Source organism: Thioalkalivibrio sp. ALE30 (assembly GCF_000377465.1).
Taxonomy (GTDB): Bacteria; Pseudomonadota; Gammaproteobacteria; order Ectothiorhodospirales; family Ectothiorhodospiraceae; genus Thioalkalivibrio.
The window spans coordinates 1-57072 of sequence record NZ_KB898171.1 but is presented as its reverse complement, the minus strand read 5'-3'; the positions used below and the strand labels follow the sequence as shown (position 1 = coordinate 57072).

Genomic DNA, 57072 nt, shown 5'->3' with positions numbered 1-57072 from the left:
GTGATATCAAGTGTGGTTTCCATGACTTAGCTCCTTTCACCGCTGACCGCGGCGTCATCGATCCAGGTATCGGCGGCCGACAGCGGGCGCTTGGCGTGCGCCGGCGCATGCGTGGCATCGGCCTGTTCCGGGCCCTGGCGCACGATGCGCACCAGGTAGTAGACCCCCCCGGTGAACACCGCGGCGTAGACCGCGACGTAGCCGATCAGGGTGAACAGGGCCATGCCGCCGGTCAGGGCCGGGGTAATGCCCTCGGCGTGGTTCATCACGCCGTATACCAGCCAGGGCGCGCGGCCGGTCTCGGTCACGAACCAGCCCGCGACCACCGCGAGGAACGGCGCCGGGATCATCCAGGACAGTCCCCTGAGGAACATCGGGGAGGCGTACATCCGGCGGCGGAAGCGCAGCCAGGCACCGGCCAGCGCAAACAGGATCATCACCATGCCGATCGCGACCATGACGCGGAACGACCAGAAGGTGATGCCCACCGGCGGGCGTTCCTCCGCGGGGACCTCCAGCAGACCCGGCACCTCGCCATCCAGCTCGTGGGTCAGGATGAAGCTCGCCATCTTCGGGATACCGATCTCGAAGTGATTGGTCTCGTTGGCCGAGTCGGGGATGGCGAACAGCAGCAGCGGGGCACCGCGCTCGGTCTCCCACACGCCTTCCATCGCCGCCACCTTGGTCGGCTGATGCTCGAAGGTGTTAAGGCCATGAATATCGCCGACCACCAGCTGCGCGGGGGCCGCGAACAGCAGCACCCACATGGTGGTGCCCAGGGCCTTGCGATTCATCACCACGTCGCGCTGGCGCAGCAGGTACCAGGCCGAGACCCCGGCGACCACGAAGCCCGCCGTCAGCAGCGAGGCCAGGCCCATGTGGAAGAAGCGCGGCCAGAAGCTCGGGTTGAAGATCGCCGTGATCCAGGAGGTGACGTGGAACACACCGTCCTGCAGCTCGAAACCGACCGGTGTCTGCATCCAGCTGTTGGCCACCAGGATCCAGAACGACGAGATGAACGTGCCCAGCGCCACCATCAGCGCGGAGAACAGATGCACGCCCTGCGGGACCCGGTCACGCCCGAACAGCAGCACGCCGAGGAAGGCCGCCTCCAGGAAGAACGCGGTCAGCACCTCGTAGGACAACACGGGCCCGAGGAAATTGGCCGTGGCGTAGGAGAACGCGCTCCAGTTGGTGCCGAACTGGAACGACATGACCAGCCCGGAGACCACGCCCATGCCGAACACCACCGCGAAGATCTTGATCCAGAACTTCGAGATCTGGGTATAGAGCGTGTCGCCGGTCTTCCAGGCGCGAAATTCCAGAAACGCGATAAACGAAGCCAGCCCGATCGTGAACACCGGGAAGATCGCGTGAAACGAAACCACGAACGCGAACTGGATTCGCGAGAGTAGTATGGGGTCGAGCTCCATGGCCTTTCCTCCGTTATCAGGGGCACGCCGGGATGACGTATCGATGAACCCCTAACAAGTACCGTGCCAGACTTCCGGTCCGGACCCCGGCGGCGCGCTGCAGGCGACTGGCCCGTGCCTTGGCGCCTGGCCAACGCCCGCCAATGCCGCCCCGGGTCTGCCATTCTTGGCAGCCAGGCCACAGGTGACTGCCATTTATGGCAGGCCGTCACCGCCAGCACGGGCGCCCAGGCCCCGACGGGGCGGTCTGCCGGTGTTGGCATGCAACTTGTAAGCATTCCGTCACACGAAGCGCCCGGCAGACGGCGCGACCCTCAGAACTGGCCCGCCCGGTCCCCGGAGCGGCAGACGGATACGCGGAGAGAGCCATGCATCAGCCCGAAGACCCGAAGCACCCCGAGATTGACCAGGCCCTGGCCCGGCAGGCCCGGGAGACCTTGCGAGGACTGTCCCGGCGCGATTTCCTGAAGATCGCCGGTGCCGCCGGCCTGGTGTCGGCGACTGGCGTGCAGGCCGCCCCGGCCCGCGCGGCGGTCTCCAGCCAGGCGCGCATCGTGGTGCTCGGTGGCGGAGCCGCCGGCATGACCATGGCCGCCCGCCTGCGCGACCTGCTTGACGGCGCACGCATCACCATCGTCGAGCCCAGCGAGATCCATCATTACCAGCCCGGCTGGACCCTGGTGGCCGCGGGCGTTTATTCCGTGGGCGAGGTCCAGCGCCGCAATGAACGCTATATCCCGCGCGGCGTCGACTGGGTGCGCTCCGCGGTGGCGGCCATCGATCCCGAATCGCAGCGTGTCGAGACCACCGACGGCGACCGGCTCGACTACGACTTCCTGGTGGTCGCCACCGGGCTGCACCTGGACTTTGAAGCCATCGAAGGGTTGCGCCGCGAGGATATCGGGCGTCCCGGCCTGACCAGCCTGTACGCCAGCGCCGAGGCCGCACGCGATGCCTACGAACAGGTCCATGCGTTCGGCGAGAACGGCGGGGTGGCGCGGTTTACCATCCCCAATACGCCGATCAAGTGTGCCGGGGCGCCGATCAAGGCGACCTTCATCGCCGATGACCTGCTGCGCTCGGCCGGTCAGCGCGCCGGGGCCGATTTCCACTATCACACGGGGTCGGACACCCTGTTCAGCGTGCAGCGCTTTGACCGCATGGTGCGCGACCTGTATGCAGAACGCGGCGTGAGCGTGAACGACGGAGGTGCCCTGGTGGCGGTGGATGTCGACGCCCGCCAGGCCCAGTTCGAGACCCGCGACGGCGGGCGCGAGACGGTGGACTACGACTATCTCCACGTGACTCCGCCGATGCGCGCGCACGACTTTGTGCGTGACGCCGGGCTGGCGGTGGAGGACGGTCCTCTGGCGGCCGGAGGCTGGCTGGCGGTGGATGACCGCACGCTGCAGCATACGGATTACCCGAACATCTTCGGCGCCGGGGACGTCGTCGCGACCGCGATCGGCAAGACCGCCTCCACCGTGCGCTCGCATGGCGCGGTGATGCCGGACAACCTGGTGGACGTGATCCAGGATCGCGAACCGTCGCGGCAGTTCGACGGCTACACCTCCTGCCCGCTGATCACCGAAGTGGGCAAGGCCGCACTGGTGGAATTCGATTACACCCTGCAGGAGGTGCCGACCTTCAGCTTCCTCGACCAGGGGGAACCCAGCTGGATGTGGTGGCGCCTGAAGGTGCATATGATCAAGCCGTTGTACTTCAACATGCTGCGCGGGCGCTACCTGCGCTAGTCAATGCCGCAACCGGGCGAAACAGGCGCCCCGCCGCCGGACCACCGTGCCGCGCCGGGGCCATGGCTGCGCGCACGGCAACGGCCACACCGCCACTGGCTGGTGCTCAGTGCCGCCAGCACGCTGGTGGCCACGCTGGCGACCATTGCGCTGGCGGGGCTCGTGGCCTGGGCGGTGCACGGCACGCTGTTCGCCGCCGCCCCCCCGTACCTGCCGGGCATCCTGCTGGGCGGCCTCGCCTTGCTCGGTCTGCGCTATGCCGCCCAGGCCCTGCGCGACCTGGCGGGACACCGCCTCGCCTTTGCGGTCAAGCAGCAGCTGCGCACCGATCTCCTGCAACAGGTCCGGCATGCCGGGCCCGCGCGCCTGGCCGGACAGACGACCGCGGGCGCCTGGGCGGAGCAGTTCCAGACGCGGGTGGATGACCTGACCGGCTACTATGCGCGTTACCTGCCGGCCCGCCAGGCGGTCATCCTGACGCCACTGGCCATTCTGGCCGCGGCCTTCTGGCTGGACTGGCTCGCCGCCCTGCTGTTGCTGCTCGCCGCCCCGCTGATTCCGGCGTTCATGGCGATCGTCGGCATGGGTGCGGAACAGATCCACCGGCGTCAGCAAGAGGAGGCCAACCGTCTGGCGGGGCACTTCCTCGACCGCATCCGCAGCCTGGACTGGCTGCGCCGGGCCCGCGCCATCACGGCCACCGAGATCGAGGTCGTCGAGCGCAGCCACCAGCAACGCCGCCTGACCATGCGCACCCTCCGGGTCGCATTCCTGTCCTCGGCGATCATGGAGTTCTTCAGCGCGGTCGCGATCGGCATGGTCGCGATCTACATCGGCTTCGCCCTGTTCGGCGCCATCGACTATGGCCCGGCCGGGGACATCACCCTGTTCACCGGGTTGTTCATCCTGCTGCTGGCGCCGGAGTATTTCCTGCCCCTGCGCCAGTTCGCCCAGAGCTACCATGACCGCGCCGGTGCGCTGGCCGCCGCCGAGAGCCTCGCTCCCGCGCTTGCTTCGCCCAACGGGGCCGAGGCTTCAGCCGCGGTCACCGAGGTCACCGGCGGGGACGAGACCGACCCCTTGCTGAAACTCGAGGATGTGATGGTGCACTACCCGGGTCAGCGCACACCGGTCCTCAAGCATCTCGACCTCGAGATTCAAGCGGGGGCGCATCTCGCACTGACCGGCCCCAGTGGCAGCGGAAAATCCACCCTTCTGGCGGTATGTGCCGGCTTTCTGCCCCCCACCGAGGGCCGCATTCAACGCCATGCCCGGGCCCGCCATTTCGCCTGGATCGACCAGGATGCCCATCTGTTCCACGGCAGCCTGCGCGAAAACCTGCAGCTGGCCCGCCACGCAATGATCCCCGATGCAGAGATGGCCACGGCACTGGAACAGGCCGGGTTACCCCTCGACGCGCCCGAGCTCCCCGACGGCCTGGACACCGCCATCGGCGAGGCCCGGCACGGCCTCTCCGGCGGCCAGGCCCAGCGGGTCGCCGTCGCGCGCGCACTGCTCTCCGGGCACCGCCTCTGGCTGCTCGACGAACCGACCAGCGCGCTCGACGTGAAGACCGAAGAGGCACTCCTGGACACGCTGTTCCGGCTGGCCGACACCCGTGGCCTGACGCTGGTGATCGCGAGCCATCATGCCGCCATCCACCGGCGCTGCCCGCAACAGCTGGAGCTGGCGCCGGTCACGCCGGAGACACCCCATGCGTGACGAAACCCGCGCCAACCTCGCCTTTCTGCACCGCGTCTTCCGCCGGCGCCGCGTCTGGTACTGGGGCGCCTGGGGCCTGCTGGCATTGACCTGGATCGCCGGGATCGCCCTGCTGGCGCTGTCCGGCTGGTTTATCACCGCGACCGCGCTGGCCGGCGCCGGACTTCTGGCCACCCTGGACCTCTACGTACCGTCCGGTGGCATCCGTACCGCCGCGATCAGCCGCACCCTGGCACGCTATTTCGAGCGTCTGGTCAGTCACGAGGCGGTGCTGCGCAGCCTGGCCGATCTGCGCGGCCACAGCTTCCGCGGGCTCGCCGCACTGCCCATGGCACGCGTTCGCGCCTACCGCAGTGGCGACCTGCAGACCCGCCTGACCAGCGACATCGACACCCTCGATGGGATGCCCCTGCGGGTGGTCGGACCGATGGTCGCCGCGGCCATCACCCTCGTGGTCACGCTGGTCATCGCCATCTGGCTGGCGCCCTGGCCCGCCGCGGCCGTGCTCGCCGTCTCCGGTCTTGCAACACTTGCCGTCTCCGCGCTGCTTGCACTGGCCGGGCAGCGCCGCAGCCAGGCGCTGGTGCAGGCCCGGGCGCGCGAACGCATCGGGCTGTTCGACTACATTGGCGGCCTGGCCGAGCTTCTGGCCTACGACCGGGCCCGCGAACACGAGGCCTCGCTGCGCCGCGAGAACGCGACCTACGCGCGCCAGCAACGCGCCCAGGAGACATTTGGCGTCGGGTCCGAACAGGCCGTGCAGGCCGTGGTCGGCGCATCCGCGCTGCTGATGCTGGTCCTCGCCCTGGGCTGGTACCGCGACGGGACCCTGAGCGCGCCTGTGGCGGTACTGCTGCCGCTGATGACCCTGGGATTGGGCGAGGTCCTCGGCAGCCTGCCCGGGGCGTGGTGGCGTGCCGGCGAGAGCCTGAAGGCCGCCGGGCGCGTGCAGCATCTCGAAGCAGCCGGGCAGGCCCCGGCAGGAGCCGCACGCCCGGCCCCTGCCGACCACGCCCCCGTGCTGCAGGCCCACGGCCTGACCATCGGCTTTCACCGCGAACGCCCGCTGCTCGGCCCCCTGGACCTCGCCCCCGCGCGCGGCCGTCCGCTGGTGATCAGCGGGGCCAGCGGGCGCGGCAAGAGCACGCTGCTGGACACCCTCGCCGGCGAACTGCCGCCCCTGACCGGGCGCATCGCGCTTGGCGGCGACGATCTCGATCGAATCTCGGCCGACACCCGGTACCGCCATCTCAGCTACCTGCCTCAGGGGCTGCAACTGCCGGACACCTCCCTCCGCGACATCCTGGAGCCGCGTCACACGCCTCTCAGCGATGCGGCCCTGTGGGAGGCTCTGGAGCAGGTGGATCTGGCGAACGCCGTGCGTGGCACGGAAGAAGGTCTGGACTACCGCATCGGCGAAGCTGGCTCGTACCTCTCCGGCGGCCAGCGGCGCCGGCTCGCCCTGGCGGCGATCCTCCTTCAGGACCGTCCCGTCGTCCTGCTCGATGAACCCTTCGCCGGACTCGACCCGAGGACTCTCGAGCGCGTGCTGCCCCGCATCGGCCCGTGGCTGAACCAGCGCCAGTGCCTGCTCGTGACCCACGCCCCGGAATCCCTGCCGCGCGACTGGCCCCGCCTCGATCTCGGCCGCCCCGCCCCCTCCTGAACCCGGACCGAAGGGATACCCCGGCCGCCGAAATGCGAACAGAACCGCGCGGGCTTCTTCGCTGGAGAATATGGAGCGTGAGGGGTGACGGGCGGCTGCGCTCCGCCATGCTGGCGCCGTGAGGCGGCGCCGCTCGAACCACCGGTCTTCCATCTCGGGGCCGAATCCCGGAAATCTCGGGGGCCAGACGTGCGAAAGGGGCCACTTGGGCCCCTTCACAGGATTTGGCGGAGAGTGAGGATTACGCCCGGCTGCGCCGGTCGCCCTTCGGGCCGCCTTCGCTGCGCTGCGGCGTTCCGGTGTCGCTACGCGCCACCGGTCGAACCATCGTTCTCATATCTCGGGTTCGAATCCCGGAAATGCTGGGGCCAGACGTGCGAAAGGAGCCAGTTGGGCCCCTTCACAGGATTTGGCGGAGAGTGAGGGATTCGAACCCTCGATGGGCTTTTGACCCATACTCCCTTAGCAGGGGAGCGCCTTCGACCGCTCGGCCAACTCTCCGGAAACGCGGCACAGGATACGTTCTTGGGCGGCCAAATGAAAGGCCCGCAGGCGGTGATCCGCCTCCGGGCCCTGACATTGCCTGCCGAGGGTTCAGTCGTCGCGTGCGCCTGCGGCCACACCCCCGGCCCCGGTACTACCACCGCCACCGGAGTTCTCCCCGCCGCCGTCACCGCCGGCGACGTTCGATTCGCGCTGGATGCGCTGAAAGATCTCCTCGCGATGAACCGCGACGTCCTGAGGTGCGTTGATGCCGATGCGGACCTGATTGCCCTTGACCCCCAGGACGGTGACGGACACATCCTCGCCGATCATGAGGGTCTCGCCCACACGTCGAGTCAAAATGAGCATGCTCTTCTCCGCAGTGCCTGTGTCGGACGGAGTCGGTCGTCCGGTAACCGTTTTACGGTCTGTCATCCTTAACCGTCCTCCTGTTGACCGGCAGGGTCGTGTTCGAGTTCAAATGCATCGTGCAATGCACGTACCGCAAGTTCGAGGTACTTCTCATCCACCACCACGGAGATCTTGATTTCCGAGGTGGAGATCATCCGGATGTTGATGGTTTCGCGCGACAGGGCCTCGAACATCTTGCTGGCGATGCCGGCGTGCGAGCGCATGCCGACGCCCACCACGGAGATCTTGACGATGTGGGTGTCGCCGGCGACCTCGCGGGCGTTGAGGTCCCTGGCCGCCGCCTGCAGGATCTCGAGGGCCTTGTCGTAGTCGTTGCGATGAACCGTAAAGGTGAAGTCGGTGGTCTGATCCGCGCCCACGTTCTGCACGATCATGTCCACCTCGATATTGGCCTCCGCGATCGGGCCGAGGATGCGATGCGCGACCCCCGGCTGATCGGGGACGCCCTGAATCGTCAGCTGGGCCTCGTTCTGATTGAACGCGATACCCGCAACCAGCGCCTGTTCCACCTGCGCATCCTCCTCCGTGGTAATCAGGGTCCCCGGTCCTTCCTCGAACGAGGACAGCACTCGTAACGGGACGTTGTACTTGCCGGCGAATTCCACCGCCCGGATCTGCAGCACCTTGGAACCGAGGCTTGCCATCTCCAGCATCTCCTCGAAGGTGATGCTGTGCAACCGGCGGGCATTCGGGACCAGGCGCGGATCGGTGGTGTAGACGCCGTCGACATCCGTGTAGATGCGGCACTCGTCGGCCTTGAGCGCCGCGGCCAGCGCGACTGCGGTGGTATCCGAGCCCCCCCGGCCCAGGGTGGTGATCGCACCGTGTTCGTCCACGCCCTGGAAACCGGCCACGACCACCACGCGCCCGGCGTCCAAGTCGCCCCGCACGCGGGCATCGTCGATGCTGCGGATGCGCGCCTTGTTATGCGCGCTGTCGGTGCGGATGGTCACCTGCGCGCCGGTGTAGGAGCGCGCGTCGCAGCCGCGCGCCTCCAGCGCCATCGCCAGCAGCGCGATGGTGACCTGCTCGCCGGTGGACAGCAGCACGTCCAGCTCGCGGCCATCCGCCCGCGGGTTCAGCGCGTGGGCGAGCCCCAGCAGACGATCGGTCTCGCCGCTCATCGCGGAGACCACGATCACCAGCTGGTGCCCTTCCTCGCGCAGTTTCAGGGCGCGTTCCGCGACCGCCTGGATGCGTTCGGGCGAGCCCACCGAGGTGCCGCCAAATTTGAGTACCAGCAACGCCATTTGAAGATTCCGTTCCGTGCCCGGCCCTTGCGGCCGTCCGGACAGGGCGCACCCCATCCATTAGCGTTTACTTAAAAGGCCACCATTAGACAACAAAATATCCGTCGTTGCGAGGCCCGTCAGCGGCGGCGCTATCCCAAGGAGATCGCCGCGGCGCTGCGCGCCTCGCGATGACAAGACCACCGTCGTTGCGAGGCCCCGTCAGGGGCCGCGGCAACCGCCGTCCGAAGCCACCGGAACCACCCGCCTTCCAGCGCCGGGGCCACCGCCTGGAGATCGCCACCGCGCTGCGCACCTCGCGATGACGGGCGTGCTAGTGACGGAAACCGTCAGGCCCGTTCGCGTACCCAGTCGGCGACCGAGGCCAGCGCGGCATCCAGCTTGTCCGGGCTCTGACCGCCAGCCATCGCCATGTCCGGGCGGCCGCCGCCCTTGCCGTCCACCTGCGCGGCGACATGACCGACCAGGTCGCCGGCCTTGAACTGGCCGGTCTCGGCCTTGGTGACGCCGGCCACCAGGCTGACCTTGCCCTCGCCGGTGGCGGTACCCAGGACCACGACCGCCTTGCCGAGTTTCTGCTTGAGCTGGTCGACCATGTCGCGCAGGGCCTTGGGCTCCACGCCTTCGACCTTCGCGGCCAGCACCTGCACGCCGCCGACCTCCTGCGCCTGCGAGGCCAGATCGCTGCCGGCCTGGCTGGCCAACTTGCCCTTGAGCTGTTCGATCTGCTTTTCCAGTTCGCGCGAGCGCTCCTGCAACTGGGCGACCTTGTCGGCCGCCTCGCCACGCCCGGCGCGCAGGCGATCGGCGATCGCATCCAGGTACCCGAGCTGCTGGTCGACCCAGCGCAGCGCCACCTCGCCGGCCACCGCCTCGATACGGCGAATACTGGCCGCCACCCCGCCCTCGGAGGTGATGCGGAACAGGCCGATGTCGCCGGTACGATCCACATGCGTGCCGCCGCACAGCTCCACGGAGGTGCCAATCTTCAGCACCCGGACCTGATCGCCGTACTTCTCGCCGAACAGCGCGACCGCGCCGGACTCCATCGCCGACTCGATGTCCATCACGCGGGTATCGGTGGCCTCGTTGGCCAGGATCTCGGCGTTCACCTGGGCCTCGATGGCACGCAGCTGCTCGTCGGTCAGCGGCTCCATGTGGGTGAAGTCGAAGCGCAGGCGCTCCGGGTCCACCAGCGAACCTTTCTGCTGGACGTGGTCGCCCAACTGGTCGCGCAGGGCCTTGTGCAGCAGGTGGGTCGCCGAGTGATGTCGACGGATGTTCTCGCGGCGCGGGCCTTCCACCGCGGCCTGCAGCGTCTGGCCGACCTCCAGCGTGCCGGCGCGGACCTGGCCGACATGGATGTGCGCCGCGCCCTGCTTGCGGGTATCAGCGACCTGGAAGCGCACGCCGGAGCCACTGAGCGTGCCGACATCGCCCACCTGGCCGCCGGACTCGCCGTAGAACGGCGTGCGGTCCAGTACCACCAGGCCTTCGGCGCCGACCTCGAGTCGTTCGACCGGCTCGCCGTTCTGGTACAGCGCGACCACGCGACCCTCGTCGTCGACGGTCTCGTAGCCGGAGAATGTGGTCTCGAGATCGACCTGCGGCAGGCCGCCGTCGTCCATGGAGAAGTGGCTGGCGGCGCGGGCCCGGGCGCGCTGGTCGGCCATCGCGGACTCGAAGCCCGCCATGTCCAGCTCCAGGCCGCGCTCGCGGGCGATATCGCCGGTCAGGTCCACCGGGAAGCCATAGGTGTCATACAGCAGGAAGATGGTCTCGCCCGGGATCACCTGGCCCTCGAGATCGCGCAGGTCGTCCTCGAGGATCTTCATGCCCTTGTCGAGCGTCTCCAGGAACTTGCGTTCCTCCTTCTCCAGCACCTTCTCGACCTGCGCCTGCGCCTCGGCCAGCTCCGGGAAGGCCTCGCCCATCGCGCGCACCAGGTCGCCGACCATCTGGTAGAGGAAGGCGTCCTGCGCGCCCACCTTGAAGCCATGGCGCGCGGCGCGGCGGATGATGCGGCGCAACACGTAGCCGCGGCCCTCGTTCGACGGCAGCACGCCGTCGGTAATCAGGAAGGCAATGGAACGGATGTGGTCGGCGATCACGCGCAGCGAGGCGGAATCCTTTTCCCTCGCCCCGGTCACGCGCGCGGCGGCCGCGATCAGGTCCTGGAACAGGTCGATCTCGTAGTTGGAGTGCACGCCCTGCAGCACGGCGGCCAGGCGCTCCAGTCCCATACCGGTATCGACGGACGGGCGTGGCAGCGGGTTCAGCGTGCCGTCCGCGTCGCGGTCGTACTGCATGAACACCAGATTCCAGATCTCGATGTAGCGATCGCCGTCCTCGTCCGGGGAGCCGGGCGGGCCGCCCTCGACCTCCGGACCGTGGTCGTAGAACACCTCGGTGCAGGGGCCGCAGGGGCCGGTATCGCCCATCTGCCAGAAGTTGTCGGAACCGCCATCGGGGTCGTCGCCTATGCGGATGATGCGCTCGGCCGGCACCTGGATCTCGTTCGCCCAGACGCTGTAGGCGTCGTCGTCGGTCTCGTAGACCGTGACCCACAGCTTCTCCGGCGGCAGGCCAATGGACTCGGTCAGGAACTGCCAGGCGTAGTGGATCGCGTCGCGCTTGAAGTAGTCGCCGAAGCTGAAGTTGCCCAGCATCTCGAAGAACGTGTGGTGGCGCGCGGTATAGCCGACGTTCTCGAGGTCGTTGTGCTTGCCGCCCGCGCGCACGCAGCGCTGCGTGGACACCGCCCGGGTATACGGACGCTTCTCGCGCCCGAGGAACACATCCTTGAACTGCACCATGCCCGCGTTGGTAAACAGCAACGTGGGATCATTGCCCGGTACCAGCGGGCTGGACGGCACGATCGTATGGCCATGCCCTTCAAAGAATTCGAGGAAACTCCGGCGAATGTCGGCGCTTTTCATGCGGTTCCGGTGAGCGTTGGGGTCAAACCCGGAATGCTATCACGCAAGCGCCCCAGCCGCGTATTGCCGGGCCCGCCTTCGGGCCATGTTGCCCCTCATTGCGAGGCCCCGAAGGGACCGTGGCAATCGTCGGTGGGTCACTCGACGCCTGGATCAGGTGGCCGTGGATGCAGATTGCTTCGTCGCGTTGCGCCTCGCAATGACGTCGTCTTTGTCCCGTCATTGCGAGCGTAGCGAAGCAATCGCTTTACGGAACCCCCCGATCCCGATTCTGGCCTGGCCTGGTCGAGTGCCACGCCCTCTTCGCAGCCTCGCAATGACGCACCATGATCGCCGTCATTGCGAGGAGCGCGGCCACGAAGCGATCGGCAAGGACCTCCCCAGTCGGGTTCAACCCACGATGTCGTCGAACAGATCCCGCCACCCGGGGTTCACCTGCTCGATCAGCGCAACCTTCCTGCGCCGCGGGCCCGCCTTCAGCTGCTTTTCGCGCTCAATCGCGGATTCCATCTCCACGCATTGCTCGAACCAGACGAGCCGATGCAGACCGTAGCGGCTGGTGAACCCGGATACCTCTCCCGAGCGATGCTGCCAGACCCGCTGCACCAGGTTGCTGGTCACACCCACGTAGAGGGTCCCGTCACGACGGTTGCTCATGATGTAGACACAGGGTTGTTTCATCGCTCCCTCCCTGGGCGACTGCACATTGGTACTCAGCGGCCGAGAATCCTTTCGGCCATTCACCACCGAGACACTAGCGTGCCCCCAACACAAGGACGTCATTGCGAGGCCCCGAAGGGGCCGTGGCAATCGCTGGTGGATCACTCGGCGTCTGGGTCGGGTGGCTCTGGACACAGATTGCTTCGTCGCGGGGCTCCTCGCAATGACGGGGTCAGAAATACGTCATTGCGAGGCCCCCAAAGGGTCCGTGGCAATCGGCTGGGTCCGGCCAGACCCCGGATCTGGTGGTTCTCTCGGGGATTGCTTCGTCGCTTCGCTCCTCGCAATGACGTTCCTCCAAACCCGTCATTGCGAGGAGCGAAGCGACGAAGCAATCGGTCAGGAGATACCAGCGTCGTCTTTCCAGGCGGCGAGGGCCTGGTGGGCGACGCCGCCGGGGAAGCCGCGGCCGGCCAGGTGGCGGAGCATGCGGGCCTCGTCCTCGCGGGTCTCGGGGGGGTGGCGGAAGTGGCGTTCGAGCTGGCCGCGGGCCTGATCGGTCCAGTCGACCTCCAGGGCATCGAGGGCGGCATTGACGGTATCGCTGCCGATACCGTTGTGGGCGAGTTCGGCGCGGATGCGCTGTTCGCCGTAGCCCTGCTCCGTGCGGTGGCGGGCGATGAAATCCGCGTAGCGGGTGTCGCTCAGGTAGTCGAGCTCGCGCGCGCGCTCGAGCGCGGTATCAACCGCATCCCGCTCGAACCCACGCTCGGCCAGCTTGCGGCTCAGCTCCAGCGCGGAGTGTTCGCGCCGGACCAGCAACCGCAGGCCCGCCTCCAGCGCGGCCTCCGGGTCGGCCGGGTCAGCCTTGCTCCTCGACCGGGGCATCGACCGGCTCGTCCTCCGCCGCGGCCTTGTTACGCTTCGGCAGCAGGCGGTCGCGCAGGGTCTTCTCGACTTCCTCGGCGATGTGCGGGTTGTCCTTCAGGTACTGGCGGGCGTTCTCCTTGCCCTGGCCGATACGCTCGCCGTTGTAGCTGTACCAGGCACCCGCCTTGTCGATCAGGCCTTCCTTCACGCCCATCTCGATGATCTCGCCGACCCGCGAGATACCCTCGCCATAGAGGATCTCGAAGTAGGCCTCCTTGAACGGGGGTGCCATCTTGTTCTTCACGACCTTCACGCGGGTCTCGTTGCCGATCACCTCGTCGCCCTTCTTGATCGCGCCGATACGGCGGATATCCATGCGCACGGAGGAGTAGAACTTGAGCGCGTTGCCGCCGGTGGTGGTCTCGGGGCTGCCGAACATCACGCCGATCTTCATGCGGATCTGGTTGATGAAGATGACCAGCGTGTTGGAGCGCTTGATGTTGGCGGTCAGCTTGCGCAGCGCCTGCGACATCAGGCGCGCCTGCAGGCCGACGTGGGAGTCGCCCATCTCGCCCTCGATCTCGGCCTTGGGCGTCAGCGCGGCCACCGAGTCGACGATCACCACGTCCACCGCGCCGGAGCGCACCAGCATGTCGGCGATCTCCAGCGCCTGCTCACCGGTATCCGGCTGCGAGACCAGCAGGTCATCGACGTTCACGCCCAGCTTCTCGGCGTAGGTCGGGTCCAGCGCATGCTCGGCATCCACGAACGCGGCGGTACCGCCCACCTTCTGCGCCTCGGCCACCACCTGCAGGGTCAGGGTCGTCTTGCCCGAGGACTCCGGCCCGTAGATCTCGACCACGCGCCCGCGCGGCACGCCGCCGATGCCCAGCGCGATGTCCAGCGCCAGGGAGCCCGTGGAGATCGCGGGGACGTCGACCGCCTGCTGATCGCCCATGCGCATCACCGCGCCCTTGCCGAATTGGCGTTCGATCTGCCCCAGTGCGGCGGTCAGGGCCTTCTTGCGATTCTCGTCCACGGTTTGCCTCCCGATACTTGCAGCGATGATTTCCGATCCGTTGCGGGGCGGATACGGGGCCGCAGTATCCCACAGGGCGGGGAACGACCCAACCCGGGATCCTGCGCGGATCAATGCCGGGCACGAAACCCGCCCCGAGCGGCGTCAGGCCGCCTCGTGGGCGAGCAGTTCGCTCAGGGCGTGGAGCATTGACTGCAGACGAACGGCGTGGCGTTCGCCGGGGAAATGGCGGGTCGCGACGCGCACCTCCTGGCCGCGCGTCTGCCAGCCGAAGCAGACCGTACCGACCGGCTTGTCCGCGGTCCCGCCACCGGGCCCGGCGATCCCGGTGACCGAGAGCGCATGATCCGCATCGCAGCGGGCCAGTGCGCCCTCGACCATCGCGCGGGCCACGGCCTCGCTGACCGCGCCGTGTTCCGCGATCAGTTCGGCCGGAACCCCGACCATCGCCGTCTTGGCCGCGTTGGAGTACGCGACCCAGCCGCATTCGAACCATTGCGAGCTGCCCGGGATATCGGTCATCGCCTGGGCGATGCCGCCACCGGTGCAGGATTCCACGGTGCACAGACGCTCGCCCCGTGCCATCAGGCGCTCGCCCAGGTCGTACACCAGCGCGGAGAGGCCGGGGGCGTCGGCTTCCCCCGAAGTCGGGATCGTGCTGCTGGATGCGGCGGTCATGGCGCGATCATCCCTCCGTATCGAAGGCGACCGCAACCCGCCAGCCGCCGCCATCGGCCGGATCGACGGCGTCGCAGCGCACCACGCGACCGTGGCGTTCCAGCCCCGCTAGTCGGCCGTCGGGACTCGGTACCACCACGCTGACATCAACCCCCGGGTCGGTCTCGCGCTGGACCACGAACGCACAGCCCGTCGCCGACAGGTCCTCCAGCTGCACGGCGACCGACTCGCCACTGGACCGCCAGGTCATGCGCGCCTCGCCCTGCACCTGCATCCGCCGATGATTGCGCCGATCCTCTTCCCCGATCATGTTCGCCCCTCCCTGACGTGGCGTCCGCCGCACGGCCTCGAGTGTGGCACAACTACCAGGCCAGACCCACCTGCCATGTGGCGCGCTGCATCCGTATACTGCGCGTTTGCCCGGATCGAGCGCCGCCGAACCGATGAGCACCGCCGAACCCCTTTCTGCCCATACGCCGATGATGCAGCAGTACCTCGGCATCAAGGCCGAGTACCCGGACACGCTGCTGCTCTATCGCATGGGCGATTTCTACGAGCTGTTCTACGACGACGCCGAACGCGCCGCGTCGCTGCTCGACATCACCCTGACCCGGCGCGGCGAGTCCGCCGGGCAGCCGATCCCCATGGCCGGCATCCCGGTGCACACCCTGGAGAGCTATCTCTCGCGCCTGCTGAAGCTGGGTGAGAGCGTGGCCATCTGCGAGCAGACCGGCGCGGTAGGCGCGCAGAAGGGCCCGGTCAAACGCGAGGTGGTGCGCATCGTCACCCCCGGCACGGTTACCGAAGAGGCCCTGCTGGAGGCCCGCAGCATCAACCGGCTGGTTGCCGTCTGTCCCGCCGGCTCGGCCGCGATCAAGGGCCGCAAGGAGGGCTACGGGATCGCCAGCCTGGAGTTCGCCAGCGGCCAGTTCCGCCTGCTGGAGGTGCGCGATGCGACCGAGCTCGCCGCCGAGCTGGCGCGCCTGGACCCGGTGGAATGCCTGATCCCCGATCAGGCAGCGCCGATCCCCGGGATCGACGGATTCGCGCCGCAACGCCACGCGGACTGGCACTTCGACGGCGTCTCCGCGCGCCGCGTGCTCACCACACACTTCGGCACCCGCGACCTCTCCGGCTTCGGCTGCGATGGCCTCGACCTCGGCATCGCCGCCGCTGGCGCCCTGCTCGCCTACGTGCAGAACCGCTATCGCGGCGATCTCGCCCACATCACCGGCCTGGCGCACGAACTGCGCAGCCAGATGCTGGTGCTGGACCCGGCGACCCGCCGCAACCTGGAACTGACCCGGACGCTCGGCGGCGAACGCCAGGGATCGCTGCTGGCCCTGCTGGACACCACCCGCTCGGCGATGGGTTCGCGCCGGCTGCTGCAGTGGCTGCACCAGCCGCTGCGTGACCGCGCCGTCATCCGCGAGCGCCAGACCGCGATCACCGCGCTGCTGGAGGCCGGAGCCACCACGCCCCTGCGCGAGGCCCTGGCCGGCAGTGCGGATGTCGAACGCATCCTGTCGCGCATCGTCCTCGGCAGCGCGCGCCCACGTGACCTGACCGCCCTGCTCGCGAGCCTCGAACGCCTGCCGCCGCTGCACCAGGCCCTGACGCCCGTGGCCGGGAACAGCGACGCCCTGCAGGCCCTGCATCAGGCCCTGGCCCCGGAGGCCGACCTGAGCGCCACTCTGGCCGCCGCGCTGGTCGAGGAGCCCCCGCTGCGCGTCACCGACGGGGGCATGATCCGGCCGGGCTTCGATGCCGAGCTGGACCGCCTGCGCGCACTGGAGCACGACGCCGACTCGTTCCTGCGCGAGATCGAGGCACGCGAGCGCGAGGCCACCGGCATCCCCACCCTGAAGGTCGCGTACAACCGCGTGCACGGCTACTACATCGAGGTCTCGCGCACGCGCTCGGCGGAGCTGCCCGGACGCTTCATGCGCCGCCAGACCCTGAAGAACGCCGAGCGCTACACCACCGAGGAACTCAAGCGCTTCGAGGACGAGATCCTCTCCGCCCGCGAGCAGGCGATGGCCCGCGAGCGCGCCCTGTTCGAGGGCCTGATCACCGAGCTTCAGGGCCGCGCCCCGCGCCTGCGCGCCATCGCCGACGCGCTCGCCGAACTGGACGCCCTCGCCTGCCTGGCCGAGCGCGCCCAGCGCCTGGACTGGCACTGCCCGGAACTGGTGGAGAACCCCGGCATCCGCATCGAGCAGGGCCGCCACCCCGTCGTGGAGGCCGGTCTGGACGCGCCGTTTGTCGCCAACGACACCGAACTGGACCCCGAAGAGCGCCGCCTGCTGGTGATCACCGGGCCCAACATGGGCGGCAAGTCCACCTACATGCGCCAGACGGCCCTGATCGTGCTGCTGGCCTGCATGGGCAGCTTCGTGCCGGCCGCGCGGGCGCAGATCGGGCCGGTGGACCGCATCTTCACCCGCATCGGGGCCTCCGACGACCTGACCTCCGGGCGCTCCACCTTCATGGTGGAGATGACCGAAGCCGCGAATATCCTGCACAACGCCGGTCCCGAAAGCCTGGTGCTGATGGACGAGATCGGGCGCGGCACCAGCACCTTCGACGGCCTCGCCCTGGCGCTGGCCTGCGCCGAGCGCCTGACGCGCCACAATCGCGCCCTGACCCTGTTCGCCACGCACTACTTCGAGCTGACGGCGCTGGCCGAACGCGAGTCGGCCGTCGCCAACGTACATACGGATGCCATGGAACACGAGCACAGCATCGTGTTCCTGCACCAGGTCCGCGAGGGGCCCGCCAACCAGAGCTACGGCCTGCAGGTCGCCCAGCTCGCCGGTGTTCCAGCCGACGTGCTGAAGCTTGCGCGCACCCACCTGCGCGAGCTGGAGGATCGTGCGGCCGCCGCCGACTCGCCCCAGCTCGGCCTGTTCACCCCCGCGCCACCCGAGGTGACGAGCGACCCGGAACCGCAAACGGCTCCGGAAGAACGCGCCCTGAAGGCGCTGTTCGACACCCTGGACCCCGACGATATGTCCCCGCGCGAAGCGCTGGACGCGCTGTACCGGATGAAGGAGGCCCTGCGCAACCCGGATTGACGCGCTCGTTGCGCGGTCCCGAAGGGGCCGTGGCCATCACGTTCGGAACCATCGGGATTCACCGGAGTGACTCAGCGCCGGGGGTGCCCCGGGAGATCGCCACGTCGCTTCGCTCCTCGCGATGACGGGTCAAGGGGATGGTTGCGCCTTGCGATGAGGCGTTGAGGGGTGGCCATGCCTCGCGGTGTCGAGATGGTTCCCCTGTCATTGCGAGGCCCCGCAGGGGCCGTGGTAATCGGCCCGCCGCTGGCGCGAGCCCCCCGAATGTGGCCAGGGTTCGCCCGGGATTCCCGACAGCCGCAGGGGAGGCGTTACAATGCGGCGAAATCCTGCCGGCTGGCGGTGCCACAGCCCGACCGGTCAGCGGAAACGACCGGTCACAAGACTGAATGAAAAGGGAGAAACACCATGACGTTCGTCGTTATCGATAACTGCATCAAGTGCAAGTACACCGACTGCGTCGAGGTCTGCCCCGTCGACTGCTTCCATGAAGGCCCGAACTTCCTAGCCATCGATCCGGACGAGTGCATCGACTGCACCCTGTGCGAACCGGAATGCCCGGCCGAAGCCATACTGCCAGAGGACGACGTGCCAGAGGATCAGATGCACTTCATAGAGCTGAACGCCGAGCTGGCCCGCACCTGGCCGGTGATCACCGCGCGCAAGGACCCTCCGGAAGATGCCGAAGAATGGGACGGCGTCGAGAACAAGCTGCAGTACCTGGAACGCTGAGACTCCACCCCAACATACCCTGCGGATCCCGAACCCCGGGCCGTCCGCGTAACCGCAGTACACCGGGCCGGCCCGCAGGGCCGCCCGGCGGCTGTGGTGCGATCCTCCGCCTCCACCAACCGCCACACCTGCCGCCGGGGTAATCGTCTCATCGGCCAGCCCGGGCGCCATGAACGAGCACGTAGCCATACGCCGATCTGCGATACCGCACGTCCTGGGCACTCGAAGCCTTGCGGCCCCAATACGCCTCTGCCCAGAACCAGTTGGACCCCGTTTGCCCATCTCGCGTGGATGCTGGGCGATGGTTGTCTCCCGGGAAGACAGCTTGCGTCCCGCGTGATTCTTTTCGGATTTCCGCCACTTACAGGCGGATCCGCAGGAGACCGATCATTTGTTGTTTCGCCAGCGGTACAGATCGCCCGCGACGGACATCCGAGGGGAATCCGCAAGGTCCTGATTAATCGAAGAATCTTCCATTTGGCCCGACTCCTGCTAACGGATTTGTCGTGGCCGCCAGGGCGGTTGCGTCATGGCGGCCACGACGCCTAGAGGCGTGTCGCCACAACCCAAAGGAGATTCATCATGAGCTTCAAAAAGACACTTATCGCTTCCGCGATCGCACTCGCTTTCGGCCTGAGCTCCGGACTCGCGCTGGCCAATCCGACCAATACGGCGGAAGGTGAGGTGGGCGATCAGAATGCCACGGCCTCCTCGACCGCCGACAATGGCGGTTCCTCCGCCAACGAAAATTCGCTGGCGGTAACGGTCAATGACTCCGACCTGTCCAATAGCTCCGACAACAGCACCAGCGTGGCGGACTCGGGGAACACGACGGTCTCGGATTCGGGCAACGACAGTTCCGACAACAGTCTGAATGTGGCCGACTCGGGCAATGACAGCTCGGACAACAGTCTGAACATCGCCGATTCGGGCAACGACAACTCGGACAATAGCCTGAACGTCGCCGACTCCGGTAACGACAGTTCCGACAACAGCACCAGCATCGCGGATTCGGGGAACACCACGGTCTCGGACTCGGGGAATGACAGCTCCGATAACAGCCTGAACATCGCCGATTCCGGTAACGACAACTCCGACAACAGCCTGAACGTTTCGGACTCGGGCAACGATAACTCCGACAACAGCCTCAATGTGTCGGATTCGGGCAACGACAGCTCGGACAACAGCTCGGCCAGCGCCGACGACAACAGTGCCGCCGCCAACAATGGCTCCACCGCCAGCGTGACCCGCGATCAGAGCGACAACTCCGACAACAGCCTCGCGGTCATGGATTCCGGCAACAGCACGGCAACCGACAGCTTCAACACCATGCTGCAGGTCAACGCCGTGGTCAGCCAGAACGACCTGTCCGGTACGGTCACCGGGAACTACGTGGATATCGCCGAAGGGGCGCGCAGCACCGCGTACAACACGATCGGTTCCGATTCCTTCGTGTCCCCGGCTGGCATCACCCAGGTCTCGCAGAACAGCGGGGCCAACAGCCTGACGCAACAGCAGGTCTCGGTGCAGGCGCACTTGAACCTGGGCAACTAGTCCGTACGACGCGGCGGGTCTCCGGACCCGTCGCGCCTTGGTACTCCACTGGAGAATTCGGTCATGTTCCCTTCCCGAAAGCGCCCTCGATACCTCCTGCCCGCAATGCTGGGCGCACTGAGCCTAGTGGCGGGTACAGTCACCGCGGACGACGCCATCGAGAGCCACACCTCTCATGCACATCCATCCCAGCTGGACATACAGGCACTGGCACCTGTGGGCACGGATACCCTGAATGAGCAACGCGCCCGGCAGGGGGTCAGCAACGTGCAGCTGGGTCAGGTCCATTCCCAGATTGCCCTGCACGACAATGTCGTCGTGGGCGGCCATGGCGGTACCAACCTGATTGCCAACGGCGCCTTTGACAATGCCCGTGGATTCTCCACGATCATCCAGAACACCGGCCACAACGTGGCCATCCAGGAATCGATGATCGTGAACGTCACGATCAACCCCTGAATCATGGCCCGCCGGGGTCTTCGTCTGGCACTGGCCGCACTGCTACTGGCCCTGCAGGGCCCGCAGCCCCTGATGGCGCAGATGGGTGGCGCCCAGTTTCCGGGGGTCATCGGGAGCATGAACGTACCGGTCGACAGCATGAAGGCCCTGCGCTTCCGCTCGGTGGTGCCGCAGCAATACGACTTCAGCTGTGGATCCGCGGCGCTGGCGACCCTGCTGAGCTATCACTACGACCGTCCCACCGAGGAAACCACCACCTTCGACGGCATGTTCCGCCGCGGCGATCAGGATCTGATTCGTGCCCAGGGCTTCTCGCTCCTGGACATGAAGACCTACCTCGCCTCGGAGGCCCACCTTGCAGCAGATGGCTTCCGCATCGGCCTGGACGACCTTGAGGGGCTTGGCGTCCCCGCGATCGCGATGATCGAGACGCGAGGATACCGGCATTTCGTGGTCATCAAGGGGCTGCGCGATGGCGAAGTGCTGGTCGGAGATCCGGCCCTGGGACTCAAGAGCTATCGTCGCCCCGAGTTCGAGTCGGTCCAGGTCAACGACATCCTGTTCGTCATTCGCGAAGACGTGGAGCGTGCCCGCGCAAGCTTCAACGCCCCGCAAACGTGGGCGGCCATCACCCGGGCGCCCGTCGGCGAGGGTGTGGTGCGGCACGACCTCGGCCGATTCACCCTCAACCTCCCGCGAGCACGAGAATGGTGATGCCTGCGACAACCACGAACCGAACGGGCTTCGCCGAACCGCATGCTCCGCGGACGGGTCAGAGGCGCAGGTACTTGCGAGTGGTGCTGTGCTTCATACTGGCCGCCCTGCCCGCCACCGGATTCGCCCTGGACAGCCTCCCCGGCGCACAGGACCCGCGCGTGGTCCCCGATACGATCCTGGCCGAACAGCGTGGCGGCTTCTTTGGCCGCGACGGCCTGCAAATCGCGATCGGGCTGGACCAGATCACCTCCCTGAACGGCGAGACCCTGCACCAGACCACGCTGCTCCCGATCGGCCCCCTGAACCAGGCGGCGAGCCATGCCCACACGGCCAGTCGCATCATGATCCGCAGTGGACCGGATGCATTTCCGCCGCGGGCGCTGGTCACCGATTCGCTGGACGGCACGGGCTGGGTCACGACCATTCAGAATCAACTGGACGGCCAGGCGATCCACCACCAGACGATCATGCAACTGGAACTGCGCAACCTGCAAATGCCGCGCAGTGACCTCGGGCGAGCCATGGATCAGCAGCTTCTGGACGGCGGCCGCGGCTGGTAGTAACACCCGCCACAACCGCCCCTGCCACGCCCCTCAGAAACGCATCGGAACCCGTACCGTCATCTGGACGTCGGGCGCCGATTCCGTTACCCCGACACCGAGGGAGAAGTTCAGGCTGGTGCGTTCGCTCAGACGGTGCGACACCCCCCACAGCAGAGTCCCCACCTGGCGTCGTCCGAACACCGGCTCCAGCCCCGGATCGTTCTCCACGCGGGTACGAAACACCACGCTGTGGTCGTAGCCCAAGCTCATCGAGGTACGATCGTTCAGGCTGATGGCCATCCCGAGGCTGGCCCCGAAGGCATCCCCGGGATCGACCGTGCCGTAATCCGGCCCCACGTCGCGCTCGATGTTCCACAGGTAGCTGACGTTCGCGAACAGTACCGCAGGATCGGTCGGATAGATCATGGTCACGCTGGGCTGCACCGCCCAGAACCCGGAACCGGTCGGCTGTTCCAGGAAGATCTCGCCGAGACGATTGCCATCCTCGTCCACAATCCGGCGCCGATCCACCGAGAACGGGTCGGTCCCGGTGCGGCTCTTGGCCTTCAGGTTGCCGATAAAGAACGGTCGTCCTCGGTCCGCCGTGTTGAACTGATAGGACAATCCGAACTCGATATCGCCGAGACCACTGCCCGTGGACCCGGTGACCCGCTCCAGCTCGGTCCCCTCCAGGATGTCGCGGCGCCGCACCTGCTGCTCGCGGTAGACCCAGGGGATCTTCAGCCCGACCTCCAGTCGGTCGGTGAGCCCGTACCGCAATGCCACCGCCGCCGTCAGGGTATCCCGCTCCGTCTCGCTGACATCGATCAGCCCGATCGCCAGGGCCGGGATAATCGTGAAGCCTTCAATCGAGACATCCAGCGCGCTGCTGTGCACGTAGGACAGCGAGGGCTCGATCACCCATTGCCCCTGCGGCGTCAGCATGCCGCGCTCCTCGAAAACCGTGACCTGTGGCCCGGTGTCGCGCGGTGCATCACCGACCGCCTCGCGACCCTCCTGCGCAACCACCGTGGCCGAAAATCCCAGCAACAACGGGCCGACCATCAGCCCCGCCCCCCTCCTCCCGATCCAAGTCCCGTCCACGGTCATTCTCCCGGCCCCGCAAGGGGGCAACGAATACAGGAACCCACAGCCCGGTCACGCCGACCGGGCCTTGCGCGTCCCCCATCGGACCGCCTCCACGACACCAAACCGCCGGTTCAGTGCTTCTGTGGCCGCACCCCGTACTTGTCGAGCAAGCGATAAAGCGTCACTCGCCCCACTCCCAGTTGGCGTGCGGCACGCGACACGTTGTTGTCGCACTGCCCCAGCGCCCGTATGACCGTCTCGCGTTCCGCGCGGTCGCGCGCCTGCGCCAGCGTCTCCTGGCTGTCATCCCGCTCCTGCGCCGGGAATCCCAGATCCTCCGGCCGTATCAGGCGTCCCTCCGCCATGGTCACGGCCCGCTGGATGCGATTGACCAGTTCACGGACATTGCCCGGCCAGCGATGGCCATGGAGCGCCCGGACCGCTGCCTGGGTGAAGCCGCGCAGGCGCGGGTTCTGGCACCGGAAACGCTCGAAATAGAACTGCGCGAGCGCCATCAAGTCGCTCCCGCGATCGCGCAGGGGCGGCACATCGAGCTGAATCACGTTCAAGCGGTAGTAGAGATCCTCGCGGAAACGCCCCGCCTCGACGGCGCGGAACAGATTCATGTGGGTGGCCGCCAGCACCCGCACATCGACCTGGATGGGCTGCAGGCCACCCACACGCACCAGCGTCCCCTCCTGCAGGAAGCGCAGCAGGTTCACCTGAAGCTCGAGGCCCAGATCCCCGATCTCGTCCAGCAGCAGCGTCCCGTCATGAGCCAGTTCCAGCTGCCCGATCTTGCGCCGCGTCGCGCCGGTAAAGGCCCCCGCCTCGTGCCCGAACAGTTCGGACTGGATCAGCGGTGCCGGCAGCGCCCCGCAGTTGACCGCCACAAACGGACCGTCAGCGCGGCGCGACAGACGATGTACCGTCCGCGCCGCCAGTTCCTTCCCGGTCCCGCTCTCCCCGAGGAACAGGACCGGCGCTTCCGAACCGGCCACGCGCGTGAGCTGCCGCGCCAGGGACTGCATGGGGGCGCTGTGGCCAATAATCGGGCGTCCCTCGGCGGGCGCCGGGACCATCGCGGTGGGCTCGGACGGGGTCTCCAGCACGGCCATGCCACAGGCACGGCCCAGCGTGACCTCCAGACGGGCCTGATCCAGCGGCAGGGTATGGAAGTCATAGCAGTTATCGCGGATCAGGTCGCGCAATGCCGGACTCGGCAGCAACCCCGGATGGACCAGCGCAATCCATTTGACCTGCTGGTGGGCATTCACGAAGTCAATCAACTGCGACGGCAGGGGATGATCGAGATCCAGCAGACCCACCCGGACCCCGTCGAGGTCGGGCCAGGCGCGCGCCAGCGGGAAGCTCAAGCGGCGCAATCGCCAGGCACCCGAAAGGCGCAGCACGGACTCGCGGGCATGCCCACCGGCATCCAGCCAGGCCACCTCGCGGGGTGCACCCGTGGAGCAGGCCCGGAACACCTCCGCACCGAAGCCGGCCTGCGCGCCAGCCGAATCGACAATTCCGCTGGGCAGCGCAGGCCACAAGGCCCCGTTGATCTTTCCTGATCCGGACATGCTCTTCCCCGTCTGTCCGAAGAAATCCCTGGCGCCCCAGGTCCCGGGTGACGCTTTTCACCTTTTGGAGTATAGGCCGCTTCCGTCAAAAATCCGTTTCCAGGGATGACAAAAATGCTACACAGGCAGGCTACTGTCGGATTAATGACACCAAGGGGTCGCCGGGGCGATCGGCGGCGCATGAGGACCGACGCCGCCAGCGGGTCCGCCGGGCTCACATCAAGCCAGTGCCGGAGGGCCCGCCGTACTCAGGAAGCAGCCGAAGGATTGGGGAACAGGTGCCGCGGAATCCACCACAGGTACAGCGCCATCCCGACCAGCTCGACCAGGGACTGGAACACCACCACGACCACCGCGAGCTCCAGGCCCTGCGGCAGGGCCAGCGCGATCGGGAGCACCACGAAGGAATTGCGCGAGCCGAGGCTGAACGCCAGCACCCGCCCCTGCGCCACCGGCAGGTCGAACCCCCGGGCCAGCGCCCGCGCCAGCAGGGCCGCAACCACCAGAAAACCGGCAAAGATCAGCAGCAGCGGCAACAGCACGCCGACTCCGTCGAGCACCGTCGTGACCTGCGAGGCCGCGATAACGAACACCACCCCGGCCAGGAGCGGGACTGGCAGCCAGGCCAGGCCCGCGATCAGACGACCGCGCCCGGGATCATCGTCGGCCCAGCGCTCAGTCAGATACGCCAGAATCAGCGGGACCAGGATCAGGCCGGCAAAGGCCTTCAGCACGTCTCCGCCGGCCAGCACCAGGGTGAACTCGCCACCGAAGAGCCACCACAGATACAGCGGCAACAGGGAAAGCTGCAGCAACAGCGAAAGGGGAGAAAAGGCGATCGCCCGGCGCGTGTCACCCCCACCCAGATGGGTGAAAGTGATGAACCAGTCGGTGCACGGCACCAGCAGCACCAGCGCGATGCCCAGCAGGACCGCCGGACCGCCCGGCGCGACCTGAAGGATCGCCCAGACCAGCAGCGGGATCACCACAAAATTGCCGATCACCGCTGCCGCGAGCAGGCGCGGCTCGCGAAACGCCGCGCCCAGATGGGTTAGTGGCGTCTGCGTGAACGTGGCGTACAGCAACAGCCCCAGCACCGGCCAGAGCACGGCATCCAGCATCGCCCCGAACTCCGGCGCGGACAGGCCCAGGCCGAGCCCCAGGGCAATCGCCACCAGGTAGATCAGTACCTGGTATTGCTCCAGCCACTCGCGCATTCGCCAACGCCGCTCAAGGGCGGCGCACAAGAACTACCAGAGCCAGGTCTCGGGCTGCTCGATGGCGCGGTTGTCGTTGTTCGCCAGCAGGCCCTTGATGCAGCGCACCAGCAGCCAGACGATCAGGGCCAGGAAGATCACAAAGCCGATGCCGATCGGCGTGGTGATGGCCCCGATCACGGCGAACAACAACCCGATCCAGAAGGTACGGATCTGATAGGTAAAGTGGGAGACACTGACCGTGTCGGCCTCGCCGCGCTTGATGTAGGCGATGATCAGTCCTGCGATGGCGGTCAATGCGGTCAGGAAGCTCACCAGGTACAGCACGTACACCACGGTGACCATCGTGACGTCCTTGCGCGGCCCCGCCGCGGGCTCGCTGACGTCGCTGCGCACGACTTCCGGCTTGGGATCTTCGGACACCTGGCACCTCCTGTGGGTTGGGTCACGCCGCCAACTTAACAGACTTGCCGGTTCCCTACCCGGGCCCGCCGAGCACGATGAGGACGATGCCCGCCAGGGCGAAGACGAAACCGGTCAGTTGCACCCGCGACATGCGCTCGGCCTGGAAAAAACGCGCCATCAGCGCGGTCGGGGCCGGCGACAGCGCCCCGGCCACCGCGATGATCGACAGCAGGCCCATGCGCACGGCCACGACAAAGGCGAGCGTCGCCGCGGCCTGGAACAGACCGGCCAGCGACAGCAGCACCAGCGTGGAGCGGCTCATCCCGGTCTGCGGCCGGCGCACCAGCATCACCGCCAGCAGCGCCAGCGCGCCCACCGCCGAGGTCGCCACCACCGGCCACAGCGGCGAGCCCGCCTCGGCCTCGTTCAGGAACACGAAGACCAGCCCGAAGCAGACGCCGGCGATGGTCGCGTCCACCAGCCCGCGCACCGGGTGCGCCCCCCGGGCCAGCGCCATCAGGCCACGCACGGGCTCGTCCAGGCGGCGTGGACTCGCCTTGCGCGAACCGCCGGAGATCATCCCGATCGCGATCACGATGGCCGCGATCCCGGCCAGCGCCAGCGGGCCCGGCTGCTCGCCCATCACCAGCCCGACCAGCAGCGGCACCAGGGCCGAGATCACGCCGGTCACGGCGGCGACCAGCCCCATCGAGCCCTCGGCCAGGCCGTGGTAGTAGGCCAGCAGCCCGAGGGCCAGGGCGAGCCCCGAGGCTCCGCCCCAGATCAGGGCCTGGGTCCCGGGCAAACCCGCCAGCGGGAGAGCGACCACCAGCAGGACGACGGTGGCCAGGATCTGCGAATAGCAGGCGACCACCAGCGCCGGGATGCGCCGGGAGGCCAGGCCGCCAAAGAAGTCGCCAGCGCCGAAGCCCAGGGCCGTCAGCAGGCCGAGGAAAAAGGCCATGTCAGCCCCGGCCCGGGCTCGGAAGCCTCATGCGCGGCGCTTACTCGCCGGCCTCGTCGAGCAGGTCCTTCAGGGCCTCTTCGCTGCCGGCATGGCCAACACCGGTCACCACGCCCTCGCCATCCAGCAGGACCACGGTCACCTGTTCGCGCTCGTGCGGCAGGAAGCCGGCATCGGCCTCGCTGGAGGTCACCACGATGGAGTAGTCCCGCGCCTGCATGCGCGGCAGGACCACGTTCTGCATCGGCTGCGGCGGCATCTCGTGGATGTCGGCGATGTAGACGATCCCCTCGCGCTCGGCGGGGCTCATCTCGCTCAGGACCGCGTTGGCGACGCCGGCCGGGGCCGCCTCGACGGTCTTCAGGATTACGCGGGCATTGCCCGGCAGCTCGACCGGGTTCCCGTGCTGGTCATTCAGGCTGCGCTCGGGAAACGGCTGGCCCTCGGCGAACTCGGGCTCCGGACCGCCCCCGGACATGCAGCCGGCCACCAGCCCGGCGGCGAGCAGCAGGGCGGCGGGCAGAAGGGATCGGGCAACAAGCGACATGGCAGTTCTCCTGCGGATCGAGACATGGGATCGAAACACACGCGGGTGCGCGCGACAGCGGCGCCGATGGTAACGCATCGAGCGCGTCAGTAGACTGCAACCACCTTCACGGACGACCGCCCGCATGCTGCATTCGCTGATCAAGCTGCTGCGCCCGCACCAGTACATCAAGAACGGTTTCGTGTTCCTCGGCGTGGTGTTCGCGCACGAGTGGGGCGAACCCGGGACGGTGCTCGCCGCCAGCGTCACGTTCCTCGCATTCTGCGCGATCGCCAGCGCGGTCTACGTGCTGAACGACATCGTCGACGTCGAGGCCGACCGCCGCCACCCGACCAAGCGCGAACGCCCGATCGCCAGCGGCGCGATCGCGATCTCCACCGCCTGGGCGATCTTCGCCACCGCGGTCATTGTCGCGCTGGTCCTCGCGGCACTGGTCAGCACCTGGGTGATCGCGCTGATCCTGACCTACCTGGTGCTGAACGTGGCCTATTCCTGGTCGCTCAAGCACATCGTGATCCTCGACGTGTTCAGCATCGCCGCCGGCTTCATGCTGCGCATCCTCGCCGGCACCCTTGGCCTGGGCATCGAACCCTCGCAATGGCTGCTGCTGTGCGGGCTGATGCTGACGCTGTTCCTGGGCTTCGCCAAGCGGCGCGCGGAGCTCGCCGATGGCGCCATCGAACACACACCGGATCAGGACGGGACGCGGCGCGTGCTGCACGACTACAGCGTCAGCCTCCTGGATCAGTTCATCGCCATCAGCGCCGCCTGCACCGTGCTCGCCTACGGGCTCTACACGGTCAGCGCCGAGACCATCGCGCTGCATGGCACGGATGGGCTGATCTACACCCTGCCGTTCGTGATCTACGGCATCTTCCGCTACCTGTTCCTGCTGCACGCGCGCGGCGCCGGCAACGACACCTCGCGCGACCTGGTCACCGACCCGCACCTGCTGGCCACGGTCGCGGTATGGATGGGTGTGACCCTCGCCGTACTCGCATGAATGCGGTCCTGCTCTCCGGCTGGCGCCTGCGCGCGGTGATGCTCTCGATCATCGTTGCCGTCGCGCTGTACCTCGGGGTCATGCTGTGGGCGGGGGCAGACGAGGTCTGGCGTGCCCTGAAGCTGGTGGGCGTCGGCGGCGTCCTGCTGGCCCTGGGGCTGTCGCTGGTGAACTACAGCCTGCGCTTCACCCGCTGGCAGCTCTACCTGCGCACCCTGGGCCATGCCATCCCGACGCGCGCCAGCCTGCATATCTATGTGGCCGGCTTCGCCCTGACCACCACGCCCGGCAAGGCCGGCGAGGCCCTGCGCGGGGTGCTGCTGAAGCGCCGCCGGGTGCCCTACCCGGACAGCTTCGCCGCCTTCGTCTCCGAGCGCCTGTCCGACCTGATCGCGGTCGTGCTGCTGTCCCTGTTAGGCCTGACCCTGGTGGCCCAGGGCACCTGGCTGATCGCAGCCGGCGCGGCCCTCATCCTGGCGGCACTGATCGTGCTGTCCTGGCGGCGGCCGCTGGCCTGGCTGCAGCGCATCAGCGACCGCCCGGGCCAGCGTCTGTGGCGCAGCCTGCACCATGTCGCCACGATCCTGCTGCAGGCACGGCGCTGCCACCGCCCGGCCCTGCTGGCCGCGGCCACTGCCCTCAGCGTCATCGCGTGGAGCGCCGAGGCCCTCGCCTTCTGGTGGATCCTCAACGCCATGGGCTTCGAGGCCGGCTTCGCCTTTGCCGCTTTCGTCTTCGCCCTGGCCATGCTGGCCGGCGCGCTGAGCTTCCTGCCCGGGGGACTGGGCGGTACCGAGGCGGTGATGGTCGCCCTGCTGCTGTGGGCCGACATGCCGCCGGCCGACGCCATCGCGGCGACCATGCTGATCCGCTTCACCACCCTCTGGTTCGCGGTGATCCTGGGCCTGATCGCGCTGGCCACCAACCCCGAGGCGCGCGGCCACGAACACCCGGTGCAACCCCATGCGTAACGGTTCCTTTGTAGGAGGCCAGCCCCCTGGCCGATTGGGCGTGCGGTCGAGCTGTACCCGAGGGAATGTCGCACCCCCGGCAACCGGGGGCCTGCGGATGCGTGGACGCCCGCGCATTCACGCGCAGAGGATATTAGCTGCGCCCAATCGGCCAGGGGGCTGGCCTCCTGCAGGGGATCGCAACGACGAGGTGGGCGGGTGATGACTGCCAGCTGGAACCGCATCCCGCGGGTCGAACATGCCGCCGAAGTCGAGCTTGCTCACCGCGGCCGGCCGCTTCCCCCGGGCACGCCTCGCCCCCTGCTCGCCCACGGCCTCGGGCGCAGCTATGGCGACGTCTGCCTGAACCCGGGGGCCACCCTGCTGCATACGCCGGGGCTGGATCGCTTCGTGGCCTTCGACGCCACCACGGGACGGATCACCGCGGAGGCCGGACTGTCGCTGGATGCCCTGCTGCGCTTTGCGGTGCCGCGCGGCTGGTTCCCGCCGGTGGTGCCGGGTACCCGTTTTGTCACCCTCGGCGGCGCGGTGGCCAACGACGTGCACGGCAAGAACCATCACCAGGCTGGCACCTTCGGCGACCACGTACTCGGGCTGACCCTGCGCCGTTCCAACGGCCAGGTCCTGGAGGTCACCCGCGAGGCCAGCCCCGACTGGTTCGCCGCAACCGTGGGGGGGCTGGGCCTGACCGGACTGATCGAGACCGTGACCCTGCAGTTGATGCCGGTGCGCTCCGGCTGGATGCGCGCCTGGTCGCAGCGCTTCGACTCGCTGGATGCGTTCTGGGAGCTGAATGCGCAGGCCGAGCGCGAGTGGCCCTACACCGTCGCCTGGATCGACTGCCTGAACCCGGGCCCGAACGGCCGCGTCGGGCGTGGCATCTACGGCGCGGCACGCCACGCGGCCACCGCGCCTGTGCGCGGGGACTACCGCGAACGCCGGCGCAGCATCCCGCTGGACCCGCCCGTCTCGCTGGTCAACCGCCTGTCGCTGCGCGCCTTCAACCACCTCTATTACCGCCAGCCGGTGCACGCGACACCCCGTGCCGTGCACCACCAGCCCTGGCTGTTCCCGCTGGATGCGATCCGCCACTGGAACCGCATCTACGGGCACCAGGGCTTCTACCAGTACCAGTGCGTCCTGCCCCCGCATGCCGCACGGGACGGCGTGCAGGCCCTGCTGGATGCCATCGCCGCCAGCGGCCAGGGGTCGTTTCTCGCGGTGCTCAAGACCTTCGGCGACCGGCCCGCGCCGGGCATGCTGTCCTTTCCCCGCCCGGGTGCCACCCTCGCGCTGGACTTCCCGGAAAAGGGTCGCGACACCGCGCGCCTGTTCGCGCGCCTGGACGCCATCGTGCAGGAGGCCGGCGGTGCCCTGTACCCTGCGAAGGACGCGCGCATGCCGGCCGAAGTCTTCCGCCAGGGGTTCCCCGGCTGGGAGGCCTTCGCCGAGTATGTGGACCCCGAATTCTCCTCCGGCTTCTGGCGCAGGGTGACCGCATGAACCCGATGAACAACGTTGTCCTCTTTGGTGCCACCTCGGCCATTGCCTCCGCGGTGGCGCGGGAGCTGGTAGACACCGGCGCCCGGCTGTTCTGCGTGGCCCGCGACGGCGACGCCCTGGAGGCCCTGCTGGCCGACCTGCGGGTGCGCGCCGACGACCCGGAGGGCACCCGCATCCTCGGGGCCCGCGCCGATCTGGCCGATATCGACGGGCACGCGGCGCTGTGGCAGCAGGCGCAGGAGGCCCTGGGCGAGGTGGACAGCGTACTGCTGGCCTGGGGCACCCTGCCGGACCAGGCGGCCTGCAACGCCTCGGTGGACGCGACCCTGCAGGCGATCCACGTCAACGGCACCAGTGCCATCGCCCTGCTCGCGCTGATTGCCCCGGACTTCGAGGCCCGGGGCCGCGGCGTGATCGCCGCCATCGGCTCGGTCGCCGGGGATCGCGGGCGCCAGAGCAACTACGCCTACGGCACCGCCAAGGGCATGCTCGCGATCTACCTCCAGGGGCTGCGCAACCGCCTGTTCTTCAGCGGCGTGGACGTGGTCACGCTCAAGCCCGGCTTCGTGCGCACCCCGATGACCGAGGGCCTCAACCGCGCCGGCGCCCTGTGGGCCGAACCGGAAACGGTGGCCCGCGGCATCGTCCGTGCCATGCGCCGCGGCCGCGACGTCGCCTACCTGCCCGGCAAGTGGTGGGTGATCATGACCATCATCCGCCTGATCCCCGAATACCTGTTCAAGCGCCTGAAGCTGTAACCCTGAAGCCATAACGATGAACCGGAATGACACGCGGCCGATCGTGCTGTTCGACTTCGACGGCACCCTGACCCGGCGCGACAGCCTGTTCCCCTTCCTGCGCCACGCACTGGGGACAGCGGCCTTCCTGCGCCGGCTGCCGGACTGCCTCCCGGCGCTGATTGGCCTGGCACTGAAGCGGCTGTCCCATCAGGACGCGAAGGAGGCGGTGCTGACCCGTATGCTGGCCGGCGAGACCCTCGCCCACCTGCAGGCCAGGGGCCGTGAATTCGCCGATCGCGGCCTGGACCGCCTGCTGCGCCCGGCCGGGATGCGCGCCCTGCGGGCCCATCGAGATGCAGGCCATGACTGCGTACTGGTCTCCGCCTCGCTGGATGTCTGGCTGCAACCGTGGGCCGAGCGCTACGGGCTCACCGGCGTGGTCAGCTCGCGCCTCGCGGTGGATGACGCCGGTCGCGTCACCGGGCGCCTGGACGGCACCAACTGCCGGGGCGCCGCCAAGCCGGCGGCGGTCGCCGCCTGGCTGGCCACCCTGCCCCCGGACGAACCGGTCGATCTGGTCGCGGCCTACGGCGACAGCGCAGCTGACCAGCCGCTGCTGGCGATGGCCGGCAGCGGTTACCGCCTGCGCCGGGGCCGCTTCCGGCGTGTCCACGGGCCGTCGGTAGAGGGGGCCCCCGAGTGAACCCGACAACCACAACCTGGCCCTGGCTCGCCCGTCACTACGGCGCGATTATGCTGGCCGTGCTGCTGGTCAAGATCGGCATGGCCTGGGCCCTGCCGATCACCGGCGACGAGGCCTATTTCCTGATCTGGGGACAGAACCCGGATCTCGGCTACTACGACCACCCGCCGATGATCGGCTGGTGGCTGGGCGCCATCCTGCCCCTGTCGGAGCACCCGCTGGCCATCCGTGCCCTGGGTATTTTCGTCTCCATGGCACCGGCGCTCGCGATCTTCCTCTGGTGGCGGCATACCGATCCAGTCCGCGCGCGCCTTGTGTCGCTGCTGGCGCTGTTCATGCCGCTGTTCTTCATCGCGGTGATCACCGCGACGGACACCCCGCTGATCCTGTTCAGCCTGCTGGCCACAGCCCTTGCCTGGCAGGCCCTACGCACCGGCGCGGCGCACTGGTTCCTGCTCGCCGGCCTGGCCCTGGGGCTGGCGTTCCTGTCCAAGTACTTCGCGGTCCTGCTGGGGATTGCACTGGGGCTGCATATCCTGCTGTTCGCGCGGCAGCACTGGCGCGGCCTCCTGCTGATCATCCTCGGCGTGGTGCCGGCGGTGGCGCTCAATCTGTACTGGAACTGGGGCAACTGCTGGTACAACGTGATGTTCAACATCGTGAACCGGCACGGCGACGGCGGCTTCGACCCCGGCAACTGGCTGACCTACGCGATCCTGCTGCTCTACCTGTTCACGCCCTGGCTGCTGTGGTTCTACGCGCGTCAGTGGCGGGCGCTGGCCGCCGGCATCCGCGCGCACCAACTGGGCGTGTTCCTGTCCGCCGGACTGATCCCGCTGCTCCTGTTTGCCCTGCTCGCCCCGTTCAAGAGCATCGGGCTGCACTGGCTGGCCGCCTTCGCCCCCTTCCTGCTGCTGCCGGCGCTGTTCCTGAATGTGCGTGCACTGACCATCAGCGCCTGGCTCTCCGGGGCCCTCGCCGTGCTGCACGCGATCGCGATCCTGACGATCGCGCTGATGCCGGTGGAATGGCTGAAGGGCCAGGATCGCTACGCCGACGCGGTGTTCTACCTAGCGCCGGAATCGGTGGCCGCGGTGGTCAACGAATACGACGCCGACTGGCACGTCTTCACCCGCAGCTACTCGCGCTCGGCGGTGCTGGGCTACTACGCCGGACGCGAGGTCGGCGTGTTCGGCCCCGGCTCCCACTACGGCCGCCAGGACGACCTGCTCACCGACTTCCGCGCCCTGGACGGCGCCAACCTGCTCTACGTCCCCACCCGCGGCGAGCTGGATCCGGCGCAGGTCGAGCCCTACTTCGACGAGGTGCGCATACGCGAAGTCACCATCCGCGGCGTCGACTGGACCCTCGCCGAGGGCCGCGGCTTCGACTACGCCGCCTACCACGACCAGGTCCTCCAACCGATACTCGAGCGCTACTACGACTTCCCGGCCTGGCTGCCGGAGGGCCGCTGCGCCTTCACCGACCGCTACACTCGCGAGACGGACTAAGCCCCCGGAAAACCGCTCCTGCAGGGCTCACGCCAGGTTGTAGCGATGCATCTTGCGCCAGAGGGTCGTGCGGTCCATCCCCAGTTCCCGAGCCGTCCGGGTTCGGTTACCAGCGTTCGCGATCAGGGCCTCGCGCAGGCGGCGGGCTTCCGCATCTTCCGAGGCACGAGCCAAGCTGTCTTCGGCAACCGCATCGGGCGGGCTCGTCGTGTCGGCACCTTCGCCATCATTCGACGGCAGGTTGGCGGCCGCCGACTGGATGCCGGAGGTTGCTTGCACCAGTGGATCGGACAGTTCGAAGTCACGAATCTCGCCGTTGCGTGAGCGCAGGCACATGCACTGGAAGGCATTCTCGAGCTCGCGAAAGTTTCCGGGCCACGAGTACGCCATCAGCTTGCTCCGCAGATCGGACGCGAGACGGACTTCATTGGCCGACTCGAATTCATCGAGCGCCTGCTGCAGGTCGAGAGGGCGCTCGCGCAGCGGCGGAAGGAAAACCGTCGCTACGGCAAGGCGGTAGAAGAGGTCGCTGCGAAACTCGCCAGAAGCAACAAGGGAACGCAGATCCTTGTTGGAAGCGGCCACGACGCGTACGTCAACGATCCGGGACTGATTCTCGCCGACCCGCTCGAAGGTGCCGTCCTGAACTGCTCGCAGCAGCTTGGCCTGCAGTTTCGGGCTCATCTCTCCGATCTCGTCCAGGAACAGCGTACCCCCATGGGCCGCCTCGAACCGCCCCTCGCGGTCGTTCACGGCTCCGGAGAAGGCCCCGCGAACGTGGCCGAACAGCTCCGACTCCAGGAGTTCTTCCGGGATGGCGGCGCAATTCACCTCGACGAAGGGTTTTCCCGCCCGCGGGCTGAGCCGATGCAGGGCGCGTGCGACGCGCGTCTTGCCGGTGCCGGACTCGCCCAGTATGACCACACGCACGTCACTGCCGGCCACCTTGCGGGCAAACGCGAGTGCCTTGCGGCATTCCCCGTCCAGCGAGCGCAGGGTATCCGTCGGCCAGGCCCGGGCCGTGGTCAGCGTCTCCGACTCTTCGCTACGCCGTCGCAGGGGTTGCAGGGTGATCAAGCGTAGCCGCTCGTCGCCCTGCATGCGCACCGACTGCTCGATCACGCGCAGCGGCAAGGACTCCCCGTCAAGGTCGACGGACAGCGTGAAATCCACGTTCGCCATGGGTCCGGCATGAGCGTTCGTACTCGCATCATCCAGCGCTTGGCGCAGATCGAGCGGCCCCAGGCGGGCCAAGGTGAGAGGGACGTTTTCCGGAAGGTTGAAGAGGGTATGGAAGGCAGGGTTACCGAAGACCACGTTGTCTTGATCATCGACGATGATGTGCGGGTCTCGACTGTGTCGAATGCAGATCTTCGCCAATTCCGTTCCGGTCATGTCGCCTCCCGCCCCACAAGACGTTGGTGGGGACCGGCGGGACGTTACATGCAGATTTTATTTCACCGCAACTATTTGCAGACATCTGTGAGGGACTTTGCCGGCTGCCGGATCAAGGCCCGATGCGTTGCACTGTTGCGGATCCATGTTGCGAAAGCGTTGCAACGAAAGTCCACGTAAAAAAAATACCTTATCAACGGAGACCCGCGGCCACGCACGCCTCTCGGTCAATGGCACACCAATTGCTGACTTCCCCGGAAGGATGATTCGTCCGCTGGCCGCCGTGTGTGCCCCCTCTCTCCAGGCTACGCGTCTTCCAGTGAATCGTCCGAACTATGGAGAGGGCCTGGAAGCGCCGTCGTAGCCGCTCTTCGCGGATGAATCGATGACCGGGCCCAAGGCGGTGCGGGCCGGAAGCCCGCTCCCTCCGGTCGAACGGAGGGCTGTTTGCCATGTTTGTTCTCCTTTCGGCCTGCTCCGTGGGAGCGGGCCTCTTTTGGAGAGCAGGATGGCTGCCAAGCCGAAATACAGGGCGCTTCGCCCGCGTTCCCGGGGGCCAGGGGGCCCACACCGGAAGCTCGGGCCACGTTCCCGGGATGCGCAACGTGCGGGCTTGATCCCGCCGGCGCGATAACGGTCCGGACCATGCAGCCGGATCCGAGGATGAAGGCAGTTATCGAAAGCTGTCGCCCAATGAATCAGCCATTCGATACAGAGGAGTCTGTTCATGAAGACGCGAACCTACATCGCGGGGTTTTTTTCCGCGCTCGTCCTGACCAGCGCGGCTCCAGCCGTGTCCGCCGATACCAGCGACGAGATCACCCGGGGCCAGTTGATGGCCGCTTCCTGTAAGGCCTGCCATAACGCGGCAGGTGCCAACGACGGCGTCACTAATTTGTCCACCCTTTCGGAAAACCTGATCGCCAGCCAGATGCGCGCGTTCCGGGATGACCAGCGCGATGGGACGATCATGAATCGTCACGCCAAGGGATACACCGATGAAGAAATCGACGCCATGGCAGCGCACTTCGGCCATCAATAACAGGGGATACATCATGAGTCATTTCACGCGACGCAGTTTTCTTAAGGTGGCCGGAATCACCGGGGCCGCGACATTCACTGGCATTGGCTGTGCGCCCAGCGATTCACAAGCATCCAACGGCGCCCATGTGGTAGTGGTCGGGGGCGGCTCTGGGGGAGCGACCGCCGCGAAATATCTGAAACAGTTTTCGCCGACCCTTCGAGTCACGCTGATCGAGCCCAACGCCACGTACTACACCTGTTACGGGAGCAATTGGGTCCTCAGTGGTTTTGCCTCGATGGACGACATCGCTCAGACCTACGACAGCCTGCGCGACAATCATGGCATCGAGGTGGTGGCGGACCGCGTGACGGCCGTCGACGCCGAGAACCGTCGCGTTCACTTGCAAGGCGGCGACCGGGTCAGCTACGACCGCCTGATCATGTCGCCCGGCATCGACTTCAACTACGATTCGGTAGAGGGAATCAGCGAATCCGATGCGGAAGCGATTCCCCATGCCTGGAAGGCTGGCGACCAGACCCGCCTGCTGCGCGATCAGCTAGAGGAAATGCCGAACGGCGGCGTGTTCGTAATGGTCGCGCCACCCAATCCTTTCCGCTGCCCCCCGGGACCCTACGAAAGGGTCTCGCTGATCGCACACTACTTCAAGCAACACAAGCCGCGGTCGAAGATCATCGTGCTTGACGCCAAGGACGGCTTCTCCAAACAAGGCCTGTTCGAAGAGGGCTGGGCAGAGCACTACGGTGACATGATCGAATGGCGCGCGGCATCCGAAGGCGGTCTGGTCGAAGCCGTGGATGTGGCCGAGAAAACGGCCCGCGCCGACAGCGGGTTCGAGCGCGTCAAGGCTGACGTCATGAATTTCATTCCTCGCCAGCGGGCCGGAAAAATCGTCCGTGACGCGGGGCTGGTCAACGACGAAGGCTGGGTACCGGTCAATCAGCAGACCTTCAAGACCGAGGCCGACGCCAATGTCTACGTCCTGGGCGACGCCAGCGTAGCCGGCGCCATGCCGAAGTCCGGCCATTCGGCCAACAACCAGGGCAAGATCGTCGCGGCAGCGGTTGTCCGCGAATTGTCCGACCAGGAGCCGTTGAACCCTTCCTCGGCCAATACCTGCTATAGCCTGGTGACCCCGAATCACGGGATCAGCGTGGCCGCGGTATACCAGTACAAGGACGGAGCGCAGTCCGGCGTTGAAGGTGCCGGCGGGGTGAGTCCCTCCGGAGCCAGCGCAGAATTCCGTGCCCGCGAAGCCGGATACACGCAAGGCTGGTACAACGGCATCACTGCGGACATCTGGGGTTAGCGAACCGCAAGCATTGCCCTGGAGGTGTTTCCGCTTCAGCCGGGGACAAGCAACGCTTGTCCCCTTTTTATTCGGCAGCGACCGACCCGCGCTGGTGAGTCCTCGCCGAAGGCCGCGGCTTCGACTACGCCGCCAACCACGACCAGATCCTGGAACCGGTGCTCGCCCGCTACTACGACTTCCCGCCTTGGTTACCGGAGGGCCGCTGCGCCTACACCAACCGCTACCGCGCGGACTGAACCTGCGTCTGCCACCGCGGTCTCGATTAGCACCGGCGATGGTTGCCACCGAGGGCCGCCATTGGCCATTCTGTACGGCTGAATACAAGTTCCGGAGCACACCGAATGACTATCCGCCCCCTGCGCGCGGGCCTGATCCCGGCCCTGTTTCTTCTCCTGCCCGGCCTGGCGCTGTCCCAGCAGGCCGATCCGCAGATGCAACAACAGATGCAGCAGCAGGAGCCGGAGACCACGATCCACCAGGACTGGGAGGTCGCCTGTATCGAGACGCCACAGGGCGAGCGTTGCCGGATGCAGCAGACGCTGGAGATCCAGGACGAGCAGGCGCAGGGGCTATTCCTGCAGGCGACCGTACGCCGCGAGGGCGACCAGCACATCATCGAGATCCTGGTACCGCTGGGCGTCGACCTGCGCCCCGGCATCCGTATGCAGGTGGACGATGCGGGCGAAGAGATGGATGCGGGCTACGTGACCTGCGTGCAGCAGGGCTGCGTCGCCGGGCGCGAACTGAACAGCGAACAGATGAGCGCGCTGCGCGGCGGACAGGCCCTGACCGTCGCCTTCCGTGCCCTGCACCAGGAACAGCCGTTCGTGTTTGACGTATCCCTGATGGGCTTCACTGACGCCAGCAACCAGCTGCAATAACCGGCGGCGTCACCAGCGACCCCACCCAGCGATCACGCGATGGCGCGCGCCTCGGTCCCGTCCCATGCCGGCCGCAGATTTGCCGGTCGCGGCCGGTCGCGGGCACGGCGGGCACTGGCCACCGCCGCGGCCGCCGCACTGCTCTGGTGGGTCCTGGCCGGCAGCGCCGCCCTGCTGGAACCCCTGGCCCTGCTCGCAATCATCCTGGCCGCGGTCGCGAGCCTGCTGCTGCCGGCCGGGCGGCCGCTGCCGTTGCGACCCGGCGCGCTTCCGGGCCTGCTGGGGTTCTTCCTGCGCAGCTCGTTCCTCGGCGGGCTGGACGTCGCCCGCCGCGCCCTGCACCCGCGCCTGCCGATCCGCCCGGCCTTCCTGAGCTACCGCACGGAGCTGGCCCACGGCCCGCCCCTGACCCTGTTCATGGCGGTCGTCAGTCTGCTGCCCGGCACGCTCAGCGTACGCCTGGAGGGGCGCCTGCTGACCCTGCATGTGCTGGACCGGGACGCCGATACGCGGGCGGCACTGATCGCCCTGGAACAACGGATCCGTGCGGCATTCCACGACCCGCGTGACCGCCGCGCCAGTGACGACGGAGCCGCTCCATGAGCCTCTTCTATTTGGCCGCCGCCCTGTTCCTGCTCGGCACCATACTGCTCGGACTGGTCCGCGTGCTGCGCGGCCCGGGTTCCGGCGACCGCATGCTGGCCGCACAACTGTTCGGCACCACCGGGGTCACGATCCTGCTGCTCCTGTCGCTGGCACTGGAGGCATCCGCCCTGGTGGACGTGGCACTGGTCTTCGCCCTGCTGGCTGTCGTGGCCGCGGTGGCCTTCGTCCGCCAGCACGGTCTGCCGGAACCACCGGATACCCCGATCCACCGCCAGCCGCCGGACACCCCCGGCCCCGAGAGGCGCCACGATGATCGCTAACGCACTGACCGTGATCCTGATCCTCGCCGGACTGGTGTTCTTCGCGGCCGGCACCGCCGGGCTGCTGCGTTTTCCCGATGTCTATTCGCGCCTGCACGCCCTGACCAAGGCCGACAACGTCGGGCTCGGGCTGGTGATACTCGGACTGATGTTCCAGGCCGGCGGACCGGCGGACATCCTGAAGCTGCTGCTGATCTGGGTGCTGGTACTGGCGGCGGGGACCACGGCCGCGCACATGGTCGCGCAACGCACCTGGACCCACGGGGAGTTCGAGTCGGACCGATGAACGCCCTGCTGGTCCTCTTCGATCTGGTCCTGCTGGCCGGCATCGTCGGGGTGGCCTGGCGCTGCCTGGCGAGCACCGACCTGTTCCGGGCCGTCGTCCTGTTCATCACCTTCGGGCTGCTGCTCGCGCTGGCCTGGGTGCGGCTGGAGGCGCCGGACATCGCGCTGGCCGAGGCGGCCATCGGCGCGGGCATCACCGGCGCCCTGCTGCTGGTGACGCTGGAGCGCCTGCGCAGCATCATGGCCGAACGCCGCAGCGGGCGGCCGCATACGCCACCGCCCGACCCCACCGGGCCCCATGCCCTGCTGCGCGCCCTGCATGACCCGCCGCCCGAACGCCGGACCTTCCTCCCCGCGCTGACCTTCGCCCTGGTGGTCGGCGGCCTGCTGGTGACCGCGCTGTGGCACCAGCCGCAGTCCGTCGGTCTGGAGCCGGTGGTGGATGCGCACATGGACGTCTCCGGGGTCGATCATCCGATCACCGCGGTGCTGCTGAACTTCCGCGCGTACGACACCTTCCTGGAACTGGCGATCGTGCTGATCGCGCTGCTGGGCGCGTGGTCCCTGGGGCGGCACGACCTGATCCCGGCCCGCCCGGCCCCGGGCCCGATCCTGCCCGGCACCCTGCGGCTGCTGGTACCGGTCGCGATCGTCACCGGGGTGTACGTGCTGTGGGCCGGGAGCCACGCCCCCGGCGGAGCCTTCCAGGCCGGGGCGATCCTCGGGGCAGCCGGCATACTGCTGGTGCTGGCCCGACCACGACAACTGCCGATGGCCCCCGGGGCGCCGCTGCGCCTGGGGATCACCGCGGGTGTCGCGCTGTTCCTGCTGGTGGGGACCTATGGGCTCGTCGCCGGGCACGGCTTTCTCGGCTACGCCGACGCGTGGGCCTATCCGCTCATCATCCTGATCGAGGTGGCGGCGACGCTGTCCATTGCCCTGACCCTGGTGGCCCTGTTCGTGGCCGGCCGCCCGGCCGGAGACGACACATGAACGGGCTGGCGGAGACCGTCGCGCACACCCTGGCCCCGGGCCTGCTGTATCCAACCGGGGGTGCGATCCTGTTCGCCCTGGGCCTGTACGGGCTGATCCGCCGCCACCACCTGGTACTGCGCATCCTGGCCCTGAACATCATGGGCTCGGGCGTATTCATGGTGCTGCTGGGTGTCGCCGCCCGCGGCGAGGGCCCGCCGGATCCGGTGGCGCAGGCCCTGACGCTAACGGGCATCGTGGTGGCGGTCAGCGCAACCGCCTTCGCCCTGGCCCTGGTGGTGCACCTGACGCGGCTGACCGGCCACGCAGTGATGCTGCCCGGGCCGCCCGATGACGACGCCCCGGTGGAGGACATCTCGCGCGAGGAGCACCACGCGGATGGGGGTCCGGCCGAATCGTCCGCCGGCGAGGACCGGTCGGCGTGATCCCGGCAAACCCCGAATGGCTCCCGGCGGGGAGCGCCGGACTGGTCGCGCTGTCACTGGGAGTGGCCGTGCTGGCAACGGCCTGGCCGCGCCAGGCCCACCGGATCGGCCTGCTGGGCGCGCTCGCGGTGACGGCCTGGGTGCTGGGTCTGAGCGCGACCTTCCTGCACGCCGGGCCGGACCCGGAGACCGCCGCGACGCGGGTGGCCCTGGGCGGCTGGGAGGCCCCGCTGGGGCTCATGCTGCAGCTGGACGGGCTGTCCATGACCCTGCTGGTGCTCACCGCGGTGGTGGCCCTGGCTACCAGCCTCTACAGCCTCGGCTACGTGCACGACCGCATCGAGCGTCGCCAGTTCTGGCCCCTGTGGCTGTGGCTATGGGCCGGGCTCAACATGCTGTTTCTCTCCGGCGATGCCTTCAACCTGTACATCACCCTGGAGGTGGTGTCGCTCGCGGCCGTCGCCCTGGTGGCCTTCACCGGCACGGCCGCCGCGGTCTCCGGCGCGGTGCGCTACCTGCTGGTCAACATCCTCGGCTCGCTCAGCTTCCTGATGGGCGTGGTTCTGCTGTTCGGGGAACACGGGGTACTCGATCTGGTGCTGCTGGAGGCCCGTACCGAAGCGGGCCCGACGGAACTCATGGCGGCGGTGCTGATGACCGCGGGCCTGATGCTCAAGGCCGCCCTGTTCCCGCTGCATGTCTGGCTGGCGCCGGCCCATGGGTCAGCCCCGGCACCGGTCAGTGCGGTCCTCTCCGGGCTGGTGGTCACGGGATCTTTCTACCTGATCCTGCGGCTGTGGATGGGGGTGTTTGCCCCGCTGGCGACCCCGGCCTTCGGCATCCTGGTCGGCCTGCTCGGGGTGGGGGCGCTGATCTGGGGCTCGCTGCAGGCGCTGCGCGCGGGGCGGCTCAAATCCATCGTGGCCTATTCCACGGTCGCCCAGTTCGGCTATCTGCTGGTCGCCTTCCCCTTGATGCTGGTGGACCCGGGCGCCTGGCGGGTGGTGGTGTTCTTCGCGGTGGTCCATGCCCTGGCCAAGGCATCGGTGTTCCTGGCTGCGGGCACCCTGCAACACGCCGCCGGGCATGACCGCCTGGCCGAGCTGGGCGCGGTACTCCGGGCCCGGCCGCGCACGGTGTTCGCCCTGGGACTGGCCGGGGTCAGCCTGATGGGGCTGCCGTTCACCGGTGGCTTCATCGCCAAGTACCTGCTGCTGGAGGCCGGCCTGGGCACGGTCCTCGCCGGCAGCCTGATCGGCGTGCTGTGGGTGCTGGCGATCGCCGGCGGCGGGCTGCTGGCGGCGGCCTACGTGCTGCGCATGGTGGCCCCGGCATTTCATCGCGGCCGCCGCGACGCCGGCGAGGCAGTGTCGCCGTGGATGGACTGGGTCCCGCTGGCTCTGGCCACGGTCGCGGCGCTGGCCGGGCTGGCCGGCGTGCTGACGCTGAACACCCTTGCCCTGACCCCGGGGGCCCCGTGATGGACGGTGGCTGGCTGCTGCTCGCGATCCTGTTCAGCTCGCTGGGACCGGGCATCGCGATCTTCTTCCTGCCCGAGCATCGCCAGGGACTGCGTACGGCGCTGAACCTGGGCGGCGCCGGCACCAAGCTGGCTCTGGTCGGGGTGCTGCTGGCGGGCGTACTGCGCGGTGAAGAATACCGCTTCAGTCTGCCGCTGATGCCCGGCATCGACCTGGTGCTCGCGGCCGATGCGCTGTCGCTCCTGTTTGCCAGCCTTTCGGCCGTGCTGTGGTTCGTAACCACGGTCTACGCCATCGGCTACCTCGAGGGCTCACCGCGACGCAGCCGCTTCTTCGGCTTCTTCTCCCTGTGCGTCAGCGCGACGGTGGGGATTGCCCTGTCCGGCAACCTGATCACCTTCCTGATCTTCTACGAGATCCTGACCCTCGCGACCTGGCCCCTGGTGGTTCACCGCGGCACGCCGGCGGCCCTGCGGGCCGGACGCCTCTATCTCGGCTACACCCTGACCAGCGGGCTGGTGCTGTTCACGGCCATCGTCTGGCTCACGCTGCTGGCCGGGGCCGAGGGCTTTACCCCGGGCGGCTACCTCGAAGGCCTCGCGGAGACTCACTCGGTGACGCTGCAGGTCCTGTTCGTGCTGCTGATGGTCGGCTTCGGGGTCAAGGCCGCGCTGGTGCCGCTGCACTCCTGGCTGCCCATCGCCATGGTCGCGCCGGCGCCGGTCAGCGCGCTGCTGCACGCGGTGGCGGTGGTCAAGGCCGGAGCCTTCGGCATCATCCGCGTGGTCAACGATGTCTACGGGGCGGAACTGGCGATCGAGCTGGGCCTGACGGCCGGGCTGCTGGTGATCGCGGCGGTCACGATCATCTATGGCTCCATTCAGGCCCTGCGCACCGACGACCTGAAGCAGCGCCTGGCATTCTCCACCGTGAGTCAGGTCTCCTACATCATCCTGGGCGTCGCGCTGGCCGGGCCCCTGGGGGTCATCGGCGGGCTGGTACACCTGGTGCACCAGGGCATTACCAAGATCACACTGTTCTTCTGCGCCGGCAATTTCGCCGAGACCCTGGGCATCCATCGCATCAGCGAGCTCGACGGCGTGGGCCGGCGCATGCCGCTGACCATGCTGGCGTTTACCGCGGGCGCGCTGGGCATGATCGGCCTGCCGCCCCTGGCCGGTTTCGTGACCAAGTGGCACCTGGGGCTGGGGGCGCTGGAGGCCGGCATGCCCTGGATCCTCGGAGTGCTGGTCCTGTCGAGCCTGCTGAACGCGGCCTATTTCCTGCCCCCGGTGATCCGGGGCTGGCTGGGCGAGCGCCGCGAGCCGTGGCATGAACCCCTGCAGGCCCATGCCGGCCCGACCCGCTTCGAGACCCACTGGATGCTGCTGTTCCCGGTGGTCTTTACCGCCGCGCTGGGGCTCCTGGTCGGGCTGTTTGCCGGGCTGGGGCTGAGCCCGCTCGGCTGGGTCAGCCTGATCGTCCAGCGTGACTATGCGCTGCCGGAGTTCGGGCTGTGAGCGGGGCCGCGCTGCTGACCGTCCCGCTCGTGCCGCTGCTGCTGGCGGTGTTCATTGGCCTGCGTCCGGGGCGGGCGCGGCTGAACCGCCTGGTGCCCTGGGCGGCGCTCCCCGGCCTGGCGCTGGCCGCCCTGGCCCCGCCCGGGCTGGAGGCGACCTTCTCCGGCCTGCTGATGGGCACCCACCTGGCGGTCGACCCGACCGGCCGGGCCTTCCTGGGCCTGACCGCGGGCCTGTGGCTGGCCGCCGGGCTGTTCGCGCTCTCCGATCGGCGCGACGATCCCCGGCGGCATCGCTTCTATGTGTTCTGGTTGCTGGCCCTGGCCGGCAACCTGGGCCTGATCCTGGCGCAGGACGCGATCGCCTTCTATCTGTTCTTTTCGCTGATGAGCCTGTCGGCCTACGGACTGGTGATCCATTCCGGCAAGCCGGAGGCCTGGCGGGCCGGACGGGTGTATCTGATCCTCGCGGTACTAGGCGAGGTGTTGCTGTTCGCGGGTCTGGTACTGGCTGTCCATGCGGCGGGGCAGTCCAGCCTGGCGGCCGTGGCCGCGGCGCGCCCCGAGGGCTGGGCATTGGTCCTACTGGTCCTGGGGCTCGGCATCAAGGCCGGCATGCTGCCGCTGCATTTCTGGCTGCCGCTGGCCCACCCGGCCGCTCCGGTACCCGCGAGCGCCGTGCTGTCCGGGGCGATGATCAAGGCCGGCCTGCTGGGCTGGATGCGCCTGCTGCCAATCGACGCCGCCGGCCACGCCGTGCTGGGCGAGGCGCTGGTCCTGCTGGGCCTGGCGGCGGCCTTCCTCGGCGTACTGGTCGGGGTGCTGCAGGTACGGCCGAAGACCCTGCTCGCCTACTCCAGCATCTCGCAGATGGGGCTGATGACCACGGGTATCGGCCTGGCCCTGCTCCTGCCCGAGGCGCGCGGCTGGCTGCTGGCAGCAGTCACGCTGTACGCCGTACATCATGGCCTGGCCAAGGGGGCGTTGTTCCTGACCGCCGGCATGCAGCGGCAGTGGCCGGTCACCCACCCGGCGCGGACCGCCTTTGCACTGTTCACGCTGTTGCCGGCGCTGGCCCTGGCGGGCCTGCCCTTCACCAGTGGCGCGCTGGCCAAGAACGCGTTGAAGGAGCCGCTGGCGGCGGAGGCCCTGTCGGGCTGGCTGGCCCATACCGAGTGGCTGCTGACCCTCGCGGCGGCCGGCACCACGGTGCTGCTACTGCGCTTCCTGTGGCGCTGGCGGGCGGATCTCGAGACCGCGGCCGACGGCCTCGACCGACCGCGCTGGTGGGCCTGGGGCGGCCTTTCGCTGATGGCACTCCTGCTCCCGCTCGCAACCTTGCTGGCCGGCCCCACGGCCCTGCCCCTGAGCGTCCATGACCTGTACGGCTCGTCCCTGCTGTGGCCGGTCATGCTGGGGCTGGGCCTAGCCCTTCTGGCCTGGCGCGGGGTTCGCGACCGCGAGACCCCGCGCGTGCCGGAGGGGGATCTGGCCGTGCTGGCCGAGGCCGCCTGGGGCGGCGCCCGCCGCACTCGACGCCGCCTGGCATTGCCGGGGCCCTGGCCACCCCGGATACCGGCCCGCATGCGTGCGCTGCGGCTGGGCGCGCGCCGTCGCCTGGAAACCGCCGAGCGCATGTTGACCCGCTGGGAGACCATCGGGCTGCTGTTTTCCGCAGCGATGCTCGGGCTCTACCTGACGCTGCTCGCCGGATAAGACCGCCCTCGAGCCAGGCACGAAAAAGGCCGGCCCGGGACTGCCCCGGGCCGGCCTTCAGGCGCCGTTCCTATTGCGGGCTGGAGCTCAGTTCTGATCGATGAAGTCCGCGGTGAAGTCGGCCACGTCGTCCGCGAAGAAGTCACGGAAGAAGTGCCCCGCGCCGTCCACGGTAATCAGGGTGATGTCACCGCTGTCCTTCACCGCCTCGACCTTCTGCGGCAGGTCCGGCACCACGTCGTCCTCGGAACCGGTGATCACCAGCGTCGGGATCTGCATCCCGCGGATCACCGTCGGGGTATCGTTCTGGCGGGTCGGCTCGTAGTAGCCGAGGAAGGCGCGCGGGGTCACGTCCAGTTCCTCGCAGTAGAGGAAACGCACGTCCTCCATCAGGGTCTCTTCCTGGTCCATGCGCTGGAGTTCGCGGGCCTGATCCAGGAGTACCTGCAACGGCATACCGCTTTGTTCCTCATACTCGCTCGCAGCCTCGTCCTCGTCATAGGTGGACGCGGCCACCAGCACCAGGGCGCGGATGCCGTCCGGGTCATGCTCGGTCAGGTAGCGGGCCACCTGGTTGCCACCGCGCGAGTGGCCAAACAGGGTGACCGGACCATAGCCCTCGTCCTGCAGCCATTGATGCCACAGGCTCAACTCCTGCAGATGGTCATCGACGCCGTGACGCACCGGGGCATCGCATTCGAACATCCCCTCGCGCGCGTCGATGCCGTAGCTCAGATTGACGGACAGCGTATTCAGGCCATGGTCCGCCAGCAGATCCTGCACCGCGGCCATCACCTCCATGCGCCCGTGCGCCAGGGTGCCGTGCAGCATCAAGACCACCCCGTCGGAGGGGCTCGCCCCCATGCCTTCCTTCATGTGGCCGATCAGGGTTCGGTCATCGTGTTCCAGCGTAACCTTCTCCGCGGCCATCACGGTCGACGTCGCGACCAAACCGGCCACCGTCAGGGCGGCCGTGGCAATCCAGCGAGACATGGGAACCTCCTGTTGTTGAGTCGTCCGGAAATAGACTCGTTCGCGCCGGGAAAATTCCACCCCGGCTGCGCACCATGGCCTGACAGCGCGGGCCGCGCCGGCGCATGATAAGCAGGTCCGGATCCACTGGGTGATACATCTCCGGGAGACCCATGAGCGATCGCGACCCGTCACGCGACTGGCATGCCCTGAAGACCGACGAAGTGCTCCGGCGTCTGGAGACGGACGCGCACGGACTCGCCTCGTCCGCCGCGGAACGGCGGCTTCAGGATGTCGGCCCCAACCGCCTGCCGGAGGCCGCGCGCACCGGCCCCGTCCGGCGCTTCCTGCTGCAGTTCCACAATGTGCTGATCTACGTGCTGATCGCCGCGGCGGTGGGTACCGCGTTCCTTGGTCACTGGCTGGATACCGGCGTCATCCTGGGGGTGGTGCTGATCAACGCCATCATCGGCTTCATCCAGGAGGGCAAGGCGGAGAAGGCGCTGGACGCGATCCGCGGGATGCTCTCGCCCCGCGCCCAGGTCCTGCGTGACGGCCAGCGCCACAGTATTCCCGCAGAGACGCTGGTCCCCGGCGACATCGTGTATCTGCAGGCCGGGGACCGCGTCCCGGCGGACCTGCGCCTGACCGGGGCGCACAACATGCGCATCGACGAGGCCGCGCTGACCGGCGAATCGGTCGCCAGCGACAAGCAGAGCGAGCCGGTGGCGGCCGCATCCGACCTCGGCGATCGCCGCTCGATGGCCTATTCCGGCACGCTGGTGGCCTTTGGCCAGGGCCGCGGGGTGGTGGTCGGCACCGGGGCCGATACCGAGATCGGCCGCATCTCCACCCTGATCGGCGAGGTGGAGACCCTGACCACCCCGCTGCTGCGCCAGATCGCCCAGTTCGGCCGCTGGCTGTCGGTGGCCATCGGCGTCCTGGCGGCGGCGACCTTCGCCTTCGGCTACTGGGTGCGCGACTACGACCTGGTGGAGACCTTCCTCGCCGCGGTCAGCCTGGCGGTGGCGGCGATCCCCGAGGGCCTGCCGGCGATCATGACCATCACCCTGGCGATCGGGGTGCAGCGCATGGCCACGCGCAACGCGATCATCCGCCGCCTGCCGGCGGTCGAGACCCTGGGCTCCGTCACCACCATCTGCTCGGACAAGACCGGCACCCTCACCCGCAACGAAATGACGCTGAAGAGCATCATCACCACGCAGGCGGAGTACGAGCTGGGCGGGGTCGGCTACGAGCCGCACGGCGGCATTACCCGCGACGGCCAGGAGGCGGACCCGGAGGCCGATCCCCTGCTGGCCGAGGTCCTGCGCGGCCTCCTGCTGTGCAACGATGCCGAGGTCTATCTGAAGGACGACCGGTGGACCATGGAGGGCGACCCGACCGAGGGGGCCCTGATCGTCGCGGCGATGAAGGGCGGACTGGAGCCGAAGGCAATCAACGAGCGCTTCGTGCGGGATGACGTGATCCCGTTCGAGTCGTCCTACAAGTTCATGGCCACCCTGCACCATGACCATGAAGGCGGGGCCTTCGTCTTTCTCAAGGGGGCGCCGGAACGCGTGCTGGCCGTATGCAGCCAGCAGCGTACCGCCGATGGCGAGGCGCCCCTGGACGCCGAGCACTGGCAGCAATGGATGGACGGCGTCGCCGCGCGCGGCCAGCGCCTGCTCGCCCTGGCCACCCGGCGCATGGAGGATCACCGCCAGGAACTGGAGTTTTCCGACATCGAGGATGGCGGGCTCACCCTGGTGGCGGTCTGCGGGATCATCGACCCGCCACGCGAGGAGGCGATCGAGGCGGTGGCCCACTGCCAGGAGGCCGGCATCCGCGTGAAGATGATCACCGGCGATCACGGCGTGACCGCGCGCGCGATCGCCGACGAGCTGGGCATCAGTACCGAGGGCGGTGTGGTGGTCGGGCACGAGCTGGAAAGCGCCAGCGACGCGGAACTCGCGGAGCAGGTCCGCCATGTGGACGTGTTCGCCCGCGCCACGCCGGAGCACAAGCTGCGCCTGGTGCGCGCGATCCAGAGCCACGGCGACGTGGTCGCAATGACCGGCGACGGTGTCAACGATGCCCCCGCCCTCAAGCGCGCCGATGTCGGCGTGGCCATGGGCGTGAAGGGCACCGAGGCCGCGCGCGAGGCCGCCGAGATGGTGCTGGCCGACGACAACTTCGCCTCCATCGCCAACGCGGTGGAGGAAGGCCGCACTGTCTACGATAACCTGAAGAAGGCGATCCTGTTCCTGCTGCCCACCAACGGCGGCCAGGCCTTTACCATCGTCGCCGCGATCCTGCTCGGCCTCACCCTGCCGCTGACACCGGTGCAGGTGCTGTGGGTCAACATGGTCACCGCGGTCACCCTGGCCCTGGCACTGGCCTTCGAGCCCACCGAACCCGGCACCATGCAGCGCCCGCCGCGGCCACCCAACACGCCGCTACTGTCCGGCTTCCTGCTCTGGCGCATCGGCTTCGTCTCCGCGCTGCTGGTGGCCGGCACCTTCGGCCACTTCCTGTGGCTGGAGCAGCAGGGCGTGGCGGAGGAATTCGCGCGCACCGTGGCCATCAACACCCTGGTCATGGGCCAGCTGTTCTTCCTGTTCAACAGCCGCTACATCCTGGAGCCGGCGCTAAACCGGGAAGGCCTGTTCGGCAGCCGCCCCGTACTGATCGCGGTCGGCGTGCTGATCGTGCTGCAGGGCCTGTTCACCTACGCCCCGCCGCTGCAACTGCTGTTTGGCACCACCGCGATCGGGCCGGAGGAATGGCTGCGCATCCTCGCCTTCGGCCTGATCCTGTTCGCCCTGGTCGAACTCGAAAAGACGCTGCTGCGCCGGCGCGACTTCAACCCCCACCAGTAGGGTATTCCCGGGAGGCTGCCCATGGCCGCGACAGACACGCCCGTAACTCGATACCCCGCCCCCAACGCCAGCGTTCATACGCCCCCTGCGCTGCACCCGACCGGGGCCTCGCTGGCCCCCCTGTGCGCGCTCGCCCTTGCCCTGTGGGGGCCAGCGGCCCTGGCGGGAGACGCACCCGAATCCCGGGTCGCCTGGGAGGAGCCGGTCGAGGTCGCGCGCGGCGAGGCCTTCCGCGGCCCCTGGCGCATGAACGCCTCGGATTTTCGCTATGTCGACGATGCCTCGGTGGCGATCAATGACCATGGCGACGCGCTGGTCGTCTGGGCCGACCAGGCGCAGCAGGCCCTGTTCCTGCAGCGCTACGACCGCGACCGCCGGGCGGTCTTCGAGCGACCGACCCGGATCGGCGGCGTGCCGGGAACCTTTTCCTGGCTGCCGCGGGTCGCGGTCGAACCGGCGCCGGACGACGCCGACGCCTTCGACGTGCACCTGCTGTGGCAGGAGATCCTGTTTACCGGCGGCGACCACGGCGGCGAGATCCTGTACGCCCGATCCCGCGACGGAGGCCGCTCGTTCGAGGGACACCAGAACCTGTCCCGTTCGCGCGACGGTGCCGGCAAGGGCCGCATCACCGCCCAGCGCTGGGACAACGGCAGCCTGGACCTGCTGCTGACGACCACCGGCGAGGTGGTCGCGGCCTGGACCGAGTACCAGGGTCCGCTGCGCGTCACCTATTCGGCGGATCGCGGCGCGTCCTTCGCCGAACCCGTGACCGTCAACCCGGACAACTCTGTGCCGGCCCGCGCCCCGACCCTGGCACAGACGCCGTCCGGTCGCGTGCTGCTGGCCTGGTCGGAGGGTGACAGCCCGTACGCGGACATCCGGATCGCCCGCTCGGACAACCTGGACGCGGGCTTTTCCGAACCGGCCACCGCGCTGGAGCACTCGGGCCATGCCGACGCCCCGACGCTGGTGGTGGACGCGGACGGCGTCGTTCACCTGGCATTCGGGGCGATCCCGGCCAACGATCTGGAGGATTACCGGCAGCCCCATTTCCGCCGCCTGCATGTCAGTCGCGCAGACGCCGACAGCCTGGACTTTGCAGCGCCTACCCGGCTCGACGCCGAGGACTGGCCGGGCGGCTTCCCGACGCTGACCCGGGACGACCGGTGCCTGTATCTGGTCTGGCAGCGCTATCCCCACCCGACCGATCGCCCCTGGGGCCTGGCATTTACCCACGCGCCGCTGAAGTCCGCGCGGTTCGGGCCTGTCGAGGCGGTCCCGGGCACACTCGACACCCCCTACAGCGGGGGCCTGCAGGGGCAGTTGAAACGGCGCATGGCGGTCAACCGCCACGGGGCTATCGCGATTGCTCAGAGCCGCTTCATCCCGGCAAGCCACAGCGACATCCTGCTGATCCGCGGCCAGATCGAGGAGGGCGGATGCCATCCGAACCCTTCTCGCTGATGATTCACGGCGGCGCCGGGCAGATCCGCGAGGCCGGGGATCCACAGACCGCCGGCCGCTACCACGCCGCGCTGCACGCGGTACTGGAGGCCGGTCGCGAGCGGCTGGCGCGGGGCGATACCGCCCTGGATACCGTGGAGTACTGCGCGGCGCGGCTCGAGGACAACCCGCTGTTCAATGCCGGCACCGGTGCCACCCTGACCCGGGACGGGACCGTGGAACTGGATGCCGCGATCATGGATGGGGCCGCTCTGGCCGCCGGTGCGGTCGCGGCGGTTCGCGGTATTGCCAACCCGATCCGGCTGGCGCGAGCGGTCCTCGACGACGGGGAACATGTGCTGCTGGTCGCGGACGGCGCCGCCAGCTTCGCCCGCGAGATCGGGATGCCGCAGGTGGACGAGGACACCCTGATCACCCCGCAGCGGCGGGAACAGCTGGAGCGCGCCCTGTGCCAAGGCCGGGTCACACTGGATCATGACGAACCCGCGCCCGGGACTATCGGCGCGGTCGCGCGCGATCGCCACGGCCATCTGGCCGCGGCCACATCCACCGGCGGGATGACTGGCCAGCGCCCCGGTCGTGTCGGGGACTCGCCGATCCCGGGTGCCGGCGTCTACGCGGACGATCACAGCGCCGCCGTCTCCGCGACCGGGCATGGCGAGCATTTCCTGCGCAGTGTGTTTGCCCGGGAACTGGCCGACCGTATCGAATATCTTGGGCTGAGCGCCGCCGAGGCCCTGACCGCCAGCCTGCAGCGCCTGCGGGAGCGGCTCGCGGGCTACGGCGGGGCCATCGTGATCGACCGCAACGGGCGCTGCGCGGCCGGCACCACCACCCCGCGCATGCTCCACGGCTGGATCGAACACGCGGGCCCGAGCCGGACCCGCATCGAACCGCCGGCCCGTTGACCGGGCCACGCCAGCGACCGCGGAATCACCCGACGCGCGGGTCGTGAAACGGCAATCAGTCTCACGCCCCGCGGGGTTCAACCCTGCGCCGCCGCGGCGTTCCAGCGCCGCCCCATGCGGCTGCCCAGCCACACCCCGGCGATCCACAGCACTAGGGACACGCCCACATAAAGCCCGGCGCGGCCTGCAGCACCCGACTGCATCAGCCACAGGCTCTCGAGACTGAACACCGAGAAGGTCGTAAAGCCGCCGCAAACCCCGGCCAGCATGAAATGACGAAACACCGGGTCGGCCGGGCGGCAGCCGCCCGGCGCGCTGATCACCGCATACAGCCCGATCAGCCACGATCCGGCCACGTTCACGGCCAGCGTGTCCCAGGGAAAGCCGGTTCCGGCCAAGTGCAGCCCGGTCCAGGAGACGCCGTAGCGCGCCATGCTGCCGAGCGCGGCCCCCAGCGCCACGAACAGCGAGAGCCGCAGCGAATACCCGGTCACGCCGCACCCCCTGCCAGACGGCCCAGCGCGTGCCCGATGGCCACCAGCGCCAGCCCCCCGCCCAGGGTCAGCACGACGTAGACCAGCGCCTGGCGCAGCCCGTCCTGCTCCGCGACCCCGACCACCTGCAGGCTGAACGAGGAGACCGTGGTAAAGCTGCCGAGCACCCCCACCACCAGCAACAGCCAGAGCCAGGAGGTCCACGCCGGCCCCGAGGCCCAGCCCAGCGCCAGCCCGATCAGCAGCGCACCGGAGGCATTCACCGCCAGCGTCCCCCACGGGAAACGGCCGCCCCCGGTGCGGTTGTCGATCCACTGCGACAGCCAGAAGCGCGCCAGTCCCCCCAGCGCACCCCCGGCTCCCACCAGCAACAGGCCCTCCCACCACGCCATCATGGCGCCATTGTCAGCGGCACCGGCCAGGCTGTCGAGCGCCCTGGCCGGCCAGCGCGCGGGCGGGCGTCGAAATCCTCCGGCATTCGGGCTTCACCCTCGTCGGAATGGTAAAGTGCGGACCCAGCGCGGGTCGTCAGTGGCCCGCCCCTCATTCAAACCGCTTAGGTCGCAGGAGCATCATGGCGCAGTACATCTTTACGATGAACGGCGTGGGCAAGATCGTCCCGCCGAAGAAGTACATCCTCAAGGACATCAACCTGAACTTCTTCCCGGGCGCCAAGATCGGCGTGCTGGGCTACAACGGTGCGGGGAAATCCACCCTGTTGCGCATCATGGCGGGCGTGGACACCGAGATCGTCGGCGAGGCGCGGCCGCAGCCGGGCATCAACATTGGCTACCTGCCACAGGAGCCGCAGCTCGACGAGAGCAAGGACGTGCGCGGCAATGTCGAAGAGGCCGTGGCCCCGATCAAGGAGGCGCTGGCCGAGCTGGATCAGGTGTATGCGGCCTATGCCGAGGCGGATGCGGACTTCGATGCCCTGGCCGCCAAGCAGGGCGAGCTGGAGGCAAAGATCGAGGCCGCCGATGGCCACAACCTCGAGCGCAAGCTGGAGGTCGCCGCGGACGCCCTGCGCCTGCCGCCGTGGGATGCCGACGTGAAGACCCTGTCCGGGGGTGAACGCCGCCGCGTGGCCCTGTGCCGCCTGCTGCTGTCCAGCCCGGACATGCTGATCCTCGACGAGCCGACCAACCACCTGGACGCCGAATCCGTGGCCTGGCTGGAGCGCTTCCTGCAGGAGTTCCAGGGCACCGTGGTCGCCGTCACCCATGACCGCTACTTCCTCGACAACGTGGCCGGCTGGATCCTCGAGCTGGACCGCGGCCAGGGCATCCCGTTCCAGGGCAACTACTCGCAGTGGCTGGAACAGAAGGAAAAGCGCCTGAAGCAGGAAGAAAAGGCCGAGGCCGCCCGCGTGAAGGCGATGGAGTCCGAGCTCGAGTGGGTGCGTTCCAACCCGAAGGGCCGCGGCGCCAAGAGCAAGGCGCGCCTGAAGCGCTTCGAGGAGATCGCCTCGACCGACTACCAGAAGCGCTCCGAAACCAAGGAGATCTACATCCCGCCGGGCCCGCGCCTGGGCGACAAGGTGCTGGAGGTGGAGAACCTGTCCAAGCACTTTGGCGACCGCGTGCTCTACCAGGGCCTGTCGTTCTCCGTGCCGCGCGGTGCACTGATCGGTGTGATCGGCCCGAACGGCGTCGGCAAGACCACGCTGTTCCGCATGATCGCCGGGCAGGACCAGCCGGACGACGGCTCGATCGAGCTGGGCGAGACCGTGCAACTGGCCTACGTGGACCAGAGCCGCGATGCGCTGCAGGACGAGAAGACCGTCTGGGAGGAAATCTCCAACGGCCAGGACATCATCCAGGTCGGCAACTTCCAGATGCCGTCACGCGCCTACGTCGGCCGCTTCAACTTCAAGGGCACCGACCAGCAGAAGCGCATGAAGGAACTGTCCGGGGGGGAACGCAACCGCGTGCATCTCGCCAAGCTGCTGCAAAGCGGCGGCAACTTCCTGCTGCTCGACGAACCGACCAACGACCTGGACGTGGAGACCCTGCGCGCGCTGGAAGAGGCCCTGCTGGACTTCCCCGGCTCCGCGATCGTGATCTCGCATGACCGCTGGTTCCTGGACCGCATCGCCACCCACATCCTCGCGTTCGAGGAGGACGGCAACGTGGTGTTCTTCGACGGCAACTACCAGGAATACGAGGAAGACCGCCACAAGCGCCTGGGCGCCGAGGCCGACCAGCCGCACCGGGTCAAATACAAGCGACTCGCCTCCTGACCTACCCCCCGAAGGCCCGGCACCCGCCGGGCCTTCGTCTTTCCGCCCCCGGAACATTGGCCATATGGTCATCGCCAATGCCTGCTGCATCGGGCCGGCCTGCGCCGAGGCTACGGGCGAATCGGCCGGGTCTGCTCCAGGAATGCCTCCGTAAAGCCTTCCAGCTCTGCATCTTCGATCAGCCCTTCGCGCCGCATACACAGGAACTGATCCAGCGCCTTCGAGCGAGCATGGCCATCGAAGATGAATGCAAGCCGCTCGTTCGCTTCGTTCAGCTGCTGATAGAGATCCAGAAAGCGTTCGTGATTCGAGCGGTCTTCCTGTTCCATTGCCGCCCGGCAATCGGCCAGGGCGCGCTCGCAGTAGCGATCCAGCGCGGTTTTCTTCAACTGGCTGAACCGTTTCCAGTCCGATTCCTTGATCATCCCGGAGGCCTCCTGAAATTCGACACGCCAGGGAGTCAGGCGGATGCACGCCCAACAGCTGGGAAATGATGCAGCGGCCGCAGCCGCTCCGCCAACCTTATCGGCGATCGCAGCTCGCGGTCAGGCGCCCGTCCACTGGCTCGGTGGTCATCCCGGTATCGACGAACCGGCCTTCGGCATGCAGTTCACCCCCATCAATCCGGATCAGCGGCTCCGACGCACCGCCGGCGACGCTGATCCACTGCCCGCCCATGCGCGTCCGATTGGCCTCCAGCACCTCGCCCCCCGCACGAAAATCGCCAAACTGGGCCGAAATCGAATGCGTCAGCATCCCGGCGACCTCGTTGCGCGACGCAAACACCCGCAGCGAACCGCGATCGGTATCGGCACGCGCCACCAGCGTCTGGTAGCGATCATCCGCATCACCGGAGAAATCGCAGACCTCCATCTCCAGCGCGTATTCCTCGCCATCCAGGACCAGGTTCGCGACCTCGGCCGCTTGCGCATTCACGGAAACCAGCGAAACGGCCAGCAACGACAGCAAACCTCCAGGCACTACCAGCGCAAGACGCATGCGGCAACTCCTTTGCAGAGATGGGTACGGAAGGGAAGCTTACCCCATTCCCCTAGGGAAACACTGATTAATGCACGCGCTCGCGCTCGAGTCGCTTTTGCGTGCGAACAAGGCGCGGTGACTGCCGTGCAGTCATTCTGCACAAGGGAACCGAAATGCCGTGCGCGTGCCCGTTTATGATCAACAACGGGCGGCCGAGCCCCGACTTTCACTAGCTTGTGGGGGTTGGCACCCCAGGTTCCCCGATCCTGCGTTGCGGCACTTGCCGGTAGAACCACTACCGGCTGCGCACCGCGCCTTGTCTCGGAAAACCTGGGGTGCCAACGTGAACCGCCCCGGGTTTCCCGGAGACCCGTTGGTTTGGGTCACGCTGCACGAACGGACCCCTGAACTTGTTGATGGTACTGCGCTTCGATGATTGCCGGCGGTCGATACCCGTTGGATTCCAACAGGCGTCGCCGGTTGAACCAGTCGACCCACTGGAGCGTAGCCCACTCGACGTCGCGTCGATCGTTAAGACGTCCCCAGTAGGCCCGGACCTCGGTCTTGTACAGCCCGTTGAGGGTCTCCGCCAGGGCGTTGTCGTAGGAGTCACCGACCCGGCCCACCGAGGGCTGGAGCCCGGCTTCTCCGAGGCGGTCGGTGTAACGCACCGATACGTACTGCACGCCGCGATCGCTGTGATGGATGGGACGCGGCGTGCCCTGTCCCATCCGGGCCTGCAGCGCCTGTTCCAGCGCTCCCAGCGTCAGGTCGGTGCGCAGGCTCCGACTGACGCGCCAACCCACGATGCGGCGGGCGAACGCATCGGTGATGAAGGCCGTGTAGACGAAGCCCTCTCGCGCCGTGGGCATGTAGGTGATATCCGCCACCCACAGGGCGTTCGGACG

At 68.0% G+C, this 57072-nt stretch carries 53 protein-coding genes and 1 tRNA gene (1 of these 54 only partly in view); 30 read left to right on the top strand and 24 right to left on the bottom strand.

The window, feature by feature from the left end; translation table 11 throughout:
• Positions 1-23, bottom strand: the 5' end (the start) of a protein-coding gene (cydB, locus tag D107_RS0106750; RefSeq protein ID WP_018144296.1) for a cytochrome d ubiquinol oxidase subunit II. 982 nt of this gene lie to the left of the window's left edge; the window shows 23 of its 1005 coding nt (coding positions 1-23); the start codon lies at positions 21-23; the stop codon falls past the left edge of the window.
• 3 nt (positions 24-26) lie between these two features.
• Positions 27-1433 carry a cytochrome ubiquinol oxidase subunit I gene (locus tag D107_RS0106745; RefSeq protein ID WP_018881082.1) on the bottom strand — a complete coding sequence of 469 codons (1407 nt, stop codon included), beginning with the start codon at positions 1431-1433 and terminating at the stop codon, positions 27-29.
• A 368-nt stretch (positions 1434-1801) separates the two neighbouring features.
• Between D107_RS0106745 and D107_RS0106740 the strand changes: the two genes are divergently transcribed.
• From D107_RS0106740 to cydC, 3 genes are all read left to right on the top strand, one after another.
• The gene (locus D107_RS0106740; protein ID WP_018881081.1) at positions 1802-3187 is read left to right on the top strand and encodes an NAD(P)/FAD-dependent oxidoreductase; all 1386 of its coding nucleotides are present in this window, start codon (positions 1802-1804) and stop codon (positions 3185-3187) included.
• Between the two features lie 102 nt (positions 3188-3289).
• The gene (gene cydD, locus D107_RS0106735) at positions 3290-4909 is read left to right on the top strand and encodes a thiol reductant ABC exporter subunit CydD (RefSeq protein ID WP_018881080.1); all 1620 of its coding nucleotides are present in this window, start codon (positions 3290-3292) and stop codon (positions 4907-4909) included.
• Positions 4902-6575, top strand: a complete 1674-nt coding sequence (cydC, locus tag D107_RS0106730; protein WP_018881079.1) for a thiol reductant ABC exporter subunit CydC — start codon at positions 4902-4904, stop codon at positions 6573-6575. Before cydD ends, cydC begins: the two co-directional genes overlap by 8 nt.
• Before the next feature lie 410 nt (positions 6576-6985).
• On the opposite strand, the gene D107_RS0106725 is transcribed toward cydC, so the two are convergent.
• The 9 genes from D107_RS0106725 to D107_RS0106685 form a co-directional block, all read right to left on the bottom strand.
• A tRNA-Ser gene (locus tag D107_RS0106725) sits at positions 6986-7076 on the bottom strand.
• A 93-nt stretch (positions 7077-7169) separates the two neighbouring features.
• The gene (gene csrA / locus D107_RS0106720; RefSeq protein WP_026279180.1) at positions 7170-7427 is read right to left on the bottom strand and encodes a carbon storage regulator CsrA; all 258 of its coding nucleotides are present in this window, start codon (positions 7425-7427) and stop codon (positions 7170-7172) included.
• Positions 7428-7495: 68 nt separating this feature from the next.
• Positions 7496-8740, bottom strand: a complete 1245-nt coding sequence (locus D107_RS0106715) for an aspartate kinase (RefSeq protein ID WP_018866033.1) — start codon at positions 8738-8740, stop codon at positions 7496-7498.
• 329 nt (positions 8741-9069) lie between these two features.
• Entirely contained in the window at positions 9070-11679 is a 2610-nt protein-coding gene (gene alaS, locus D107_RS0106710) for an alanine--tRNA ligase (protein ID WP_018881078.1), read from the bottom strand.
• A gap of 390 nt (positions 11680-12069) precedes the next feature.
• Positions 12070-12360: a GIY-YIG nuclease family protein gene (locus tag D107_RS0106705; RefSeq protein ID WP_018879583.1), complete on the bottom strand. Its 291-nt coding sequence runs from the start codon at positions 12358-12360 to the stop codon at positions 12070-12072.
• Between the two features lie 378 nt (positions 12361-12738).
• Complete coding sequence (locus D107_RS0106700; protein ID WP_018881077.1) at positions 12739-13227, bottom strand: regulatory protein RecX; 489 nt, start codon at positions 13225-13227, stop codon at positions 12739-12741.
• On the bottom strand, positions 13202-14248 hold the full coding sequence (gene recA / locus D107_RS0106695) for a recombinase RecA (protein WP_018877669.1): 1047 nt from the start codon (positions 14246-14248) through the stop codon (positions 13202-13204). Before recA ends, D107_RS0106700 begins: the two co-directional genes overlap by 26 nt.
• Before the next feature lie 144 nt (positions 14249-14392).
• Entirely contained in the window at positions 14393-14926 is a 534-nt protein-coding gene (locus tag D107_RS0106690; RefSeq protein WP_018881076.1) for a CinA family protein, read from the bottom strand.
• 7 nt (positions 14927-14933) lie between these two features.
• Entirely contained in the window at positions 14934-15236 is a 303-nt protein-coding gene (locus D107_RS0106685; protein WP_018866028.1) for a PilZ domain-containing protein, read from the bottom strand.
• A 133-nt stretch (positions 15237-15369) separates the two neighbouring features.
• Here D107_RS0106685 and mutS point away from each other — a divergent pair, with 133 nt between their 5' ends.
• The 6 genes from mutS (at position 15370) to D107_RS0106655 (ending at position 22025) form a co-directional block, all read left to right on the top strand.
• Positions 15370-18003 carry a DNA mismatch repair protein MutS gene (mutS, locus tag D107_RS0106680; protein ID WP_018881075.1) on the top strand — a complete coding sequence of 878 codons (2634 nt, stop codon included), beginning with the start codon at positions 15370-15372 and terminating at the stop codon, positions 18001-18003.
• Positions 18004-18411: 408 nt separating this feature from the next.
• Positions 18412-18735, top strand: a complete 324-nt coding sequence (fdxA, locus tag D107_RS0106675) for a ferredoxin FdxA (protein ID WP_018866026.1) — start codon at positions 18412-18414, stop codon at positions 18733-18735.
• Positions 18736-19317: 582 nt separating this feature from the next.
• Positions 19318-20289: a hypothetical protein gene (locus D107_RS0106670; RefSeq protein ID WP_018881074.1), complete on the top strand. Its 972-nt coding sequence runs from the start codon at positions 19318-19320 to the stop codon at positions 20287-20289.
• Between the two features lie 105 nt (positions 20290-20394).
• Positions 20395-20748 (top strand): hypothetical protein, encoded by a 354-nt coding sequence (locus D107_RS13310; protein WP_026280762.1) that lies wholly within the window; start codon positions 20395-20397, stop codon positions 20746-20748.
• A gap of 72 nt (positions 20749-20820) precedes the next feature.
• Complete coding sequence (locus D107_RS0106660; protein ID WP_231291107.1) at positions 20821-21462, top strand: C39 family peptidase; 642 nt, start codon at positions 20821-20823, stop codon at positions 21460-21462.
• A gap of 80 nt (positions 21463-21542) precedes the next feature.
• Positions 21543-22025 carry a hypothetical protein gene (locus D107_RS0106655; RefSeq protein ID WP_018881073.1) on the top strand — a complete coding sequence of 161 codons (483 nt, stop codon included), beginning with the start codon at positions 21543-21545 and terminating at the stop codon, positions 22023-22025.
• A 33-nt stretch (positions 22026-22058) separates the two neighbouring features.
• Here D107_RS0106655 and D107_RS0106650 read toward each other — a convergent pair whose 3' ends face one another.
• From D107_RS0106650 to D107_RS0106625, 6 genes are all read right to left on the bottom strand, one after another.
• Positions 22059-23072, bottom strand: a complete 1014-nt coding sequence (locus D107_RS0106650) for a transporter (protein WP_017941670.1) — start codon at positions 23070-23072, stop codon at positions 22059-22061.
• Positions 23073-23227: 155 nt separating this feature from the next.
• The gene (locus D107_RS0106645; protein WP_038035216.1) at positions 23228-24679 is read right to left on the bottom strand and encodes a sigma-54 dependent transcriptional regulator; all 1452 of its coding nucleotides are present in this window, start codon (positions 24677-24679) and stop codon (positions 23228-23230) included.
• A gap of 248 nt (positions 24680-24927) precedes the next feature.
• Positions 24928-25896 carry an arsenic resistance protein gene (locus D107_RS0106640; RefSeq protein WP_018881071.1) on the bottom strand — a complete coding sequence of 323 codons (969 nt, stop codon included), beginning with the start codon at positions 25894-25896 and terminating at the stop codon, positions 24928-24930.
• 33 nt (positions 25897-25929) lie between these two features.
• The gene (locus D107_RS0106635; protein WP_018881070.1) at positions 25930-26319 is read right to left on the bottom strand and encodes a hypothetical protein; all 390 of its coding nucleotides are present in this window, start codon (positions 26317-26319) and stop codon (positions 25930-25932) included.
• Between the two features lie 55 nt (positions 26320-26374).
• Positions 26375-27265, bottom strand: a complete 891-nt coding sequence (locus tag D107_RS0106630) for an EamA family transporter (protein WP_018877675.1) — start codon at positions 27263-27265, stop codon at positions 26375-26377.
• A gap of 40 nt (positions 27266-27305) precedes the next feature.
• Positions 27306-27812: a hypothetical protein gene (locus D107_RS0106625; RefSeq protein ID WP_018877676.1), complete on the bottom strand. Its 507-nt coding sequence runs from the start codon at positions 27810-27812 to the stop codon at positions 27306-27308.
• Positions 27813-27936: 124 nt separating this feature from the next.
• Between D107_RS0106625 and D107_RS0106620 the strand changes: the two genes are divergently transcribed.
• The 6 genes from D107_RS0106620 to D107_RS0106595 all read left to right on the top strand — a co-directional run bounded on the left by D107_RS0106620 (position 27937) and on the right by D107_RS0106595 (position 34243).
• Positions 27937-28815 carry a decaprenyl-phosphate phosphoribosyltransferase gene (locus D107_RS0106620; RefSeq protein WP_018866015.1) on the top strand — a complete coding sequence of 293 codons (879 nt, stop codon included), beginning with the start codon at positions 27937-27939 and terminating at the stop codon, positions 28813-28815.
• Positions 28812-29786: a lysylphosphatidylglycerol synthase transmembrane domain-containing protein gene (locus D107_RS0106615; protein ID WP_018879577.1), complete on the top strand. Its 975-nt coding sequence runs from the start codon at positions 28812-28814 to the stop codon at positions 29784-29786. The genes D107_RS0106620 and D107_RS0106615 overlap by 4 nt, the downstream gene beginning before the upstream one ends.
• Positions 29787-29987: 201 nt before the next feature.
• Entirely contained in the window at positions 29988-31289 is a 1302-nt protein-coding gene (locus tag D107_RS0106610) for an FAD-binding oxidoreductase (protein WP_018879576.1), read from the top strand.
• Positions 31290-31294: 5 nt separating this feature from the next.
• Complete coding sequence (locus tag D107_RS0106605; RefSeq protein WP_018879575.1) at positions 31295-32047, top strand: SDR family oxidoreductase; 753 nt, start codon at positions 31295-31297, stop codon at positions 32045-32047.
• Between the two features lie 16 nt (positions 32048-32063).
• Positions 32064-32732, top strand: a complete 669-nt coding sequence (locus tag D107_RS0106600) for an HAD-IB family hydrolase (RefSeq protein ID WP_018879574.1) — start codon at positions 32064-32066, stop codon at positions 32730-32732.
• Entirely contained in the window at positions 32729-34243 is a 1515-nt protein-coding gene (locus D107_RS0106595) for a glycosyltransferase family 39 protein (RefSeq protein WP_026280760.1), read from the top strand. Before D107_RS0106600 ends, D107_RS0106595 begins: the two co-directional genes overlap by 4 nt.
• 27 nt (positions 34244-34270) lie before the next feature.
• Here D107_RS0106595 and D107_RS0106590 read toward each other — a convergent pair whose 3' ends face one another.
• Entirely contained in the window at positions 34271-35638 is a 1368-nt protein-coding gene (locus D107_RS0106590) for a sigma-54-dependent Fis family transcriptional regulator (RefSeq protein WP_018879572.1), read from the bottom strand.
• A gap of 727 nt (positions 35639-36365) precedes the next feature.
• Between D107_RS0106590 and D107_RS0106585 the strand changes: the two genes are divergently transcribed.
• The 11 genes from D107_RS0106585 (at position 36366) to D107_RS0106535 (ending at position 46218) form a co-directional block, all read left to right on the top strand.
• A complete protein-coding gene (locus D107_RS0106585) occupies positions 36366-36680 on the top strand; it encodes a c-type cytochrome (RefSeq protein ID WP_018879571.1) in 315 nt (104 codons plus the stop codon).
• 13 nt (positions 36681-36693) lie between these two features.
• On the top strand, positions 36694-37989 hold the full coding sequence (locus D107_RS0106580) for an NAD(P)/FAD-dependent oxidoreductase (RefSeq protein WP_026280759.1): 1296 nt from the start codon (positions 36694-36696) through the stop codon (positions 37987-37989).
• A gap of 344 nt (positions 37990-38333) precedes the next feature.
• Positions 38334-38873: an invasion associated locus B family protein gene (locus D107_RS0106575; protein ID WP_018877683.1), complete on the top strand. Its 540-nt coding sequence runs from the start codon at positions 38334-38336 to the stop codon at positions 38871-38873.
• A 39-nt stretch (positions 38874-38912) separates the two neighbouring features.
• Complete coding sequence (locus D107_RS0106570) at positions 38913-39476, top strand: Na+/H+ antiporter subunit E (RefSeq protein ID WP_018879562.1); 564 nt, start codon at positions 38913-38915, stop codon at positions 39474-39476.
• A complete protein-coding gene (locus D107_RS0106565; RefSeq protein WP_018879561.1) occupies positions 39473-39799 on the top strand; it encodes a monovalent cation/H+ antiporter complex subunit F in 327 nt (108 codons plus the stop codon). Before D107_RS0106570 ends, D107_RS0106565 begins: the two co-directional genes overlap by 4 nt.
• Positions 39789-40085 carry a monovalent cation/H(+) antiporter subunit G gene (locus D107_RS0106560; protein WP_018866004.1) on the top strand — a complete coding sequence of 99 codons (297 nt, stop codon included), beginning with the start codon at positions 39789-39791 and terminating at the stop codon, positions 40083-40085. Before D107_RS0106565 ends, D107_RS0106560 begins: the two co-directional genes overlap by 11 nt.
• Positions 40082-41077 (top strand): hydrogenase subunit MbhD domain-containing protein, encoded by a 996-nt coding sequence (locus D107_RS0106555; RefSeq protein WP_018866003.1) that lies wholly within the window; start codon positions 40082-40084, stop codon positions 41075-41077. The genes D107_RS0106560 and D107_RS0106555 overlap by 4 nt, the downstream gene beginning before the upstream one ends.
• Entirely contained in the window at positions 41074-41502 is a 429-nt protein-coding gene (locus D107_RS0106550) for an NADH-quinone oxidoreductase subunit K (RefSeq protein ID WP_018866002.1), read from the top strand. Before D107_RS0106555 ends, D107_RS0106550 begins: the two co-directional genes overlap by 4 nt.
• Positions 41499-42983: a complex I subunit 5 family protein gene (locus D107_RS0106545; RefSeq protein ID WP_018879560.1), complete on the top strand. Its 1485-nt coding sequence runs from the start codon at positions 41499-41501 to the stop codon at positions 42981-42983. The genes D107_RS0106550 and D107_RS0106545 overlap by 4 nt, the downstream gene beginning before the upstream one ends.
• Positions 42983-44503 (top strand): complex I subunit 5 family protein, encoded by a 1521-nt coding sequence (locus tag D107_RS0106540; RefSeq protein ID WP_018881067.1) that lies wholly within the window; start codon positions 42983-42985, stop codon positions 44501-44503. Before D107_RS0106545 ends, D107_RS0106540 begins: the two co-directional genes overlap by 1 nt.
• Positions 44500-46218: a complex I subunit 5 family protein gene (locus D107_RS0106535; RefSeq protein WP_018881066.1), complete on the top strand. Its 1719-nt coding sequence runs from the start codon at positions 44500-44502 to the stop codon at positions 46216-46218. Before D107_RS0106540 ends, D107_RS0106535 begins: the two co-directional genes overlap by 4 nt.
• Positions 46219-46305: 87 nt before the next feature.
• Here the strand turns inward: D107_RS0106535 and D107_RS0106530 are convergent, their stop codons facing one another.
• Positions 46306-47211 (bottom strand): alpha/beta hydrolase, encoded by a 906-nt coding sequence (locus D107_RS0106530; RefSeq protein WP_018881065.1) that lies wholly within the window; start codon positions 47209-47211, stop codon positions 46306-46308.
• Between the two features lie 152 nt (positions 47212-47363).
• On the opposite strand from D107_RS0106530, the gene D107_RS0106525 reads away from it, so the two are divergent.
• From D107_RS0106525 to D107_RS0106515, 3 genes are read left to right on the top strand one after another with little or no spacing between them, the layout of a single operon-like run.
• Complete coding sequence (locus D107_RS0106525; RefSeq protein WP_018881064.1) at positions 47364-50072, top strand: cation-transporting P-type ATPase; 2709 nt, start codon at positions 47364-47366, stop codon at positions 50070-50072.
• 21 nt (positions 50073-50093) lie between these two features.
• On the top strand, positions 50094-51539 hold the full coding sequence (locus D107_RS0106520) for a sialidase family protein (protein WP_018881063.1): 1446 nt from the start codon (positions 50094-50096) through the stop codon (positions 51537-51539).
• Positions 51515-52447 carry an isoaspartyl peptidase/L-asparaginase family protein gene (locus tag D107_RS0106515; RefSeq protein ID WP_018881062.1) on the top strand — a complete coding sequence of 311 codons (933 nt, stop codon included), beginning with the start codon at positions 51515-51517 and terminating at the stop codon, positions 52445-52447. Before D107_RS0106520 ends, D107_RS0106515 begins: the two co-directional genes overlap by 25 nt.
• 77 nt (positions 52448-52524) lie before the next feature.
• Here D107_RS0106515 and D107_RS0106510 read toward each other — a convergent pair whose 3' ends face one another.
• A complete protein-coding gene (locus tag D107_RS0106510) occupies positions 52525-52941 on the bottom strand; it encodes a CrcB family protein (protein ID WP_018881061.1) in 417 nt (138 codons plus the stop codon).
• Positions 52938-53336, bottom strand: coding sequence for a fluoride efflux transporter CrcB (gene crcB, locus D107_RS0106505; protein ID WP_038035212.1), 399 nt, complete (start codon positions 53334-53336; stop codon positions 52938-52940). Before crcB ends, D107_RS0106510 begins: the two co-directional genes overlap by 4 nt.
• Before the next feature lie 179 nt (positions 53337-53515).
• Here crcB and ettA point away from each other — a divergent pair, with 179 nt between their 5' ends.
• Positions 53516-55183, top strand: a complete 1668-nt coding sequence (gene ettA, locus D107_RS0106500) for an energy-dependent translational throttle protein EttA (RefSeq protein WP_018865992.1) — start codon at positions 53516-53518, stop codon at positions 55181-55183.
• Positions 55184-55293: 110 nt separating this feature from the next.
• On the opposite strand, the gene D107_RS0106495 is transcribed toward ettA, so the two are convergent.
• From D107_RS0106495 to D107_RS13305, 3 genes are all read right to left on the bottom strand, one after another.
• Positions 55294-55608 (bottom strand): hypothetical protein, encoded by a 315-nt coding sequence (locus D107_RS0106495; protein ID WP_018865991.1) that lies wholly within the window; start codon positions 55606-55608, stop codon positions 55294-55296.
• A 97-nt stretch (positions 55609-55705) separates the two neighbouring features.
• A complete protein-coding gene (locus tag D107_RS0106490) occupies positions 55706-56182 on the bottom strand; it encodes a hypothetical protein (RefSeq protein ID WP_018881059.1) in 477 nt (158 codons plus the stop codon).
• Between the two features lie 365 nt (positions 56183-56547).
• Positions 56548-57072 (bottom strand): IS3 family transposase (locus D107_RS13305; protein ID WP_018881058.1); only part of this gene is annotated, 525 nt, incomplete at its 5' end.

What these genes read in the sequence shown, in the direction of transcription:
- D107_RS0106715 (WP_018866033.1), bottom strand. Translation starts at nt 8,740, where the DNA reads ATGGCGTTGCTGGTACTCAAATTTGGCGGCACCTCGGTGGGCTCGCCC.
- D107_RS0106530 (WP_018881065.1), bottom strand. Translation starts at nt 47,211, where the DNA reads ATGTCTCGCTGGATTGCCACGGCCGCCCTGACGGTGGCCGGTTTGGTC.
- D107_RS13310 (WP_026280762.1), top strand. Translation starts at nt 20,395, where the DNA reads ATGCTGGGCGCACTGAGCCTAGTGGCGGGTACAGTCACCGCGGACGAC.
- csrA (WP_026279180.1), bottom strand. Translation starts at nt 7,427, where the DNA reads ATGCTCATTTTGACTCGACGTGTGGGCGAGACCCTCATGATCGGCGAG.
- D107_RS0106580 (WP_026280759.1), top strand. Translation starts at nt 36,694, where the DNA reads ATGAGTCATTTCACGCGACGCAGTTTTCTTAAGGTGGCCGGAATCACC.
- D107_RS0106600 (WP_018879574.1), top strand. Translation starts at nt 32,064, where the DNA reads ATGAACCGGAATGACACGCGGCCGATCGTGCTGTTCGACTTCGACGGC.
- D107_RS0106515 (WP_018881062.1), top strand. Translation starts at nt 51,515, where the DNA reads ATGCCATCCGAACCCTTCTCGCTGATGATTCACGGCGGCGCCGGGCAG.
- D107_RS0106645 (WP_038035216.1), bottom strand. Translation starts at nt 24,679, where the DNA reads ATGTCCGGATCAGGAAAGATCAACGGGGCCTTGTGGCCTGCGCTGCCC.
- D107_RS0106690 (WP_018881076.1), bottom strand. Translation starts at nt 14,926, where the DNA reads ATGACCGCCGCATCCAGCAGCACGATCCCGACTTCGGGGGAAGCCGAC.
- D107_RS0106660 (WP_231291107.1), top strand. Translation starts at nt 20,821, where the DNA reads ATGGCGCAGATGGGTGGCGCCCAGTTTCCGGGGGTCATCGGGAGCATG.
- D107_RS0106490 (WP_018881059.1), bottom strand. Translation starts at nt 56,182, where the DNA reads ATGCGTCTTGCGCTGGTAGTGCCTGGAGGTTTGCTGTCGTTGCTGGCC.
- D107_RS0106555 (WP_018866003.1), top strand. Translation starts at nt 40,082, where the DNA reads ATGAACGCCCTGCTGGTCCTCTTCGATCTGGTCCTGCTGGCCGGCATC.
- cydC (WP_018881079.1), top strand. Translation starts at nt 4,902, where the DNA reads ATGCGTGACGAAACCCGCGCCAACCTCGCCTTTCTGCACCGCGTCTTC.
- crcB (WP_038035212.1), bottom strand. Translation starts at nt 53,336, where the DNA reads ATGATGGCGTGGTGGGAGGGCCTGTTGCTGGTGGGAGCCGGGGGTGCG.
- D107_RS0106745 (WP_018881082.1), bottom strand. Translation starts at nt 1,433, where the DNA reads ATGGAGCTCGACCCCATACTACTCTCGCGAATCCAGTTCGCGTTCGTG.
- D107_RS0106570 (WP_018879562.1), top strand. Translation starts at nt 38,913, where the DNA reads ATGGCGCGCGCCTCGGTCCCGTCCCATGCCGGCCGCAGATTTGCCGGT.
- ettA (WP_018865992.1), top strand. Translation starts at nt 53,516, where the DNA reads ATGGCGCAGTACATCTTTACGATGAACGGCGTGGGCAAGATCGTCCCG.
- D107_RS0106640 (WP_018881071.1), bottom strand. Translation starts at nt 25,896, where the DNA reads ATGCGCGAGTGGCTGGAGCAATACCAGGTACTGATCTACCTGGTGGCG.
- D107_RS0106705 (WP_018879583.1), bottom strand. Translation starts at nt 12,360, where the DNA reads ATGAAACAACCCTGTGTCTACATCATGAGCAACCGTCGTGACGGGACC.
- D107_RS0106525 (WP_018881064.1), top strand. Translation starts at nt 47,364, where the DNA reads ATGAGCGATCGCGACCCGTCACGCGACTGGCATGCCCTGAAGACCGAC.
- D107_RS0106740 (WP_018881081.1), top strand. Translation starts at nt 1,802, where the DNA reads ATGCATCAGCCCGAAGACCCGAAGCACCCCGAGATTGACCAGGCCCTG.
- D107_RS0106615 (WP_018879577.1), top strand. Translation starts at nt 28,812, where the DNA reads ATGAATGCGGTCCTGCTCTCCGGCTGGCGCCTGCGCGCGGTGATGCTC.
- D107_RS0106520 (WP_018881063.1), top strand. Translation starts at nt 50,094, where the DNA reads ATGGCCGCGACAGACACGCCCGTAACTCGATACCCCGCCCCCAACGCC.
- D107_RS0106670 (WP_018881074.1), top strand. Translation starts at nt 19,318, where the DNA reads ATGAGCTTCAAAAAGACACTTATCGCTTCCGCGATCGCACTCGCTTTC.
- fdxA (WP_018866026.1), top strand. Translation starts at nt 18,412, where the DNA reads ATGACGTTCGTCGTTATCGATAACTGCATCAAGTGCAAGTACACCGAC.
- D107_RS0106685 (WP_018866028.1), bottom strand. Translation starts at nt 15,236, where the DNA reads ATGATCGGGGAAGAGGATCGGCGCAATCATCGGCGGATGCAGGTGCAG.
- D107_RS0106700 (WP_018881077.1), bottom strand. Translation starts at nt 13,227, where the DNA reads ATGCCCCGGTCGAGGAGCAAGGCTGACCCGGCCGACCCGGAGGCCGCG.
- D107_RS0106610 (WP_018879576.1), top strand. Translation starts at nt 29,988, where the DNA reads ATGACTGCCAGCTGGAACCGCATCCCGCGGGTCGAACATGCCGCCGAA.
- D107_RS0106620 (WP_018866015.1), top strand. Translation starts at nt 27,937, where the DNA reads ATGCTGCATTCGCTGATCAAGCTGCTGCGCCCGCACCAGTACATCAAG.
- D107_RS0106630 (WP_018877675.1), bottom strand. Translation starts at nt 27,265, where the DNA reads ATGGCCTTTTTCCTCGGCCTGCTGACGGCCCTGGGCTTCGGCGCTGGC.
- D107_RS0106575 (WP_018877683.1), top strand. Translation starts at nt 38,334, where the DNA reads ATGACTATCCGCCCCCTGCGCGCGGGCCTGATCCCGGCCCTGTTTCTT.
- D107_RS0106585 (WP_018879571.1), top strand. Translation starts at nt 36,366, where the DNA reads ATGAAGACGCGAACCTACATCGCGGGGTTTTTTTCCGCGCTCGTCCTG.
- D107_RS0106560 (WP_018866004.1), top strand. Translation starts at nt 39,789, where the DNA reads ATGATCGCTAACGCACTGACCGTGATCCTGATCCTCGCCGGACTGGTG.
- D107_RS0106650 (WP_017941670.1), bottom strand. Translation starts at nt 23,072, where the DNA reads ATGGTCGGCCCGTTGTTGCTGGGATTTTCGGCCACGGTGGTTGCGCAG.
- D107_RS0106625 (WP_018877676.1), bottom strand. Translation starts at nt 27,812, where the DNA reads ATGTCGCTTGTTGCCCGATCCCTTCTGCCCGCCGCCCTGCTGCTCGCC.
- alaS (WP_018881078.1), bottom strand. Translation starts at nt 11,679, where the DNA reads ATGAAAAGCGCCGACATTCGCCGGAGTTTCCTCGAATTCTTTGAAGGG.
- D107_RS0106540 (WP_018881067.1), top strand. Translation starts at nt 42,983, where the DNA reads ATGGACGGTGGCTGGCTGCTGCTCGCGATCCTGTTCAGCTCGCTGGGA.
- D107_RS0106495 (WP_018865991.1), bottom strand. Translation starts at nt 55,608, where the DNA reads ATGATCAAGGAATCGGACTGGAAACGGTTCAGCCAGTTGAAGAAAACC.
- D107_RS0106590 (WP_018879572.1), bottom strand. Translation starts at nt 35,638, where the DNA reads ATGACCGGAACGGAATTGGCGAAGATCTGCATTCGACACAGTCGAGAC.
- mutS (WP_018881075.1), top strand. Translation starts at nt 15,370, where the DNA reads ATGAGCACCGCCGAACCCCTTTCTGCCCATACGCCGATGATGCAGCAG.
- D107_RS0106565 (WP_018879561.1), top strand. Translation starts at nt 39,473, where the DNA reads ATGAGCCTCTTCTATTTGGCCGCCGCCCTGTTCCTGCTCGGCACCATA.
- D107_RS0106605 (WP_018879575.1), top strand. Translation starts at nt 31,295, where the DNA reads ATGAACAACGTTGTCCTCTTTGGTGCCACCTCGGCCATTGCCTCCGCG.
- D107_RS0106550 (WP_018866002.1), top strand. Translation starts at nt 41,074, where the DNA reads ATGAACGGGCTGGCGGAGACCGTCGCGCACACCCTGGCCCCGGGCCTG.